The sequence below is a fragment of the Bradyrhizobium sp. CCGB12 genome (assembly GCF_024199845.1).
Taxonomy (GTDB): domain Bacteria; phylum Pseudomonadota; class Alphaproteobacteria; order Rhizobiales; family Xanthobacteraceae; genus Bradyrhizobium.
In genome coordinates this window covers 4,594,930-4,651,184 of record NZ_JANADO010000001.1, presented here as the reverse complement: position 1 = coordinate 4,651,184, position 56,255 = coordinate 4,594,930, and the positions used below count along the sequence as shown (strand labels likewise).

Genomic DNA, 56,255 nt, shown 5'->3' with positions numbered 1-56,255 from the left:
TCAGGGCGAGCAGGAAGCCGAGCGGCAGGCAGAACGCGGCGGCGTAGAAGGTCGCCTTGCGGGCGTCGTCGGCGCTCGGCGTCGAGGAGATCGCCTGGACGATGAATTGGGTCGAGAAGATCGCGCCCACCGTTCCGAAGGTCCAGGCGAAGATGGTCGCAAAACCGATCTTGCCGTCCCAGGAGAAGTAGTATGCGGGCAGCTTGGCCTGCATCGGCGCAACGCCGCCGGTCAGCGACATCGCGACCGCGAAGATGATGACGATGCCCACGACCTTGATGGCGCTGTGCAGGATCGTCACCCAGGCGACACCCTTCAATCCACCGAACACGTAGTAGAAGGTGCTGACCACGGCGATGATGCACATCGCAACCGGCAGGCTGACATGCAGCGCGGTGGCGATCGCGGCCGCGCCGCTGATGTAATTGCCGACGTTCACCAGCAAGAGCGCATAGATCATGATCACGGAGACCGTGAGCATGGTCGACTTGCCGTATGTCTGCGCGATCGCGGCCGAGATGGTGTATTCGCCGGAATTGTACAGCTTTTTCACCATCAAGAACCCGAACAGCAGGAAGCCGATCGAGGCGCCGAGAACGGCCCATCCGGCCGCCATGCCTGATTGAAACGCCTCCTGCGCGGTGCCGACGGTCGACTTGGCGCCGACGAACTCGGACATCATCAGCACACCGACGACGACGGCCGGCATCGCGCGCGCGCCGGTCATGAACTGCTCGCTCGTCCGGCTGCGCAGCTTGAGCGTAAGCCAGGACGTGAATGCGATGTAGGCGACGATCATCGTGACGATAAGCGTGCTCTCGCCCGTGAGGATGGCTCGCATCGTTGAGGTTTCCTCTGGTGACCCGGACGCGGTGTTGTGAGCCCGCTCTGTCCGGTAAAGCAATGTTCGGAATGCGAACAATTGTTGTTAAATTCCATTAGAGCCCTTAGAACGCTTTCCGTCAAGCGCACGGGCGCGCGGCCGGCGGAACGTGCGCGGTCGGCGGCGTCTGTTCCACTTCGTCGACGGTGGTATCGAGGGAGCGGTGGATTGCGGCGAGCCGGCGTCGTCTTGCTACAGCAATTGCTTCAGCGTCTGTGCATCGGCCGGCGCCGCGCTCTTCTGGTCGTTGTCGAAATAGACATAGACGTCACAGCCCTGCCGCTTCCAGGACTTGATGCGCCGTGCCCATTGCGCGAGCGTGACCTTGCTATAGTGCCCGTGATAATGGCCGCTCGGCCCGTGTCCGCGCACGTAGACGAAATCCGCCGTGCGCTTCCATGGCGCCGGCGCATTGTGATGGTCGGACAGACACAGCGAGATGTTTTCGTCGGCCAGCATGCGCAGGATGCGCGGCTGATACCAGCTCGGATGACGGAATTCGAAGCTGTAACGTCGTTTCCTCGACAACAGTTTGAAGAAGGATGCGAGGCGGTCCGCATTGGCCTCGAATTGCGGCGGCAGCTGGAACAGGATCGGGCCTAGCTTGCCGCCGAGTCGCGAGATGCGATCCTCCAGCAGTTCGAGGCTGTTGACGGAACTGTCCGACAGGCGCTTCCAATGCGTGATGAATTTCGACGCCTTCCAGGCGAAGACGAAACCGCGGCCGGTCTGCTCACGCCATCCCTTCACTGCATCCGGCGTCGGCGTGCGATAGAACACGCCGTTCAGCTCGGTGGTGTCAAACTGTCCGGCGTAGTAGCGCAACTGCTCTTTCAGCGGCAGGCCCTCGGGAAAGAACGGCCCCCGCCAGGAATCGTAGTGCCAGCCGGAGGTGCCGATCAAAATGCGCGCCATGTTTCACGTGCCATCCGTTGCCATTTGCCGGAAGGAACGTCCGTGCGACCGATACGTTGCTCGTGAGCTTGATCAACCCAGGACCGGAACCGATGTACGCGCTGTTCGAAGGCAACAAGCAGATCGGCGATCCCTTTCCCACCGAGAAAGAGGTGTGGGAAGCCGCCTTGATCGAGGGATTGGTGTCCGACGTTCCCGTCGCGGATGAGGGCCGGCTTGTGCCTGCCGGATATCACGTCGAGCGCATCGACGAGGCGTTCGAGCCGCGGCCGGGCTGGAAGCTGCCGCGCGAGATCTCCTGAATAGGCGCGCCTAGTTCGACGCCAGCGCCGTCTTGGCGACCTCGGCCATCCAGCCCGAGGCCACTGGGAGGATCGCATCGTTGAAATCATAGCGCGGGCCGTGCAGCTCCGCGCCGTCGCGCAAGGGCCCGTTGCCGATCCAGACGAAGGCGCCCGGCCGCTGCTGCAGATAGAAAGCAAAATCCTCGCCGGCCATGCTCGGCGCAAGGTCGCGCCGCACCGGAGCCTGCACCTTTTCCGCGGCGATGCGGGCGAGGGCCGCTTCCGCCGGCGTGTTGACCACTACACCCACACCCATGACGATCTCGGGCGTGACCTTGAGGCCAAAGCTCGTCGCAATCCCCGCGCATGTACGCTCGATCCCGTCGAGGATGGTGCCTTTGACCGCGTCGCGATGGTATCGCAGCGTGCCGCGGATCACGACGCGTCCGGCGATCTGGTTCGGCGCGGTGCCGCCTTCGATCGTGCACAGCGACAGCACGGCAGTGTCGAGCGGATCGACACAGCGCGAGGTGATCGATTGCAGTGCCACGATTAAATGGCCGGCCGCCATCACCGGATCGCGCGTCAGATGCGGCATGCCGGCGTGTCCGGCATGACCGTCGATGGTGATGGTGATGCGCCCGCCGGAGGCCATGACGACGCCGTCATGCACCGCGATGGTGCCGGCGGCAAGGCCCGGCCAGTTGTGGAAACCGAACACCCGCTCCATTGGAAAACGATCGAACAGCCCGGCCCCGACCATCGCGCGCGAGCCACCAAAACCTTCCTCGGCCGGCTGGAAGATGAAATCGACCGTGCCGCTCCAATCGGTGTCGGCGGAGAGCAGGGCTGCTGCGCCCAGCAGTGAGGCGGTGTGTCCGTCATGGCCGCAGGCATGCATCACGCCTGGTGTTGTCGAAGCGTAGCGCAGGCCGGTGTCCTCGCTGATCGGCAGCGCATCCATGTCGGCGCGCAGGCCGACCCGGCTCCGCGCATGCCCGCGCGTCAATGTTGCGACGATGCCGTGCCCGCCGAAATCCGCCACGAAGGGAATGCCGAGCTCGGTGAGCCTGTCCTGCACGAAGGCCGCGGTGGCTTTTTCCTGGAGCGACAATTCAGGATGCGCGTGCAGGTGCTGGCGCCACGCGGTCAGTTTCTGGTGCAGCTCGGGGGTCAAGATGGGCGTCTTTCACAAGTGTCGACTGGCCTACAATAGACAAATCTCGTGCCATTGCATCCAGTCACCGGCGAATGCCTCGCGTGCAGCTCCGTCGTCATGGCCGGGCTTGACCCGGCCATCCACGCCTTGCTTGCCGCACGGAGAACGTGGATGCCCGGGACGAGCCCGGGGCATGACGGAGCCCTACGGTGCCAGCTTCGCCAGCCCCTTCCAGTCAAAACCGATGCCGTGGCCGGGCCTATCAGGCGCGCGCGCCATGCCGTCCTTCAGCACCAGCGGATGCTCGATATATTTGTCCAGCCCGAAACCGTGCGCCTCGAGATAGGAGCGGTTCGGGCAGGCCGCGAGCAGGTGCACGGTGATGTCGTGCGCGCCGTGGCTGGTGACGGGCAGGTTGAAGGCCTCCGCCAGCCGCGCGATCTTCATGAAGGCAGTGACGCCGCCGCAATTGGTGACGTCAGGCTCGGGATAGGATACCGCGCCACTGGCGATGTAGTTCTTGAATTCCCACAGCGAGCGCAGATTCTCGCCCGCCGCGATCGGCACGCCGCCGGCCTGCATGATGCGCGCGTGGCCGGCGACGTCGTCGGGGATAACGGGCTCCTCCAGCCAGGTAAGGTCATAAGGGACGAAGGCGCGGGCGGCGCGGATAGCTTCTTCCACCGTCCATTTCATGTTGGCGTCCGCCATCAGCGGAAAGCCGTCGCCGAGATGCTGTCGCATCGCCGCAACTCGCGCGACATCCGATTTGAGATCGGGCCGGCCGACCTTCATCTTGATGGCGCGAAACCCTTTTGCGAGATTGCCATCGGTCTGCTTGAGCAGCGCCTCGACCGAGAGATCGAGGTCGATGCCGCCGGCATAGCAGGGCACGTGTGCATCGAAGCCGCCGAGCAATTGATACAGCGGCAATTTCGCGCGTCGCGCCTTCAGATCCCACAGCGCGATGTCGAGCGCGGACAGCGCCAGCACCGCCGGCCCGCCGCGGCCGCCATAATGCAGGCCCCACCAGACATGATGCCAGATCGCCTCGGTGTCGTCGGCCTCGCGTCCCTCGACCAACGGCGGAATCTCGCGCTTGAGGATATCGGCGACGGCGCCGCCATTGCGGCCCACGGTGTAGGTGTAGCCAACACCCTCGGCGCCATCGGCATCGCGGACGCGGCAGGTGATCAGCTCGAACGCCGCGATCTCGCCATGGGTCGAGTCCGAGAGCAGGACGGGGAGGGGGATCCGGTAGAGGGCGGATTCGATATTCGCGATGCGCGGCATGTGGCCTCCCTATTTTTCATTTTGGTTCGTGTTCGTAGGGTGGGTTAGCCCGCGGCTGCGCGAAAGTGCAGTCCGCTGGCGTAACCCACCATGCTTCCGCGTTTGCCGAACGAAGTTGGTGGGTTACGCCGCGCGAACTGCGCTTTGCACAGTCGCGGGGCTAACCCACCCTACGAGAGCAACATGCTCACCGCATCATCGCGAGCTGCACGGCCAGCGCGCAGGCGCGATCGTATTCGTCGAGATTGATCCATTCGTCGATCGTGTGCGCCTCGTTCTGCCCTGCGCCGAAGGTCACGGTCGGAATGCCGTGGCGAACCATCCAGTTGGCGTCCAGCCCGCCATTGGCGGCGCGCACGTTCGGAGTTCCGCCGACCGCGGACACTGCCTCGATCGCGCGTTTGACGACGGGCAGGCTCTCCTTCATGCGGAACGGATAATAATCGGTCTCCGCCTTGAACTTGACCTTGCCGGACTTGCCTTGCGTGTTGGTGACCTTCTTGGCCGCCTTCTCGAACGCGGCCTTGTAGGCCTTGGTGATCTCCTTGAAGAATTTTCCGTCATGGCTGCGGCTTTCGCCGCGCACATGGACGTAATCGGTGACGACATTGGTGGCATCGCCCGCGGGGCGGCCCTCGCCGCCAGTGACGGGGCCGACATTGCTGGTGCCTTGCTTCTTGCCCTTCACCACCTTGCCGAACCAGCCGCCGGCCTTCACTTCGGCCAGCGCGAGCGCCATGATCATGGTCGAGGAGATGCCGCGTTCCGGCGCGACGCCGGCATGCGAGGCGCGGCCCATGATCTCGACGGTCCAGCGATCGGCGCCGACGGCGCCGACGATGACGTTGGAGGCCGAGCCGCCGTCATAGTTGAACGCCATCACCGGCGCGCCGAGATCGTCGAGCTTGACGTGGCGCGCGCCATAGAGCCCGCTCTCCTCGCGCACGCAGAACAGAAGCGTGATCGGCGGATGGTCGAGCTTCTGCTTGGCAAGCTCCGCGGCCAGCGTCACCAGCACGCCGCAGCCGCAGCGATTGTCGCCGCCGAGCGCGGTCTTGGCCTCGTTGACGATCTTGCGGCCCGACTTCTTCGGCTTGGCGCCGGCGCAGAGCGGCACGGTGTCCATGTGGGTCATGAACATGATGCGCGGCTGGTTGTGCAACGCGCCGCGGCCGGGCAGGTCGACGATGAGGTTGCCGGTCTCGGTCGGCACCGGAATGCGGCTGTTGGCGTCATCGAGGCGGATCGCCTTCGCCGGCACGCCGCTCTCCTTTAGAGCAGCGGTGAGCTCACGCCCGATTGCCGCCTCCTGTCCGGTCACGCCCTCGACGGCGAGGAAGCGCATGAGGCGGTCGGTGGCGGCTTTGGTGTCGACGGGCATGAGTGATTCCTTTGGCGAGCGGGGCGCGTCATCCTAGGGGCTTGGCGAGGTGTAAGCCAAGAAGATCAGCACGCCGACTGCCAGCATGGCAGCCATGAACAGCAGCACCGCCGGCAATCCCGCGAGCGCCGCCACCGCGCCGGTGACCGACTGCATCAAGGCCGCGCCGAGGAAGAAGGCGAGGTTGACCGCCGCAAGCGCCTTGCCCGCAGTCTGGGCATCGACCAGCTGCCGCGACATGCCGAACAGCAGCGGCTGCGCAGAGGTCGCAAGGCCAATGAGCACGAACAGCACGAGGTCGTATTGCGGCGGCATCACGGGCAGGCCAAACAGCACGGAGACTGCATAGTGCGGCGCGCCGAGCGCCATCAGCGCCACCAACAGCGCCCCGGCCATATGCGTGCCCGCCACCAGCGCACGGCGGCGGCCGATCTTGCGGTCTATCATGCCGATGCACAGCGGACCGGCGATCATCGCCAGCGTGAATGCACCGAGCTGGTTGCCGGCCTCGACCCGCGACAATCCCTTGATCTCCATCAGCCAAGGTCCGCCCCACAGGCCGCGCAGCACCAGCGAGGTCGCCAGCGACACCAGCGCGAGCGCGATCAGGCCGCGCAACGGCCGCGACAGGCCGAGCCGGAGCACCTCGATCATCTGCGACAGCGGCGACGACTCGTCCTTGTGCTCGGCCGCCTGGTGCGGCACCAGCGCGAACACGGCGAGCGCCACCGCGACGCCTGCGAGCGCCGAGATGAAGAATCCGGCGCGCCAACCCCAGGCGTCGACCACGAAGGCGAGCGGGCTCGACGACAGCAGCATGCCGATATTGCCGATCGAGAGGATCGCGCCCGACCACAGGCCGAACCGCGCGGCCGACAATTGCTTGGCGGCAAGCGTCATCGGGCACATCAGCATGCCCGAGGTGGCGACGCCGAGCAGCACCTGTCCGACCGCAAAGCTGGCAGGGCCGGTCGCAAATCCCGACGCGATGGCGCCGATCACGGTGCCCCCGAGCAGGCTGAGCGAAACGGGGCGCACGCCGAAGCGATCCATCGCCGCGCCGACCGGGATCTGCGCGGCGGCAAAGGCGAAGGGATAGACGGAGGTGAGGCTGGCGAGGGCCTGCGGCTCCATGTGGAAATCCGCCGCCATGAGATCGAGGCTGACCGCGGGAATGGTGCGCAGCAAGGTCGAGAGCATGTGCCCGCAGGCCAGCGCAAGCAGCGCAAGGATCAGCGCGCGGGTGGCATCTCCCGCTTCTTCCGTGGCAACCGCACTCATCAGCGTCCCGTCCCGGCAAGGATTTTGGCCGGGTTACACGATTGGGAGAGGGGTGCCAATGGCGGGAGAGGCCCTGCGCGCGCAGGGCCGACCAGACGGGATGTCAGGGGTCCGCACGCGGTGGCATCAGGCCCCGAGCGAGGTAATAGAGGCTGAGAGCGCCGGGAACAATCAGCATTCCCCACGACAGCGCCCACCAGATGCCGCCTTCGCCGATCAGCGCGGCCAGCAGGCCGAGCAAGGTCACAAGCGCCAGCAGCGCCGGGATCGCCCACAGCGTCGGGCCGGGCGTCATCGAGCGAGCTCCGCCGTCGCCGTCCTCATCCCGGCACCGATGCGCCGCTTGGCGAGCCAGAGATAAAGACCGCTGATCAGGATGATGATGGTGACGATATCGAGCACCGCCCAGATGATCTTCAGCGGCAGGCCGCCGTAATCGCCGAAATGCAGCGGCTGCGAGACGAACAGCGCCGTTGCGTACCAGGGCATGTCGCGCACGGCGACGACCTCGCCGCTCGCCGCGTCGATGATGGCGGGCTTGAGAATGCGGCTCGTCAGCGGCGTATCTCCAGTCAGGAACGCTGCGTAATGGTTGGGCGTGGAAAACGGGCTTCCTGGAAAGGCGAGGGTCGTCACCGTCATATCGGGCACGGCCGCGCGAATCCTGGCTAGCACCAGGTCGACCGGCGCCTTGCGATCGCTCGGCGGCCGTCCCTGGCTTTGCGCCGCCATCTCCATCAACTGGTTCGACTGCCACATCAGCTCGATCGGCGCGGCCAAGGTGTTGATCACGCCGGTCAGCGAGACGATGCCGAACCAGACGAGGGTGATGATGCCGAGCAGATTGTGCAGGTCCAGCCAACGGAGGCGGTTGCCGTGTTGCCGGCGCACCTCGCCGAATCCGCGGCGCCGCGCGAACGGGCCGTAGAGCACCATGCCGGAGACGATTGATGCGACCAGCAACAGCCCCATCCCGCCGAGGAACAGCATGCCCTTGATGCCGGCGAACAAATCGGCATGAAGCCGCAGCATGACGTAGATGAAGCCCTCGTTGGGCTGGTCGATCGTCAACGCCTTGCCGGTCCGGATGTCGAACACCTTGTAGAAGAAAGTATCGGGCGCAGCCGTCACGCTGGCGGCGGTCGGTATCTTCACGATCGGTTTCTCGCGATCGTAGAACAGGTACGGCACGATCTCGCCCGGGCGCTCGGCGAGCGCCTGGGCGATCATCGTGTCGACGGACGCGCGGACGTCGGGATCTGCGACCCTATCGAGCGTGGGATTAGGTCCCAGCTCCTCATGGAAAATGAGGGGCAGGCCGGTGAGACACAGCAGCAGCGCAAAGATCGTGCAGATCAGGCTGCTCCATTTGTGAACCCACGACCACCGTCGCAGCCGTCTCGCTCTCATGATGAGGACAACATCATGCGATCACCATCGATAGCGCAGGCCGGCGAGCGCGAGGCGGCCGTTTCCAAACTGGCAATAGAAGTTCGAGCTGCAGCTCGTGTAGTAGCTCTTGTCGAACAGGTTGGTGACGTTCAGCGTCAGTTCCGCGCCCTTCCAGGCCCGCACGAGATTGACGAGCTCGTACCGGACCGCGGCGTCGAACACGACATATCCCGGCGAAACCAGGCTGTTGATGTCGTCTCCATAGGAGGGACCGACCGAGCGGACACCGCCGCCGATCGTCAAACCTGCGAGGCCGCCGGTCAGGAAGCTGTAATTGGCCCAGAGCGATTCGAAATGCGTCGGCACCGCCTGCGGGCGTTTGCCGATCGCGGTGAGGTCGGTCGAGCGAGTCACCTTGGTGTCGAGGAAGGTCGAGGCCGCGATGATCTCGATGTTTTCGGTCAATTTTCCGCGCGCTTCCAGCTCGATGCCGCGCGAGCGGATCTCGCCCTGCTGCACGCTGAAGCCCGGCACTGCCGACGGCGTCAGCGTATTCTGCTGGCGCAGGTCGAACACGGCCGCCGTGAGCAGCATGTCGACAAAGGCAGGCTTGTATTTCAGACCGCCTTCGTACTGCTCGCCGGTCGTGGGCACGAAGGGCTGGCCATTGCTGCCGACGCCAATGGTCGGCTCGAACGACGTCGAATAGCTGACATAGGGCGCGAGGCCGTTGTCGAAGAGATAAAGGAGACCGGCGCGATAGGTCTGCTTGTCGCTCTCCTGCGACGTCTTGGTCAGCGAGATGCGGTTGTCGTTGTTCTGCTCGGTCCAGTCGTGCCTTGTGCCCAGCGTCAGGCGGAAGCCGCCGAATTTCATCTGGTCCTGGACGTAGATTCCGGTTTGCGACAGCGACTGGTCGTTGTTGATGAACGGGAACAGCGTTCCGACCGGCTGATAGTAGACGGGATTCACGACGTCGAGCGAGGTCGCACCGCCGAATTGATAGAGCCACGAGCTGTGCGCGTTCTGCTGGTCCCAGCCGGCGAGCACGGTGTGCTCGACGGCGGAGGTCCTGAAGTCGAAGCGCAGGCGGTTGTCGGCGGCGATGCCGTCGGCGCTCTCGATCGACCGGATCGCCGCGCGGGGGATCGTGCCGGCCGCGGTCAGCGGGCCGGCCATTTGCAGCGACTGGAAGTCGGTGTCGACCTTCGAATAGCGCAGCGCCGAATGGAAGCTGACGACGTCGTTCAGCCGGCGGTCGAACACGTATCCGACGCCCGATTGCTCGCGGTCGAAACGATCGAAGCCGGGATCGCCGATGTTCAGATTGCGATTGAGATACGGCCGATACGCTGCCGGAGCCAGCGATTGCGGATAGAGCGAGTTGAAATAGCCGCCCTTCGGGTCGCGCTGGTAGAAGCCCGACACCGTGAGCTGCGTGTCGGCATCCGGCCGCCAGGTGATCGCCGGCGCCACACCGAAGCGCTGCTCGTCCACACCGTCGTAGCGCGTGCCGGACATCCGGCCGATCGCGCTGATACTGTAGAGCCATTGATGCGCGGCGTCCAATGCGCCCTGGCTGGTGATGCCACCCTGGACGCGGCCGTAGCTGCCGCCCTCGATGCGCGCCTCGTTGTAGGGAATATCGCTCGGCTGGCGGCTGACCAGGTTGACGAGACCGCCGGGGTTGATCTGTCCGTACAGGACGGCCGAAGGACCCTTGATGACCTCGATGCGGTCGAGAAGGAATGCGTCGATCGAGGTCACCGCAAAAGCCTGGCCGCGCGGCAGCTTCAACCCGTCGAGGAAGCTGACGAAATTGGTCGAGGTGCCGAAGCCGCCGATGCCACGCAGGAACACGCTGTCATAGCGGGTCGTTGCGTCGCGTTCGGAGAGGACACCTGCGGTGTATTGCAGGGCATTGCCGACGGTCTGCGGGTTCTGCACGTCGATCTGCCTGCGCGTCACCGTGCTGACCGATTGCGGCGTCTCCAGCACGGGCGTGGATGTCTTCGTCGCCGTCGACTGGTTGGTCGCGACCATCTGATCGCGGGTGTCTTGCCGGACCGCCGGCGATGACGCTGCGCCGGGCCTGGCCTGCGCCGGTGCGTTGGAATTCGTGCGCGCCCGGGCACTGCGCCGCGTCGCGCTCTGCTGACGCTGCGACGTCACATTGGTTGCCGCGCGCCGGCCTTGCGGCGCGTCCACGGTCACCGGAGGCAGCGTCGAGTTCTGCGCCAACGCCGGCGCGTCCACCGCAAGAAAGGCAGCCGATCCAAGCAAAAACGCCGCACCTCGCAGAACTCGCTGCGATCCCCCGATCATTTCCATTTCAAAACCCCACCCAAAGCTGATGAACGGGGTTAAAACAAAACGGGACGGAACTGTCCAGTTATGCGGTTGGCATTTTCGAGTATTTAGAACTATTAAAAGTCGAGCAGGGCGATTCCGGGATCGCGCAGGGGAAGGCATGAAGCAGGCAGTCAAGACCGGCAAGCGCGCGAAGAGGCGCATCGGGGAAAGCCGTGGCGGGCGGCCGACCAAGGCGGAGGCGCAGGCGATCGAAGACCGGATTCTTGCGGTTGCCGCGGAGTTGTTCGCGCGCGACGGCTACGCCGCGACCTCCATGGAGCGAGTCGTCTCGGAATGCGGTGCCGGCAAGGACACCATCTACCGGCGCTATCCGTCGAAACGCGCGATCTTCGGTGCTGTCCTCGAGCGAAGCCGCCGGCGGATCATGATGCGTCTTGCCGATCTCCAGGTCAGGCAGTCGAGCCAGCACAGCCTCGCGCAGCTCAAGGAGCTCGCGAGCCTTCTGCTCGACATCAACCTCGATCCGGAGCTGGTGGCCTTCAAGAGGATCGCCGCGAGCGAGAGCCTGTTTGCCCCCGGAAGCGACGCCGAACCAGAGCCGGACGCGATCATGTCGCTGCTGCGGACGTCCGTCACGAAAGCCCAGGCCGACCGGCATATCGTTGCGGGTGACGTCAATTTCCTGACCGACTTTCTCATCAACAGCATCATCGTCGGTCCGACCACGCTCGCAATGTTCGGATACAAGCCGCTCGCCTCGCCCAAGGAGCGCAAGCTGTACTTCGAGAAGGCCTGGAAGCTGTTTCTCGGCGGGGCTTCTGCCGGGCGAGGATAGATGCGCATGCCGTCTTCCGCTTCGACGGACGCTGCCTAGTTCCTGCACTCCAAATTGTGCGGGCACAAGTTCGATTGCTCGAGCTTGGAAAAGTCCTCGGTCGCAACGAAGACGAGAAGCCCGAGCAGGACCATCGCTGCGATGTTGGAGCGCATGCTGGCGCCGTGCTCTGCGGCGCGGCGATGTTGCTCGAACTTCGTGAGGTCGAGCAGGCGAAGGATGTTGTCGGACCGCACATCGTCGATCGGACCGCTGCCGTCTCCTGATCGCGTTCGGAACGGTATGACATTTCCCCGACGGCTCGGCTGTTCTGCCTTCATCTTGCGCCTCGTTCCCATCAAGCAGCGCTCGCTGAATTTCAATGATAGAGCCTGACGTAGGACGAGCGCTCCTTAAATTCCCCGATCGCTGGTGCAATTCAGCGTGATGCTACGGGCAATCTCTCGCGCCTGTATACATATCGTTTCTGTCTGTTTCTGCTTTTCCTTCGTTGGATTTTTTCGCCTCGGGTAACTGCGTCGTCGCGACGGGCGAACATGACGGTTTGTACAGAATGTCGCACGCAATCGTTATTTTGACGTCGGGATTTTGTTCGCAATACTTTCAGTTCAAAGCAGCAGGTTCACCTGCAAGCAGTCGGTTCACGCGAAGGCAGGTACGAAGAGTTAGATGGCGATCAATCTGACACGGCGACCGAAGCTCAGTGCAGCACTGTTCGGAATCCTTGCACTGGCCGCGGTGGCCTACGGCTTGTGGTATGAGCTTCTCGGGAGCGTCAAGCCCGTCGAAGCGGCCGCCCAAGGCACGTCAAACCAGGCAGCGGCGAAGATCCCGGTGACCTCGTTCGAGGTGAAGAAGACCGACTTTCCCGTGCACATCTACGGTCTCGGTGTCGTCTCACCGTTCAGGACGGTGACGGTCAAGAGCCGTGTCGACGGTCAGATCACGAAGGTGTTCTTCAAGCAGGGTCAGATGGTGAAGGAGGGCGATCCGCTTCTTCAGATCGATCAACGTCCCTTTACCGCGGCCCTGGAGCAGGCGGTGGCGAAGAAGGCCCAGGACGAGGCCAATCTGAAGAACGACCAGTTGAACCTGGAGCGCTTCCAGAAGCTCGCGAAACAACAATTCGAGACGCAGCAAAATCTCGACGCCCAGCAGGCACTGGTCGATCAGATGACCGCGCAGATAAAGGGCGATCAGGCCGCCATCGACAATGCGCAGACCAATCTCGGCTATACCTCGATCAAGGCGCCGATCAGCGGGCGAACCGGTTTCCGCCTGGTAGACCCCGGCAACATCGTGCATGCCGCCGATACGACGGGGATCGTCACCATCGCCCAGCTGCAGCCGATTGCCGTGCAGTTCACGGAGCCCGAAGAGCAATTGCAGGCGATCGACAAGGCCTATGATTCCGGCGAGGTGCCAGTGGAAGCGTTGACCTCGGACGGAACCAGGACGCTGTCGCAAGGCAAGCTCGTGATCATCGACAATTCCGTGAACCAGGCCACCGGAACCATCAGTCTGAAGGCGCGCTTCGACAACAAGGACAACGCGCTGTGGCCGGGTCTTTCAGTCACCACGCGGATGCTGATTGACACGCGCAAGGACGTTATCGTCGTGCCGCAGGATGGCGTGCAGCACGGGCCGTCGGGATTGTTCGCTTATGTGATCGGCGACAATGGCAAGGTCAGCGCGAGGCCGATCAAGGTCAGCCAGAGCGGCGATGCGAATGCCGTGGTCTCCGAAGGCCTGAACGTCGGGGACAGGATCGTGGTCGCCGGGCAGTCGCGCTTGTTCGACGGTGCGCTGGTCGACGAGAAGCCGCTGGTCGCTAGCGCCGCGCCGACGACGGATGCGAGCGCCTCCGTCGCGCAGACCAAGAGCGGCAGCAAGACCGGATCGGCTGACTGACATGGCTGGCGGCATCTCGGCTCCCTTCATTCGCCTCCCCATCGCGACATCGCTGTTGATGGTCGGCATCGTCTTTGTCGGGATCATCGCCTATCCGCAATTGCCGGTGGCGCCGCTGCCGGAAGTGGACTTCCCCACCATCCAGGTCTCCGCCAATCTTCCCGGGGCTGATCCTGAGACGATGGCGTCCTCGGTGGCGCAGCCGCTCGAATCGCAATTTGCGCTCATTCCCGGCGTCTCGGAGATGACGTCGCAGAGCCAGACCAGCTCCACCCAGATCGTTCTGCAGTTCGATCTGTCGCGCAACATCGACGGTGCCGGATCCGACGTGCTCGCCGCCATCAATGCGGCGAGCGGGCAATTGCCCAAGAACATGCCGACCCCGCCGACCTACAGAAAGGTCAATCCGGCGGACTCGCCCATTCTCACGCTCGGCGCCACGTCGACGACGCTGCCGATGACGCAGGTGTCCGACGAGACCTACACCAAGCTCGCGCAGGCGATCAGCCATATCAGCGGCGTCGGCCAGGTCAGCGTCGGCGGACAGCAGGCGCCGTCGATCCGTGTCCAGATCGACCCCGCCAAGCTGGTCGCCAAGGGCCTGTCGCTGGAGGACGTGCGCGCCCCGCTCTCGGTGATATCAGTCAACAATCCCAAGGGAACGCTCAACGGGGATACCCGCACCTATACGGTCTATGCCAACGACCAGTTCACCAAGGCGGAGGCGTGGAACGATATCGTCATCGCCTATCGAAATGGCAGTCCCGTCCGTGTCGGCGACATCGGTCATGCCGTGAGCGCACCGCTGGACAACACCCAGTACGGCTGGGTTGACGGCAAGCCCGGCGTCTTCCTGGTCATCTTCAAGCAGCCCGGCGCCAATGTCATCGACACCGTCGACAACGTCATGAAGCAGCTGCCGCACCTGCAGGCGGGCATCTCGCCCGCCATCAAGGTCTCGGTGCTGTCGGACCGAACGCAGACGATCCGCGCGGCCGTGAAGGACGTGCAGTTCACGCTGCTGCTGACGATCGGCCTCGTCGTGATGGTGATCTTCGTCTTCCTGCGCAGCGTCTGGGCCACCATCATTCCGTCGATCACCGTGCCGCTCGCGCTGCTGGGCGCCTGCGCGCTGATGTGGATGGCCGGCTATAGCCTCGACAATCTGTCGCTGATGGCCCTCACCATCGCGGTCGGCTTCGTGGTCGACGACGCCATCGTGATGCTGGAGAACATCACCCGCTACATCGAGGAAGGCGAGAGCCCGATGGCCGCCGCGATCAAGGGCGCCGGCGAGATCGGGTTTACGATCATCTCGATCTCAGTCTCGCTGATCGCGGTCCTGATTCCGTTGCTGCTGATGAGCGGCATCATCGGCCGCCTGTTCCGCGAATTTTCGGTGACGCTGGCGATGACGATCGCCGTGTCGGCCCTGGTGTCGCTGACGTTGACGCCGATGATGGCCTCGCGCTTCCTGAAATCGCACGACGAGGAGCATCACGGCAGGCTCTACATGCTCAGCGAGCGGATGTTCCAAGGGCTCGTGAACGGCTATGAGCGCGGCCTCGATCTCGTGCTGCGCTTCCGCTTCGCCACCTTGATGGTATTCTTTGCGACCATCGCGTTGACGGTCTACCTCTTCGTGATCATCCCAAAAGGGTTCTTTCCGCAGCAGGATACCGGGTTGATCACTGGCATCGTCGAGACGTCGCAGGATGTGTCTATCGCCGACATGGCGAAGCACATGCAGGAGATCGGCACGATCGTGCTGAAGGATCCCGCGATCGACCACATGGCGATGCGGATGGGCGGAAGCGGCAATACGCTCAACGACGGCACGATGTACATCACGTTGAAGCCGCGCGATGAGCGCACCGCCTCGGCCGATCAGGTCATCCGGCGCCTGCAGGCCCAGACGGCGAAGGTTCAGGGCGCGCGTCTCTACCTCCAGTCGGCGCAGGACGTTCGTGTCGGCGGCCGGGCCTCGCGGACGCAATTCCAGTTCACCCTGCAGTCGACCGACATCGATCAGCTCAACGCATGGGCTCCGCGGCTGCTCGCCAAGATGAAGGAGATGCCCGAGCTGCGCGACGTCGCTTCAGATCAGCAGACGTCGGGCACCACGCTGACGCTGTCGATCGACCGCAATCAGGCGGCCCGTTTCGGGATCACCCCCGACGTCATCGATGCGACGCTGTACGACGCATTCGGGCAGCGGGAAATCGCGACCTATTTCACCCAATTGTCCACCTATTATGTCGTCCTCGAGGTGCTGCCCTCGCTGCAGAAGAATCCGTCCACGCTGGAGCAGATCTACCTGCGTTCGCCGACGACGGGGGGCGAAGTGCCGCTGTCGGCGTTCACCAAGTGGACAACGGTTCCAGTGCGTCCACTGGCCATCAACCATCAGGGCCAGTTTCCGGCGGTGACGATCTCCTTCAACCTCGCTCCCAACATCGCGCTCGGGCAGGCGACGCAGGCGATCGATGCAGTAGAACGGCAGATGAACGTGCCGGCCGCCATCACTTCCACGTTCGCGGGCACGGCGAAGGCATTCCAGGAGTCGCTCTCCTCGGTGCCCTTGTTGATCGTGGCGGCGCTGATCGTGGTCTATCTCATTCTCGGCGTGCTCTATGAAAGCTACATTCACCCTCTGACGATTCTGTCGACCCTGCCGTCGGCCGGCGTCGGCGCCCTGGCGACGCTCCTCATCTTCCATTTCGACTTCAGCCTGATCGCGCTGATCGGCCTCGTCCTGCTGATCGGCATCGTCAAGAAGAACGGCATCATGCTGGTCGACTTCGCGATCGTGGCGGAGCGGGATCAGGGCCTGTCGCCGGTTGAGGCCATTCGCCGGGCATGCCTGCTGCGCTTCCGTCCGATTCTGATGACCACGATGGCGGCCGTGCTGGGCGGCGTGCCGCTGATGCTGGGCCACGGGACCGGCTCGGAGCTCCGCCAACCGCTCGGCTACGCCATGGTCGGCGGTCTCCTGGTCAGCCAGGTCCTGACGCTCTTCACCACACCGGTGGTCTATCTTTATCTCGACCGTGTCTCGCAATGGCTCAATCCCAAGCCACATGCGGAAGGCGATCGTCAGGACGAGGATGTTGTCGATAGCGACGACTTGGACATCGTCGACAGGATTCCCCGGAAGACATCCAAGGTTCTCGCAGCCCAGTAGCTGTTCAAGATCGGCCCGGAACTGGTGGCGTGCGCGGCGCCCTCAGGCCTCGAACGAGGCAATAGAAACTGCATACGCAAGGCGCGGCCAGCTTCGTCCACGACAGCGCCCATCAGACACCGCCTTTGCCGATCGGCGTTGCCAGCAGGCCGAACAGTGTCACAAGCGCCAGTGGCGCCGGGATAATCCAGAGCGTCCCAGTCGCACCAATGACCCGCCTTCAGTGATGATCGATTTCCCCCTGCTGAGGCAACCGAAGTCGGATCGAGAGTCACTACGTCGAGGACACAACATTAGAACTGTTCTTATTTTTCTGGCGCAGCAGGGACAGCTTGTCGCAGCTGTCGTGCCAAAAATATCACAGGGCGTGGTCAGCGGCGCCTTCTTAAATCTATTCTAGATGCCACGGCAGTGCGCCCCTTCGGTCACTCGGATATGGCAGCAAAGGTCATATTTCTGGGTGTATCAAAATGCGTTTATTTAAGACAATGGCATCTCGCGCCGTTTTGGTAGGCGCTACGAGTTCGGTCATCCTTCTCTCCGAAATTCCGAGCGAGGCATTCGCGCAACAACAGGCGCTGCCTCCCGTAACCGTTGAAGCGCCGAAGCCGTCTGCTCGTCCCGTGCAGCCGGCTCGTCGGGCCGCACGCACCGCGGGGCCAACACGCCGAACCGCGGCCCCAAGGCAAGTTGCAACTCCGGAAGCGGCAGAGCGTAGTGGTGTCGGCATCGAACGTGCCAACGGCCCGGTCAACGGGATCGTCGCGCGGCAGAGTGCGACCGGAACCAAGACCGACACGGCGATTCTCGATACGCCGCAATCCATCGCAGTCGTGCCCCGACAGCAGATTGAGCTACAGGGCGCACAGACGATCGCCGAGGCCATTCGCTATACATCGGGCACGCAAGGTCAGTTATACGGCGCAGCATCGGTGTTCGACACCGAGGTCAGGGTTCGCGGCTTCATCGCACCGCGTTATCTTGATGGCCTGCGCTTGCCTTACGACACGACGATCCAGTTCGCTCAACCGCGGACGGAGCCCTATGGGCTTGAACGGATCGAAATCCTCAAGGGACCTGCGTCGGGAATCTACGGCCAGGCGTCCCCTGGCGGCATTCTCAATATGGTAAGCAAGCGTCCGACCACCGAACAGCGCGGAGAGGTCGAGGTCCAGACAGGCAGCTTCGACCGCATTCAGGGCGCCTTCGATGTCTCCGGCCCGATCGACCAGAATCGCGAGTTTCTCTATCGCATCGTCGGCCTTGCGCGCGATAGCGACACGTTTGTCGACAGGAACAAGGAGCAGCGCTACTTTATCGCGCCGAGCTTCACTTGGCAGCCCACCACAGACACCAGCCTGACGGTATTGGCCAGCGCTCAACGCGACCGCCTCGATGGTCAGGTCCACCAATATCTGCCGGCCTACGGCACGCTCTTCCCGAACCCGAACGGTCGCATTCCGGTCGGCACCTACACCGGCGAGCCGTCGTTCGACCGGATCGGATACGACCAGGCCATGATCGGCTACGAATTCAGGCATCGCTTCAACGATGTCGTCGAGTTCCGCCAGAACCTCCGCGTTGCGTCGGTCGACATCGACATGTATTCGATGCGCAATGCCGGGACGCTGTGCCCGATCGCGGGCGGCAATGTCGCCTGCTATCTCCCGGGTGTCGTGCCTCCGGTTGATCCTGCGCAGCGCATAACCCTGCGCGATGCAAATTTCGTTGGTGGCAGCACGAAGAACTTCGCCATCGACAACCAGCTGCAGGCAGATTTCAACACTGGCTGGGTGCACCACACGGTATTGGCCGGGCTCGACTACCAGAAGACCACGGTCGATACGGACTACCGCGGGACTTTCCCTGGCTTCCCGATCGATGTCTACAATCCGGTCTACGGCGCGACGCCGCTGCCGACAAAAGCCACGCTGATACCGTTCATCAATACGTCGACGGACAAGGATCAGTTGGGCGTCTACCTTCAGGACCAGATCAAGCTGGATCGCTGGAATCTCGTCCTGACCGGGCGTCATGATCAAGCGTCCGCCGAGACAGCTAACAGGCTGGCAAACGTGATCGTCCCCCAGGACGATTCCGCGTTCACCGGCAGGGTTGGCCTAAACTACGTGTTCGACTTCGGACTGGCACCCTACATCAGCTATTCAACGTCGTTCGAGCCGGTCGCAGGACTATCGCTGACGTCGGCCACGGGGCAACCGTTCAAGCCTACGACGGGAGAGGGAGTCGAGGCAGGCATCAAATACGCCCCGCCCGGCATGCGGATGCTGTTCACCGCTGCGGTGTTCGACATGACGCAGAAGAACGTCGTGGTGAACACGCCGACGTTTGTCCCCTTCCAGGTCGGTGCAATCCGGGTGAAGGGGGTGGAGACCGACTTCCGCGCGAGCATCACGGATAATTTCGACATCATCGCCGGCGGCTCACATATCATCCCGGTTGTCGAGGAGCACATCAATCCTGCCATCGTTGGCAAGGATGTCGCGAGCGTGAACCGCGACAGCGCATTCCTCTGGGGCTTCTACAAGTTTACGGGAGGACCGGTCGCAGGCCTCGGTCTCGGCGGCGGCGTTCGCTACACCGGCGGTTTATGGGGCGATGACGCCAACCTGATCCGGGTCCCTGGCTATACCCTGTTCGATGCCGTGCTCACTTACGACTTCAGCTATTTGAATCGTGATTGGCGCGGTCTCAACCTGCGCATCAACGCAATGAACATCGGCAACACCTATCACGTGACGAACTGCTTCACCGGCCTTGCCTTCTGTGCGCTGGGCCAGCCCCGCACCATCCTGGCGACGCTGAGCTATCGCTGGGGAGAAGCGCCAAAGCCGCCAGTGCTCGTGACGAAGTAGCGGGCTCAGGCGCCGAGGTGCCCAATGGGTGAATGGCCCCCGGCGCCGTGTTGGGACGGAGGAAGAGTCCATTGACGGCAGCAACACGATCTCTTCGGCGATGGGGCATCGTCCACAAATGGACGAGTCTCATCTGCACCGTATTCATGCTGCTCCTGTGCATCACGGGCCTGCCGTTGATCTTCCATGAGGAGATCGACGATGTCCTGCACAGCAGCGTGAAGGCCGCGGAGGTGCCGCCGGGCACGCCGCCGGCCGATCTCGACCGTCTGCTTGCCAATGCGCTAGCAAATGCCGCCGGCAGGGTCCCGCATTTCCTGATCTGGGATCGCGACGATCCCAATGCCATGTTCGTCAGCGTCGGTCCCACGATCACGTCAGATCCGTCGAAGAACACCTTGATCCGGATGGATCTGCACACCGGGGCGTTCCTCGATGCACCCGATGTCACGGCACGCTTCACCTATATCATGCTGAAGCTGCACACGGACATGTTCGCTGGGCTTCCGGGCAAGCTCTTTCTCGGTCTAATGGGCATCCTGTTCTGCACTGCGGTCATCTCCGGGATCGTGGTCTATGCCCCTTCGATGCGAAAGCTAAATTTTGGCACCTACCGTGCACGGCGAACCCGCGTCGTGCGTTGGCTCGACATCCACAATCTCGCCGGCATCCTGCTGGTGGCCTGGACGCTGGTCGTCGGTTTCACCGGGGTCATCAATACCTGGGCCGATCTCGTGCTGAAGATGTGGCAATTCGGACAGCTCGCCGAGATGACGTCCCAGTACCGCGACCGGCCGATCCCTGAAAAGTTGACCTCCCTTGATGCGGCCGTGGATGTCGCCGCGAAAGCCGTCCCTGGCATGACGGTGAGCTTCGTCGCATTCCCCGGCACGGTCTTCAGCAGCAAGAGCCACTACGCAGTTTTCCTGCGCGGTGAAACGCCCTTGACTTCGCGCCTGCTCAAGCCTGCCCTGATCGACGCCGAAACTGGCAAGCTGACGGACACCCGCGACATGCCCTGGTATGTCTCTACGCTCTTCATTTCGCAGCCGTTGCATTTCGGCGACTATGGCGGCATGCCGCTCAAGGTCATCTGGGCCGTTCTTGACGTGCTCACCATCGTCATTCTCTGGACGGGCCTCTATCTCTGGCTCCGCCGACGCAAATCCGGTGTGTCCGTGGAACGGAGCATCGCAAACGCCTCGGCCGTCGAGAACGCCGCATTGAAGCCGTCATGAACTCCCCCAAGGCCGCACGCCGCAACCTGGTGCAGATTTTTTGTGTACCGCTCCTGGTCGCGGTCCTCAGCGTCGTGGGGCTCGTCTCCGCGCTTGTTGGCGACGGTTGGTGGGATACGATGTCGTGGACGGCACTGGGCATTCCGGTCCTGCTCTATTCTGTCTTCATCTGGCGACGAAGGCCGAGCTGATGGTCGGCGATATTGCGTGGATTTCATTGCTGGTTGCGCCCCGCAATCTGCAAAGGCCGGGCGGCCGCGCCCCAGCGAATGACCCCCACTGATCGATATCACTGTCCGGCAGCTGGAGCGGTGGCGATAGACGCGCATGGTCCGACGAGCAACTCCCCAGCCTCGCTCAGCAAGCACCGGCCGGAGGACCTCGTGTCCCTTTCAATCGCTTGGCACCGCGCGCAGCCGATGCAACCGATGCAATTCCTTTGCTGCGTCCTTCATCAGGCCATCAGCCGCCTTTCGTTCCTGGCCGACGATGACGCCCGATGCGAAAGCCTGGGCGCGGCGGTGCGCAAGCGGTGCCGTCAGCGCGGCCTCCGTTGCCAGCTCGCGGTGCGCCATGAAGTCGTTGAGCGATCCCAGCGCGGATTGAATCTGCTTGAGCCGGTCGGACAGAGCTGCAAGCTCCTTCCGGTCGCGATCGTCGTAGAGGCTTTCGAAGAAATCGACGGCATAGCGAATCTTCTTGATCTTGATCCGCAGCTTGTGGCGCTGCATCGGCTCGAGATCGGTCAGGCGCTTGCCCTGCTTGCGCGCCTTCCTGGTGCGCCGGTCGAGCAACTCGGCGGCATAGGCGGCGATCGAGCGGTCGTCATCGGCGTGAGGCCGTGCGGCTTCGATCCATTCGATCAAATCGATCAGCAGGCGGCGGTAACGCGGCGACATGACCGCGTCGCGCGCATGCCTGAACGCGGTCGTCCGTTGCCCGGAGAACCTCTTGCGCATCGCGCGGGCGCCGCGTCGCGGCACGTCCTGCGCGGTGATCGGCTGGATGCTCTCCGTCAGAAACACGTCGATTTCACGCGCCGGCGCTAGTTCGCCCGTGAGCCATTTCAGCTCGGCCTTGATCCGCGCCGTGCTCGCCCGTGGCAGGATATCGGCGAACAGCGAGATGGCCGCACGCAGGCGCCGCAGGCCGACGCGCATCTGATGAACCCCCTCGGCGTCCATGTCGCGCACCGGATCGGCATTCGCGGTGATTTGACGCAGCGTCGAATGCGCGATCGTGGCGAACGCCTCGCGCGGCGAGAGTTCCGGCTTCAATGCGATCAGCTCGGCGCGTTGCGCGCCGCCGCCGCCTCCCGCGACGAGCTGGTAGCCTCGCTCGGCCTTCGAGCGCAGATCGAGCTCGGCCCCCGTTCTGCGTTCGAGTTCGCGGGCGAGGTGAAACAGGTCCGCGACATGTCCGGATTTCAACTCCAGCTCCAGCTCGGCAACTGGGCGTGACCGCCGCCCGGCGCTGATGCGGCCGCGGTCGACTGCGAGTTCGATCTGGCTCTTCCGGACGCGTCGCGCCTGCGCCATGCGGTGGATGTCGGTCTGGAACACCGGCTTCAGCTTGCGGGGGAGCTTTCCGGTCGCAAGGCTCCGGAGCGGCGTGTGTCTCGTCTTGTTCAGGTCAGGTTTGGTGCCGGAAACCTCGTGCTCCCATTCGCCGCGGGTCACGCCGCCCGTGCCGCCCGCTTTCACGGTCTGCACGTAACGATCCTCGATCTTGCGGATGCGCAGCGTCAGGCCGTGGCGCCTGAGCTTGTGATTGCCTGTGTCGAAGTAGGTCGACACGAGCGTCTGTTCGGACTGGTCGTAACGCCGTCCGCTTGCGCCATTTCGCAGGACTGAGGATAGTTTTCGCGGCGCAACCCGGAATTTCAGTTCCGTTTCCGAGTTCATGGCTGAATCTCACCGTTGCCGAAATTCAAGTGGCGCTCGCGCGGGAAGTTCCGCTGCTGCGCGCATTTCAATTCAACCGGCCACTGCGAAGCGCAAGGTCGTAGATATTTCACGGAACAGGTGCGTGCATGGTCGATTGAGAAGCAACGTCTTGAACCTGAGGAGGCTCCGTTGAGCCGAACGAATGCAATTGCGATCCCTGTTATCGTCCTTGTCCTCGTCAGCGGTGCTGCCGCGCTCTACCGTTTGGATACCGGCGAGGGAAGCCGCAGCAGCCGGGCGGATTCAGCGAGGACGGCATTGGATTGACCTGGCATGCCAATCTTGTCGACAGCGGCGGGACCCGACTGGCAACGTGCAGCCAGCGTATAGAGGCAGGTGAAAGACGATATCGAGCGGTTATTTGAGTTGGTTCAAGAACCATTGTTTCCGGAGGACAGGCCATGACAAAACCCGCGATTCATCCAGACGACTTTCCGGTCGAAACCAGCAAGACGACCGTCAAGACCAACAAGGGCAAGCCGCTTGCAGACGCTGAAAGCGAGCCTGTGGCGGAAGAGATTGCCGAGCGTCTCAACGAGCACGCCTACCGCGAGGAGCACGAGAGATGGTCGCCGTAACGCTCGGGTCGACGCGGCATCTCAGTCCTCCTTCAGCGGGTCGCCCGGCCGGCCATGCGCCGCCAGCCGGGCCGATACGCCACGCAAGGGATCAACGTCCTTCGTGCAGGACCCTGTGACCATTGCGCCGTCATGACCCGGAGGTTTTGACGACGAGCCTTATGTCGCCTCAATGACCTTGAGGTCGAGCGGCTTCGTGACGAGCTTGCACTCGAGCACCCGCTCGCCGGCTGTAGCTCTCTGTACCCCAAGGCGCGAAGCCGGGACGCAAATATGAGTTCCCATGCGATGGGGAAAGTTCAGGTGTCAGTGCCGGTATAATAGTGTCGAGCGAGTTGCGCGCTGGACTCTCATGACCAAGCAAACCCGTTTTCTGGCCATTGTCATTGATGCGGTCGGCGCTATCGTGCGCGAGCGGCGAAGCCGCGGTAGCTATCAATTGATTGCAAAGGGAGACTCGCATGAAGTTCATCGTCAGCTGGTCTGTACCTCAAGGCACTTTCAATGCAGCAGTCGCGCGTTTCCTGGAAACTGGTGGAGCACCGCCCGAGGGTGTCAAAATGTTGGGGCGTTGGCATGGGATGGACGGTACGGGATTTGCGATCTCGGAATCGAACGATCCAAAGGCGATGTATCGTTGGGTCGCTCAATGGGCTGACTTGCTCCCATTGACGGTCACTCCCTGCCTGGAGGACGCAGACGCCGGCGAGGTCATGGCGTCGCTACCCAGGCGTTGACCTTCGATCCAAAATCAATTCCGCCGCGGCCAGGAGCGTGGCCGCGGTGGTATCTGCGGAACATCAGGACAAGTCCCGCAGCATTTTGCGGGCCTCATCCAAGAGGTCCCGAACTTGCTTTCGCTCAGAGGCCGCATCCCCAGTGAACAGTCCGTGTTTCCTGGCATTCCGATTTCCTCTCGGCGCGCCCGATCTCCTCGCGCCGCCGTGCATGCGACAGCGGGCTTTGCCGTGCACCGCCGGCGCGCGGCAGACAGCGCCGCTTCGCGTCCTGGCGCCGCAGCGCGGGCTCGTCGACATCGCATCCGTGTTGCGGACGTGATCGCCCCTCATGGGAAGGCGCCTTGGCTGGCTTCGGCCTGTTTGTACTCTCCGGACTCGCGCGTCGAGAGCGGTCCTGCATCTGTCGCCGCGCCCGCCTCCGCCACGATCACGCTCGCATGCTGGGTGACGTTGCCCACGATCGCGCTGCCGCCGTCCTGCACCGACACGTTCTGCACCGTGATCGCGCGCTCGCCATTGTTGCGGTGGCGGCTGAGGGCCTCGGTCTGGGCCGCGAAGGTGCGGGCGAGGCGAGTCAATGCGCGGGTGATGCCTTCCTGTTGCTGAAGATTCTCGGTGAGGCTGAGGCGAAAGGCGGAGCGCATCGCGGCGACGTGGACGGACACCATCTGTGCCGCCAGCATGGCTTCTATAGAATCCCGGGGCGCGATACTCTTCATCATCGAGATCATGAAGGCGAGATTGGCCTCATCAGGCTTTTGGTTGATCACGCTGGCCTTCATCAATTGCTTGAGGATGCCATGCAGCGCGTCGCGATCGGCGGCGCCGAGCGCCTCGGCCAGCAGCCGTTCGCCGGCTTGCACGTCGGGATGCTGGATCAGCATGCGCCGTCGGGTGAGCTTGATTCGCGGCGTGGATCTGCTGCGATCGTATGCCGCGATCGGGGCCGTGCTGGTGCGATGGGGAGATGCCGTCATGTCCTGGGGTCCTCTAGCGTAACAGGCGCGAGCGGTTGCCCGCGCGAATCCGGTCGCGCGTGCTGCGCGGCGGTTGCGATTTCTGGATGTCGATGAAGGGCTTACGCGCAACCAGGCCGAGGCTTCCAAGGCTGGAATGGCCTGGACACTCACGGTGATCGCAATGATGCCATTATGCAGGTGTGTTGCCCGACGTGTCAAATAGGATTCGTTCTATCCGAAAACCGCGCGTCCCGCACAAGTCCTTGTTCCTACGGCGGCCGGCTACTGTGCATGGGGTTGTTTTCGCCTTTTTTGTTGCGAAGCAGCTCTCTCGTGCCGCGCGGCGGAATGCCGGCGCGTAAACGCGATTGCGAATTTGGGCGCGACCGCTATTCATGATCGAGGACGCGTCGCATCAACAAGCATGCACAAGCGGCGCGATGAAAGGAGGGAACGAATGCAACGAACGCTTCGCCTGCTGGCGATTGTCGCCGGATTGTGCGTGACGACGCAGGCCCTCGCGCAGAAATATCCGGCGCGGCCGGTCAAGATCATGGTCGGCTTCAGCGCGGGCGGCCCGGTCGACGTCGTCGCGCGCATCATCGGCGATCGGCTCAGCAACAAGCTCGGCCAGCCCTTCGTGGTCGAGAACCGCGCCGGCGCCAACGGCATGATCGTCGCCGAGGGCGTCGCCCGTGCGGATGCGGACGGCTACACCATACTCGCCTGCAACTCGTCCACGATCACGCTGAACAAGACGCTGTTCAAGGATATCCGCTACGATCCGGAAAAAGACTTTGCGCCGCTCACCACCGTCGTGTCGGCGCCGCTCGTCCTCGTGGTCAATCCCGAGAATCCCAGGACGGCGAACATCAAATCGGTGGCCGATCTCGTGGCTGTGGCGAAGGCCGCGCCCGGCGCGCTCGCTTACGGCTCGGGCGGCAATGGCAACCTCGCCCATCTCGCCATGGAGCTGCTCAGCCAGAAGGCCGGCATCAAGATGATCCACGTGCCCTATCGCGGCGGTTCGGCGGCTGAAGTCGGCATCCTCGCCCAGGAGGTGCTGGCGGTGTTCGATCCGCTCTCGGCCGTGCCGCTGGTGAAGGCCGGCAAGCTGCGCGCGCTCGCGGTGTCGTCGGCCGAGCGGTTGCCGATGCTGCCTGACGTGCCCACCGTCGCGGAAGCCGGCTATCCCGGCTTCGACATCTCGTTCTGGGTCGGCTTCTTCATGCCGAAGGCGACGCCGGCGCCGATCCTGGAGACGCTGCACCGGGAGATCGTCGCCGCCGCCAAGGATCCGGCAATTGAGGAGAAGCTCGGCTCGCAGGGCGTGGTCAGCGTGCTCAGGCCGGCCGACTACGCCGCGAAGATCGCCAAGGAGACCAGGGAGCTTGCCGAGGTCGTGGCCGCCGCGAACATCAAGGCGGAATAAGGCGGCGCTTGTTTTTGCGCACGATCGTGCCGCGGGCTCTCTAACCTCTCCCGCTTGCGGGAGAGGTCGCGCCAAAGGCGCGGGTGAGGGCTCTGTCCGCTAGGTGATTGTCCCATTGTGGAGACACCCTCTCGCCAACCCTCTCCCGCAAGCGGGAGAGGGAGCTCACTTCCGCTGCGGCGGCCCTCTGAATCCATCAAGCCATCACAGCCACAGGATCTGCTTGCGATAGCCGAGATCGTCGAGCAGCGGCGCCGCCGGTCCCTGGTGGAACACGGCGCCGCGCTCGAGCGCGAAGACGCGGTCGGCCAGCGCCAGCACGAGGTCGAGATTGTGCTCGACGATCACGATCGACATTTTTTCGCGGAGCTGGTCGAACACCCCAAACAGCTCCAGCGTCACCGCCGGTGCGAGGCCTTCGAACGGCTCGTCGAGCAGCAAGAGGCGGACATTGCCCGACATCGCGCGGGCAACCGCGACCATCTGCTGCTCGCCGCCGGAGAGATAGTCGGCGGCGATGTTCATGCGCTCCTTCAGGCGTGGAAAATAGTGCAGGATCTGCTCCTCGTCCCAGACCACGCCGTCGCTGCCGTCGGTCTTGCGCGCGAGGCGCCCGAGCGCGAGGTTCTCGCGCACGGTCATGCCGGCGAACAGGCCGCGCCCCTGCGGCACATAGCCGACGCCGCGGCGGGCGATGTCGGGCGCGGGGAGGCGTGCCAGATCGGTGCCGAGATATTCGATGGTTCCTGACGCCGCCGGCACCAGGCCGGCGATGGATTTGAGTAGCGTCGACTTGCCGGCGCCGTTGCGGCCCAGCAGCGCAACGATCTCACCCTCGCGCACGTCGAGCGCGGCGTCATTGAGGATATGGCTCTTGCCGTAGAACGTATTGACGCCGTCGAGACGCAGCACTGTCCTGGTCTCGCCTGAAACCTCGATGCTGCGTCGGTGCTCGACGGCGGGAATGCCCTTGCCGGTGTAGATCTCCTGCACGCGCAGGTCGGCCCGCACCGCCCTGGGGCAGTCGGACATCAGGACCTCGCCCTGGTTCATGACGGTCACGACCTGGGAGAAGCCGAGTACGCGGTCGATGTCGTGCTCGACGATCAGCACGGGAATGTTCGCCGCGATGTTCTTGACGAGGTTGGAGACTCGTTCGCGCTCAGTCGCGGCGAGCCCTGCGAGCGGCTCGTCGAGCAGCAGCACCTGCGGCTTACTGCCGAGTGCGATGCCGAGATCGACCAGCCGCTGCCCGCCATAGGAGAGCTCGCCGCCTTCGATCTCCTCGATGCCTTCGAGGCCGAGAAATTTCGTCAATGCGGCAGTCTCGGCGTGAATCTGCGGGTAAGCGTCGATGTCGTTCCAGATGTTGAAGCGCATCGGCCGCCGCGCCTGCAGCGAGAGGCGGAGGTTCTCGTAGATCGTCAGCCCGCGAAACAGATTGGTGATCTGGAACGAGCGCGCCAGCCCCTGGTGGCAGATCGCGTTCGCCGGCACGCCGGCGATGTCGCGGCCCTGGAGACGGATCGTGCCCTGGTCGGGCGCGTAAAGGCCGGAGACGAGGTTGAACAGCGTGGTCTTGCCGGCGCCGTTCGGTCCGATCAGCGCGTGGATGTCGCCGGCGGCGACGGTGATGCTGGCATTCTCGACCGCGCGGATGCCGCCGAACTTCCGGGAGACGCCATTGACCTCCAATACCGTGCCCGTCAGCGCTTCGGGCCGGAGGAAATCGGGCAGCGGCAGGCCCTCATAGATCTTGCGCCGGCTCATCGCGGCCGACTCTTCCGCGGGCGGCCGCAAGCGCCGCATGATCAGCGCGCCGATGCCGACGAGGCCGCCGGGGGAATACATCACGAAGGCCACGAAGGTGAGGCCGAACCAGAACAGCCAGTCCGATGTCCAGATCGAGAACAGCTCGCGGAACAGGATGAAGAACAGCGCGCCGAGCGCGGGGCCGAGCAGGCTGTGCATGCCGCCGATGACGACCATCGCCAGGAGCTCTCCGGCGAACGGCACCGAGACGGCCTCGGCGGAGACGAGATAGTTCAGGAAGCCGATCAGCGCACCGGCAAGGCCGGTGACGACGGCGGAGATCACGAACACCGCGAGCTTGTAGCGCTCGACCGGATAGCCCTGAAAGCTGGCGCGCAGCTGGTTCTCGCGGATCGCGACCAGCACATGCCCGAACGGCGAGCGTACCAGGCGCATCAGCACATAGAGTGTGGCGAGCCCGATCATCGCGACCACCACATAATAATTGAGCGCGTTGTCGAGATCGACTGGTCCGATAGCGCCGCGCTTCAGTCCGCCGAGCCCGTCCTCGCCGCCGGTGAGGCTCGTCCAGCGGAAGGCGGTGGTGTAGGTGAGGGCGGCGAGCGCCAGTGTCAGCAGCGAGAAGTACACGCCGCGCCGGCGCAGGATCAGCATGCCGATGCCAGTGGAGGCAATCGCGACGACCCCCATCGATCCGAGCAGCGGCAGCCAAATCTCGCTGGAGGCGAGGCGGAGCTGGATCAGCCCGGCGGCATAGGCGCCGATGCCGAACCAGGCGCTGTGGCCGAACGAGACGAGGCCGGTATAGCCGATGCAGAGGTTGAGCCCCATGGTCGCGATCGCGAGGGCGACGATCCAGGTGCCGGTGTTCAGCGACAGGCCGAAGGCCCTGAGCAGGAAAGGCAGCGCGACGACCGCAACAGTCGCGATCAGCAGCGGCCTCAGCCTGTCGATGGCAGACATGCGGCTCATTCGAACTTCTCGATGCGTTCGCCGAGCAGGCCGCGCGGCCGCACCAGCAGCACCAGGAACATCAGGATGTAGATCGAGGCCTCACCTGCGGCAGGCGCAAAGTGAATGGCGATGCCGCGCACCACGCCGACGAGCAGGGCGGCGATGACGACGCCCCAGAAACTGCCGAGGCCGCCGATCACGACCACGACGAAGGCGACCGTCATGATCTCGGCGCCCATTGCGGGATGCACGGTCGTGATCGGCGCGAAGAAGGCGCCGCCGAGTGCGGCCATGCCGACGCCGAGCATCACGATCGCGGTCATGTAGGGCTGCAGGCGGATGCCGAGCGCCGCGACCATGTCCGGGCGCTGGATGCCGGCGCGCACCACGCGACCGAACGAGGTCTTTTGCAGCAGCATCCAGATGCCGAGCAGGATCGCCGCCACGACGGCGAGGATGAGCAGACGATAGCGCGAGAACAGGAAGTCGCCGACGATCACCGAGCCACGGAAGCTTTGCGGGATCTCGGTCGAGACAGGCGCTGCACCCCAGATCATGCGGATCGCTTGTTCCGCGACCATCGCAAGCCCGAAGGTCACGAGCAGGCTCAGGATCGGATCGGCGGTGTAGAAGCGCCGCAGGATGAAGCGTTCGAAGAGGATTCCGAGCAGGGCGACCGCAAACGGCGAGACGACTACGGAAGCGCCGAAGCCGAGGCGTTTCGTCAGCTCGACGCAGACATAGGCGCCGAGCGCGTAGAAGGCGCCGTGCGCGAGATTGACGATGCCGCCGACGGAGAAGATCAGCGACAGGCCGAGCGCGATGAGAAGGTAATAGCCTCCGAGCACGAGGCCATTCACCACCTGTTCCAGCAAGAACTCGAACTGCATGTTGCGTCCTTGCAGCGCGTGGGACGCTTCAAGCCTTCATCTCGCAGGGATTCTGTTCCCTGGTCGGATAGATCGTCTCCAGCTGATCGTTCGCCGCCGGCACCGCATCGCCCAGCACCAGCATGTCCCATTGATCCTTCATTTGGTCCTTGGGCTTGACGGTGAACGGATAGGCCTCCTGCACCAGCTGGTGATCCCAGCTGCGGAAATAGGCCTTGCGCGCTTTCATGATGTCAAACTGGGTCTGCTTCTCGAAATAGGCGATCAGCTCGCCGCTGTCGGTCGACTTCGTGGTGTTGACCGCCTCCGCCAGCAGCTTGAGCGTCACATATTCGATCCAGGCGTGGTTTTCCGGCGGCTTGCCGTATTTCTTGGTGAATGCCGCGACGAAGGCCTGCGAGGCCGGGTTGTTCAGCGTGTGATACCAGACCGTCGGCCAGGTGCCGCTGAGATTGCCGGCGCCGGCGGCCCAGGCATCGCCGGTGTTGAGATTGAACCCGACCAGCGGATAGGGCAGGCCGAACTCGGCATATTGCTTGACGAGGTTGGTCACCTGGTTGCCGGCGAGGTTGCAGCAGACGACGTCGGGTTTTGCCTGCCGCACCTTGAGCAGGTACGGGCTGAAGTCGGTGACATCGGTTGCGATCAACTCGTCGCCGATCAGATTGGCCTCATGCGTGCCGAAGAAGCCCTTGGCCGCCTTCAGGAGGTCATGACCAAAAATGTAGTCGGCCGTCAGCGTGAAGAACTTCTTGCCCTTCACCATGCCCTTCTGCGACAGCGCGGTGCCGACCGCGTTCACCATCACGGTGTTGGGGATGTCGCAATGGAAGGAGTATTTGTTGCAGTTCTTGCCGCGCAGCGCGTCCGAGCGCGCGCCGGTCGAGAAGAACACCTTCTTGTTGCGCTCGGCAACCTGCATGATGGTGAGCGAGGAGGCCGAGGAGATTTCGCCGAGCAGCACCACGGCACCATCCTGCTCCAGCATGCGCTGCGCCTTGGTCGATGCGGTTGCCGGGTTGATCGAGTCCTCCGAGATGAGGTCGATCTGCTTGCCCACGATGCCGCCGGATGCGTTGATCTCCTCCGCCGCGAGCTTCACGCCCAACTGCGCGTAGCCGCCGATCACGCCGAGAAAGCCGGTCAGCGGCGTTAGATGGCCGATCCGGATCTTCTCGGCCTGCGCTCTCACAATTGCGGGAAATCCCAATGCGGACGCGCCGACCAAGGCTGCGCCCGCCCGTAACACCGTCCGTCGCGGGTAGCGGATCATGTCTGTCTCCTCCCGGTGCATCGTGTCCCTCTTCCAAATCGGACATCCGATATTGTGAGAGATGTTTTTTTAATGCGGGAGGATAATCCCGAACGCCATTGCCGGTGTCAACCGGCAAATTCGACGCTCATGCGCGTCCCTAGACTTTCTGCTGGAACGCCTTGTGCGCCCGGTCCTTGGCGCCGAATTCGGCCGAGAGGCCGTCGGCGGCGGCCTGCACGATTTGCGCGCCGGCATGCAGCGCCTGGTTGGACAGCCGCCAGATCGGCCCGGAAATGCCGAGCGCGCCGATCACCTGTCCGGTGAAATCGGTCACGGGGACGGCGACGCAGCGCACTTCCGGATTGAACTCGCCGTCGTCGAAGGCGACGCCGGTGCGCTGCACCTCGGCAATCTCGCGCATCAGCACGCCGGCATCGGTGATGGATTTCGGCGTCGACGGTTTCAGCTCCGCGCGATCGAGGAACCGCTTGAGCTGATCGGGCCGCAGCGACGCCAGAATGATCTTGCCGAGCGCAGTGCAATGGGCCGGACGCACCACGCCGACGCGGTCGGTCAGCTGGAACGCGCCGGGTCCGCTGGTGCGGGCGATGACGATCACGGCATCGCCCATCCGCACGGCAAAATGGCTGCTTTCGCTGGTCTGGCGCGACAGCTCTTCCAGCACAGGGGTAGCGACATTGACCATCTCGATCTCGTCGAGCGCGCTCGCTGCAAGGGCGAACAGGGGACGGCCGATGCGGTAGCGCTTGTTGTCTTTCTCCTGGCGGAGGTAGCCGAGCGAGACCAGCGTCTTGGCCAGATGAAAGGTGGTCGAGTTGTGCAGGCCGACCAGCTTGCTCAGTTCCGCAAGCCCAATGCCCTCGCGATGGCGCGCGACTTGTTCGAGGATCGAGAAGGCGCGCCCCAGCGACTGGACGCCGCCGCCGCGCTGCTTGTCGTCGGATTCATCGTTGCCATCGGCTTTGGGGACAGGGACTAGCTTGGCAATTGCGGCCTTGCGCGGGCTCGCGGGCTTTTCGCTTGTGCTGGGCTTGGTGCGCGATCTCAAGGACAAGGCCCCCTCTGGCAGATCCGTCATGACTCGATGCCGCGACAGTAGCACGCAACGTTGCGGCCGTCGGAGTCGAGCCCGCATTTTCGCTGCAAACAGCCTATCACAATATAAATTGACGTACAGCATTATGAGAAATAGGGTGCCTGCGGCCTAACGACGACCGTGCCGTGTTCTCCGCGCCGGTCCACAAGAAGTCGCGGGCTGAGGGAGACGGTCGATGTCGAAGAACATGCTCAATGGCGCCCAGGTCATCGTCGATTACCTGATCCAGGAGAAGGTGCCGCAGGTGTTCGGCCTGTGCGGCCACGGCAACATCCAGTTCATCGACGCGTTGTATGAGCGCTCATCCGAGATCAAGACGATCTCCGTGCATCACGAGAGCGTCGCCGGCTTCATGGCCGACGTCTATTACCGCGTCTCGGGCAGGCCGACGGCGACCTTCACCTCGTGCGGGCCGGGCTCGGCCAATCTGCCGATCTCGCTCGCCAATGCCTTTCTCGATTCCGTGCCGTTCATGGCGATCACCGGCAACGTACCGACCAGCCAGTTCAACCGCGGTGCGTTCCAGGAAATGTACCGACACCATCAGGCCGACTTTCCGTCCACGGTGCGCACGATCTGCAAGAAGGTGTTCCAGCCCACGCGTGGCGAGATGGTGCCGCTCGCGGTGCGGCAAGCCTGGAAAACCATGATCACGGGACGGACGGGGCCCGTGGTGGTCGACGTGCCCTTCGACGTCTTCATGGAATCGGCGGCTGAAGAGGCGCCGAAGGCGATCGAGTGGAATGCGAATATCTCCAGCCGCTGCGGCGCCGATCCCGATGGAGTTGAGAAGGCGGTCGACATGCTGCTGTCGGCCGAGCGGCCGGTGATGCTGGTCGGGCAGGGCGTGCGTTATGGCGGGGCCGCCGATGAGTTGCGCAAGCTTGCCGAACGGCTTCAGATTCCCGTGGCGGCGTCCGCGAGCGGCCTCGGTGCGCTCGACGTCAATCATCCGCTGGCTCTCGGCCTCGTCGCGCGCGCCGGGCACTACCAGGCCAATCACGCCGCGCGTCAGGCCGACGTGCTGCTCGCGCTCGGCGTCCGCTTCGACGATCGCACCTCGAGCTCGTGGATCCCCGGCTACTCCTTCACGATCCCACCGACGAAGCTGATCCACGTCGACATCGACCCCGAGGAGATCGGCCGCAACTATCCCGTCGCGCTCGGATTGATGGCCGACGTCCGCACCTTCCTGCGCCAGGTCCATGCCGAGCTCGATCGCCGCGACAATTTGTTCAAGAAGTCCGATGCGCGCAAGAAATGGCTGGCGCAGATCGACGGCTATCGCAAAGAATGGGACAAGTTCGTCGCGCCCGGCTTTTCCGACGATTCGACGCCGATCAATCCGCAGCGCGCGGCCGCCGAGATCGACAAGGCACTGCCCGAGGATGCGATCCTCGTCTCGGACATCGGCGTGCATCACAACTGGCTTCTCGGATTCTGTAAGCCGAAGCGGCCGGACTCGCTGATCGGTTCGATGGGCTTCGGCCCGATGGGCTTTGGCGTCGCCGGCGTGATGGGTGCGAAGTTCGCCGCGCCCGATCGTCCGTGCGTGTCGGTGTGCGGCGACGGCGCGTTCTTCATGCACGCCAACGTGTTGGGCACGGCGGTCGAATACAATCTGCCGGTGGTCTGGGTGGTCTGGAACAATTACGCCTATGCCTCGATCCGCGGGCTGCAGCGCGGCTATCTCGGCGGCCGCGAGCTTGCCACCGACTTCAAGCACCCCGAGACGGGAGAACGCTACAATCCGGATTTCGCGGCGATGGCGCGCGCCTGTGGGGTCGAGGGCGTGCGGGTCGATCGCGCCGCGGACCTCGGCGAGGCAATCCGCAAGGGGATTGCCGCCAACCGGCCCTATCTGATCGACGTCGACATCGCCGCCGACGTCAATCCGGCCGGCGCCGGCGTCTGGGAATTGCCGGGCCTCGGCCAGAGCAAGGCGGGCATCGGCACGCGCTTCCAGCCGGGCTGATCGTGCGGCCTCACCAATCAACGAGACTATCGGGAGATCGGGAATGACGCTCGCAGGCAAGAAGGTCGTTGTGGTCGGGGGCTCCTCAGGCATTGGTCTCGCCACGGCGGAGCTCGCCAAGAGCCAGGGCGCGGAGGTCGTCATCGCCTCGCGTAGCGCGGCGAAGCTCGATCCCGTCGCCGAACGGCTCAAGGTGACGGCGATTTCCGCCGACGTCACCAGCGACCAGAGCGTCGCTGAACTATTTCGACGCACAGGTCCCGTCGATCATGTCGTGCTCACCGCGGCGCAGCTTCGCACCGGGCCGTTCAAGACGGTTGCGATGGAGGACGTCCGCGCCACCATGGAAGGCAAATTCTGGGGCGCCTGGCGCGTCGCGCGCGCGGCCGAGATCCGGCCCGGCGGTTCGCTGACGCTGGTCACGGGTTTCCTCAGCGTCCGGCCGCGGCCGAATTCGGCGATCATCAGCGCGGCGAACGGTGCGCTGGAATCGCTCGCCCGCGCGCTCGCACTGGAGCTTGCGCCTGTGCGTGTCAACGCGGTCTCGCCCGGCGTGATCGATACGCCGATCAGGGCTGCGATGCCGGAAGCGGCGCGAAGGGAGATGCTGACCAAGACCGCCGCGACGCTGCCGGTCGGCCGCGTCGGCATGGCCGAGGACATCGCGCAGCAGATATCGAGCTTGATGGCCAACGGCTTTGCCACGGGCTCGATCGTCTATCTCGATGGCGGCGCGCTGGTGAACTGAGACGAGGGAGCACGATCATGGCCGATGACAGCAACGGCGCCTTCATCCGCAACATTGCCGAGGTGCCCTGGCGCGAATTTCCCAATCATTTCGGCGGCGCGCTGTCGAAGCCGCTGGTGATGCCGGAGACCGCGGGCTCGCGCCGCATCGACTACCGCATCTCGATGTACCAGCCGATGGCCTATGTCGCGCGGCATCATCACAAGGTGCAGGAGCAGGTCTATCACGTGCTCGACGGCGAGGGACTGATGGAGATATCAGGCAAGAACCATGTCGTGCGCAAGCACGACGTGATCTTCCTGCCGCCCGGCGTCGAGCACGCGATCTCGAATTCGGGCCTCACCGATCTCGTGTTCCTCGTGGTGACGTCGCCGGTGACGGACGACGAGCAGCCGGTGTGAGCGGCGCGTCGCGACGCGCCTATTCGCCGCCGGCCAATTGCTCCAGCCGATCAAGCAATGGGCGTTGTCCTGCGTTGATCCTCTCCTGCGCCTCTTCGAGCGTGAACCATTCGGCGCGGTCGACCTCCGGGAAGGTCTGCCGTTTGCCGCTGCGTGGCGGCCATTCGATCTCGAAATTGTTGCTGCGAATGTCGCGCACGTCGAGATCGAGCTCGGCTGCGAACGCAGTGACGAGCTTGCCCCCGCGCTGCTTGACCTGACCAAGCGCGATCAGCGGCACGGACAGCTCGAGCCCAAGCTCTTCGGCAAACTCCCGCCGTGCGGCGATTTCCGCATCTTCCTCGTCCGCATACTCGCCCTTCGGGATCGACCATGCGCCGAGATCCTTGTTGCGCCAGAACGGGCCTCCGGGATGAACGAGGAGAACCTCGAGCCTCCGGCGCTTCCGATAGGCAATGATCCCGGCGCTCTTCGATGGCATTGCAGGTTCCGTGCAGGCGCGGCGGAGGTTCGTTCGGGAAAAAACTGGAACTCGGCGTCTTAGCTCAGGTTGGTAACCAACGCCAAACAGCACGAAAGGGAGTGAGCGGCCGGCACGTCTAGCAAGTTTTCGGATCGCGACCGCGAGGCGATCCGCAAGCATGCGAAAACCCGCACCGAAGCGCGGAGCGAGAAGCGGACCACCGGGAGCACCGCACGCACGGACATCCGCGTCGGTGACCGGCTCCCCGACAGCGTCGAGGTGGAGGAATTCCCGACCACGGTCTATCGGGACGCGCCGGATTCTGCGGGAATATCGCTATATCCACCGCGACACCAGGACCTATGTCATCGAACCGGGCGAACGTCGCGTGATCGAGGAGATCGACTGGCACGATGGATGTCGGAGCCGCTCGGGCGGGCGGCTCCGAACGAACTAACCGGACGGTCGTTCGCGTGAAGCCAGGCGAACGGCGCGGGCCTTCGCACTCTTTCCGGCCGCGCGTGCTGCAATCATGCTGCGTGCCTTGCCGTGAGCCGAAGCGTTCTTCTGGGGCAAGCTTGCAAACCGCTTGCGGGCGCGATTCGTCAGCCGCGCGGCAAGCTGTTCGGCCTTGCGAATGATGGTCGTGACCGATGGCGTCAGGTTCACCGGAACCCAGGCGACGTCCTTCGCCTTCGACAGGCTGCCGATGCCTTCGCAGGGCGCTTCGCGCGGCAGGTCGATCCGGATCGCGAGGGCCTCCGCGCGTTCGGTCCAGTCCTCGGCCCTGGTGCCGGTGATGATGCGGACATAGTCGCGCGTCTCGCGCGGCAGCTCGCTCTCCTTGGCAAGCCACTTCTGGATCCGGCCGGGCCCTGCGTTGTAGGCGGCCGCGGCGAGGCCGAGATTGCCGAAATCGTCGCGCAGCTTGCGCAGGAATTTGGCCGATGCCGGCAGCGCCTTCATCGGATTGAAGGGATCATCGAGCCCGACCTCGGCGGCCGTCCCCGGCATGAATTGCGCCACGCCCTGTGCGCCGGCCTGGCTGACCTCGTTGGACTTGAAGCGGCTCTCCTGCCAAATCAGGCGGGCGAAGAAGGGCACCGGGATGCCGCTGGCCTCGGCCGCCTCCCGAAGCGCGTGACAGAATCGCTCAGTCGGCGAAGGCGGCGCCGGCACGACAGGTTCGATCGCTCGCGACGGATCCGGCATCTCCTCATACGCCGCGCGTGCGTTGGCGAGCTCGATGGCCTGCACGCTGGTCAGGAAGAGCTCAACCACTGGAACAAGTGGGGAGGCTTGATTGTTCTGAGGAACGGTGTGGTCGACAAGGGATGTTTGCCGAGACGCCGACGGATCGAGGTCGCACATCAGAATCAGAAACGCGGCGCAAGCCGCGACGACAAATCGCATTTGCGTGGACAACCTTCGAACTGTGGGATGAACGGCCAGCGATGCACCGGCGATAGGAAGTTCTTAACCTTCCGATTGCGGCAAAGCTGCGATCTCGTCGGTTCCTCCGGTGTTACTACGGTGTTCCCGAACAGAACTCCCCGCGGTTCTGCGGGATCATGATTTGCGAATTGGAACGAGCGATGATGATGCGATGGATGCTTGGCGCGGTGATGTCGCTGTGGTTCATCTGCCCGGCGCTCGCGGGCAATCTCGATGCATCCGCTGTGAATGATGCGGCGCGTCCCGCAAAGTCCCCACCCTCCGACAAGCTCAACGCCTCGGTCGTGAAGCTTCAGGTCCTGCTCGATCGCGCGCAGTTCTCGCCCGGCGAAATCGACGGCAAGCTCGGCGAGAACGCGCAGAAGGCGGTCAAGGCGTTCGCCGAGCAGAACGGAATTGTCTCAGACAAGACCATTACGCCGGAGCTCTGGGACAAGCTGAACGCAGCGAGCGAGGGGCCTGTCGTCGTCGATTACAGAATCACCGACGCTGACGTGAAGGGGCCGTTCCTCAAGGAATTGCCGGCGAAGCTGGAAGACATGAAATCGTTGAAGGCGCTGAGCTACACCAGCCCGCTCGAAGAGCTCGCCGAGAAATTCCACATGAGCGCGGATCTGCTACGCACGCTCAATCCGGCAAAGTCCTTCGACAAGGCGGAGGAGACGATCGTCGTTGCAAACGTTGCTGCACGGCGAGAGCTGCCGCGCATTGCGCGGCTCGAGGTCGACAAGAAGAATGAAACGCTGCGGGCCTTCGACGCGACCGATCGTCTGGTCGCGTTCTATCCCGCATCCATCGGCAGCCCGGACCGTCCAACGCCGCAAGGAACGCTCAAGGTCACCTCGACCAACGACAAGCCGACCTATCACTACAATCCCGAGTACAGGTTCGACAGTGTCAAATCGCGGCAGCCGTTCGAGGTCAAGCCGGGTCCGAACAATCCGGTGGGGTCATACTGGATCGGCCTGTCGGCGCAGGGCTACGGCATTCATGGAACGGCCGAGCCCGACAGGGTCAGCAAGTCCGCCTCTCACGGCTGCGTCAGGCTCACCAACTGGGACGTTCGTGCGATCGGCGAGAACGTCAAGCGCGGTACACCCGTGGTCTTCCTCGATGCGCCGACGGAATCCTCCTCGAAGCAACAGGGCAAGACGCCCGGCAGGCGAGCCTTGAAATAGTTCTTGAATTCGGCCTTGTATCAGTCCTGGGGGAAATCCTTGCGCATCGCGATCTCGGCGGCATCGCCGGGCGATAGCACGGTCTGATCGAAGGCGGCCTGCGGCCTCGTCATGATGTCGTAGAGCGAGATGCCCTTGATCGGCTTGCCCATGAGCTCGCGCACGCAGTCGGCGAGCGTGCCGTTGTAGACGAGATAGGGCGGACCTCGGTCCTTCTGCCTCTCGCCCTTCAGCGACGGCCATTTCTTCAGCTCGGCCGGCGCGTCATAGGCGATCGGCGATCCCTCTTTGAACATGCGCTTGACCCCGGGCAGCGTGAAATGCCTGGGAATCCTAGGCCTGCCGGGTAAACGCTTGTTAAAGAATTAGTTAAAATCAGCCGGCAACGAAGGCGAGCAGGGTGCCGTTGGCCTTGGCCGGCGGCACGCAGATCGCAGCTCCGCTGCGCACTGCGACCGATCCCAGCGCTTTCTCGGTGGCCGCGAGATCGCCGCTCACGAGCACCAGCGCCGCGCCGCCACGTTCGGAGAGGCCTGCGAGTGGCACGCCGGGGAAGCGTTCGCGGAGCTGGTCCAGCGTCAGATAGACGAAGTCGGCGCGATCGCCGCCGGAGGGCACGGTGACCGCGCCGTCCGCCTCTGCCTTCGGCTCGCGGTCGATCAGCCGGCCGAGATGCGCGGCTTCCTTCGCGGGCTCAGGCGTTGCGATCAGCGTCTGCTTGATCCGCCTGGCCGCATTGGCATGCTTCATCAAGTCAGGGATCCACACGGTCTCGCGAGTCTTGTGCTGGCAGGCGAAGATGCGCACGCCGCCCGGCGCTTCCGCGGTCGGCCACATGAAGGTGCGAAACCTTGCCGCCGAGACCGTGCCGTCAGGCAGAGTCACCGGCCGCTCGAAATCGGTCGGGCCGATCGGTGTCAGGCCCCGCGCGCGGATCTCCTCCGCGCCGGCCGCGGAATCGACTGCGGTGAAGGCAATGCGCTCAATGCCCTCGCCCTGCTTGTCGAGGAAGGTGCGCGCCGGCGCATTCTGCTCGGTCGCCACGAGCACGCCGAGCAGCTCCATATAGTCGGGGTCGAACATGATGGTGTAGTTGCCGGTGCCCATATGCGCGCTGTGGGTGCCGCGCGGGGAAACGGTGAACCCGAGCTGCCGGTAGTTCTCCGCGGCCTTGTCGAGGTCCTTCACCATGACCACGGCGTGGTCGATACCGATGATGTTCTTGAGGGCCACTGTTCTTTCCCCGATTGCAAACTGACTTTGGGACCGCGCCGGCGGCCGCCGGTCATGTCTACGCCGGATAGGCGGCCAAGTCATTTTCAATTCAGGGCAAGATGCGGAATTTCATTCCGCGCAACGCGCCTTCGTGCGACGCGCGTCAGCGCACCCGCTCGAGATAGGCTGCAAGGATGGCGCGCTCCTCGCTGGTCATCTCGGTGATGTTGCCCGGCGGCATCGCATTCGACCAGGCTGCGACGCGACCGATCAGGCGGATATTGCGATGGATGTGTTCGGGGGCATCGAGCAGGATGCCTTTCGGCGCGGTGACGATGCCGGCCCAGACCGGCTCGGCCGCGTGGCACATGCTACAGCGGGACATCACGATCTCCTCGACATTGGCGAGCGTCGGCTGCGCCGCGAGCGTGCCCGTCTTGACGGCGCGCGGCCCGGCTGCGGAGAGGAAGAGGATCGCGATCACGCCGATCGCTGCCACGCCCCACACCCACCACGGCGATTTGCGCCCCGCGTGTCGCTCGTTGAAGAAGTGGCGGATCACGGGGCCGAGCGCCAGGATGATGGCGACGATGATCCAATTGAAGCGCGTGGCATAGAGCAGGGGATAGTGATTGCTGATCATCAGCACGACCACGGGAAGCGTCAGGTAGTTGTTGTGGACCGAGCGCTCCTTGCTGGCCTTGCCGAGTTTTGGATCGGGCGCCTGTCCCGCAATTAGCGCCGCCACGATCTTCTTCTGGTTCGGGATGATCAGGGCGAAGACGTTGGCGACCATGATGGTGCCGATGATCGCGCCGATCTGGTTGAAGGCGCCACGGCCGCTCAGCACATGGGTGAAGGCGTAGGTCAGTGCGACCAGGAACAGATAGCCGCCGATGGCAAAGGGCAGCTCGCGCTGCGCAAGCCCGGTGCGGCAGGCGGTTTCATAAAGCAGCCACGCCAGAGCGAGGCTGAAGAAGCTGAACAACCCGGCCTGGAATGGCGTGAGGTCGAGGATGGACTTGTCGACCAGGAACAGATCGGCCTCGAGATAATACACCACCACCATCAACGCGAAGCCGGACAGCCAGGTGGTGTAGGCCTCCCATTTGAACCAGGTCAGCTCGTCCGGCATCTGGTGCGGGGCCACCAGATATTTCATGATCCGGTAGAAGCCGCCGCCGTGGACCTGCCAGGCTTCGCCCTGCACGCCATCAGGCAGGTCGCGCCTCGACCTGAGGCCGAGATCGAGGGCGATGAAATAGAAGGAACTGCCGATCCACGCGATGGCAGCAACCACGTGCAGCCAGCGGAGCAGCAGGCTCGCCCATTCCGATACGACGGATCCCCACATGATCACCCCATCAATTGCGACGGCGATGCCGCAGCTTTGATGCCTGCAACCCCCGCTCTTACAATGTGTCGCACCTATCCGCGGCGTTTTCCAGTACGATGGGTTGCACCTGATGCACATCGTGCAGGCATGAGCGGACGTTGGATGCGGCAGGTGTTTGACCTGCCGCAGAACGTTTGCGGATGTTCGGCGTTGACGCCGGACACAGGTGGGGAGGAAGCAGACGTGAAGAACAGGATTTCGTCCGCGGCGATATCCGCGGGGCTGCTGGTCGCTGTTGCAGCTGGCGTGCAGGCTGAGCCGGTGCTGCAGGGCAAGGACGCCTATGGCGATTGGCAGGCCGACAAGCCCGGCACAATCAGGCTGATCCGGCCGCAGGATCTCGTCAGGCCCGGCGCCTCGCGGTCGGTTGCAAGCTTCTCGCGCGTGGTGCCGCGACCGTCAGAGGCGGCCCTCCAGGTGCCCTCGGGTTTCAAGATCGAGCTGTTCGCCGAAGGCTTGCGCGCGCCGCGTATCGTGCGGGTTGCGCCGAACGGTGATGTCTTCGTCGCGGAGACGCGGGCCGGCAACATCCGCGTGCTTCGCGCGGGAGAGGGCGGCAAGGTCGCGACCAACGAGGTGTTCGCCGGCGGACTGAGGCAACCCTTCGGCATCGCGTTCTTCCCGAACGGCGACAATCCGCAATGGGTCTATGTCGCCAATACCGACAGCGTCGTTCGCTTTCCCTACCAGGCCGGCGATCTCAAGGCGCGCGGCAAGGCGGAGACGATCGTGGCAAGCCTGCCGCATGACGGTGGCCATTCCACCCGCGACATCGTCTTCACGCCTGACAACAAGCGCATGCTGGTGTCGGTCGGCTCGCTCAGCAACGTCGCCGAGGGGATGGGCACGCCGCCGGGCGGATTGGAGGCCTGGTCAAAAGCGCAACCGCTTGGTGCTGCCTGGGCGAGCGAGACGGAGCGCGCGACCGTGCTGGCCTTCAATCCCGATGGCAAGGAGCGAAAGATCTACGCCACCGGCATCCGCAATTGCGTCGGCCTCGCGGTCCAGCCGCAGACCGGCATGCCCTGGTGCTCCACCAACGAACGCGACGGCCTCGGTGACGACCTCGTGCCCGACTACGTGACCAGCGTGAAGGAGGGCGGCTTCTATGGCTGGCCCTGGTTCTATATCGGCAACAACGAAGACCCGCGACACACCGGCGCGCGTCCGGACCTCAAAGACAAGGTGACGGTGCCGGACGTGCTGGTCCAGCCGCATTCGGCCTCGCTCGGCATGACCTTCTACCAGGGCACGCAGTTTCCATCCGAGTATCAGGGAGACGCCTTCGCCGCCGAACACGGCTCCTGGAACCGGTCGAAGCGCACTGGCTACAAGGTGATCCGCATCAAGATGAAGGACGGCAAGGCGACCGGCGAATATGAGGATTTCGTCACCGGGTTCGTCGTGAGCGACACCGAGGTGTGGGGCAGGCCGGTGGGAGTGGCCGTGGCAAGGGACGGATCGTTGCTGGTGTCGGAAGATGGCAACGGCACGATCTGGCGAGTGACAAGCGCGCCGCGGTGAGCGAGCTCTCTTCGCCTCTCCCCGCGTGCGGGGAGAGGCCGGAATTTGCGAGAGCAAATTCCGGGTGAGGGGGACTCTCCACGAGTCCAACTCTCAGCGTTTTCGTGGAAGCAGCCCCTCACCCCGACCCTCTCCCCGTAAGAACGGGGAGAGGGAGAAGAATCAGCCCCGCCTCACGCTCGCCCCGCCATCCACCGGCAGCGTCACGCCGGTGATGAAGTTCGCCTCGTCCGAGGCCAGAAACAGCGCGGCGTTGGCGACGTCCCATCCGGTGCCCATCTTCCTGCGCAGTGGCACCTTGCTGTCGCGCTCGGCTTCGACCTCGGCGCGGGTCTTGTGCCATTCGCGGGCGCGGGTGTCGACTGCCATCGGCGTGTTCATCAGGCCGGGCAGGATGACGTTGGCGCGGATGCCGTATTCGGCGTTCTGGTAGGCGAGCTGTTCGGTGAAGGCGATCATCGCCGACTTCGTCGCCTTGTAGGCGACGTAAGGATAGGTCGTGATCGCGGCCATCGAGGAGATGTTGATGATGGCGCCGCTTCGTTGCGCGCGCATGATCGGGATCACCTCTTTCGCGGCGAGGATGCAGCTCTTGAGATTGATGGCGACGACGCGGTCGAATGCCTCTTCGGTCAGTTGCAGCAATTCGGCATCGCCGCCCGACAGGCTGACGCCGACATTGTTGTGCAGCACGTCGATCCGGCCCCAGCGTGACTGCGCGTCCGCCACCATCGCCTTGATGTCGGCGGATTTCGTGACATCGGCCTTGAAGGCTGCGGCGCTGCCCTGCTTCGCGGCGGTGATCATCGCAACCGTTTCCTGAGCCGATTCCAGATGATGATCGACACACAGAACCTTTGCACCCTCGCGCGCGAAGGTGAGCGCAGTGGCGCGGCCGTTGCCCATGCCTTCGCCGGGACTTTGCCCGGCCCCGACCACGATCGCAACCTTGTCCTTCAAGCGCATGTCAATTCACTCCCGGGATCGGGTACTGCTGGAGTACCTCTTTGTAATAGGGCTCGTTATCGATCTTCATCGTCGCGAGCACGCGCACCACGCCGCAATAGAAGGCGATGGTGAGCACGAGATCGACCATGTGCTCGTCGGAGAGATGCTGCTTGATCTCGGCGAAGGTGGCATCCGACATCGCGAGCTCGCGCACCATCTCGCGGGTGCCCTTCAGGATCGCTCTTGCGAGCGGTTCGAGCGTGGACGACTTGCCCTCGGTTTCCGCCATCAGGCCGGCGATGTCCGCGTCGATGACGCCGAACTCCTTGCCGATCTTCACATGATGGGTGAACTCGTATTCCGACTTCTCCATCCAGCCGACCTGGAGGATCGCAAGCTCGCGCAGGCGCGGGTCGAGCTTGCTCTTGAAGCGGATATAGCCGCCGATGCCGTTGAAGGCGCGCGCCATCTCTGGCGAGTTGACCAGGAGCTTGTGCAGGTTGGTGTTGCGCTTGAGCATGTCGCGATATTCGGGCGCGACCTGGTCGGCCTCGAGATAGGGCAGGCGTGCCATCGCTGTGTTCCCCTTGTCAGTGGTCTTGTGACTCGCGTTCGGGTGCTTGCAGCGTCACGCCGCCGTCGACCACCAGCACCTGGCCGGTGATGTAGCGTGCAAAATTGCTGAGCAGGAATTTGACGGCATGGCCGACGTCCCAGCCAGTGCCTTCGGTCTTCAGCACCGAGGCCTTGGCCCGCTGTGCGCGGGCCTGTTCGCTCATGCCGCGGGCATAGACCATCGGCGTGTACATCGGACCCGGGCAGATGCAGTTGACGCGGATGTTGTCGCGGCCGTGATCGACCGCCATCGCGCGCGTGAGGCCAATGATCGCGGCCTTCGAGGTCGTGTAGGTCGTGAGCCCGCGCGGTCTGAGCGCCGAGATCGATGAGATGTTGACGATCGCACCGCCCTTGGCGGTCTTGATCATGGCCGGGATCGCGTGCTTCGAGAGCAGGAACATGGTCTCGACATTGACCTGCATGACGCGGCGATATTGTTCAGGCGCCTCGTCGACCACATTGCCGCGGCTGCCGATGCCGACATTGTTGTCGAGGAAATCAAGCCGGCCCCAGAGGTCGAGCGCGGCTTCGACGAGCGCCTTGCAATCGGCTTCGCTGGTGACGTCGCCGCCATGGGCCGCAGCGGTGCCGCCCTCGGCGGTGATCATCTCCACGGTGCGCTCGGCGAGCTCAAGGTCGCGATCGGCCACCAGCACTTTCACGCCGGCGCGGGCGAGCAGGATTGCTGCAGCGCGGCCGTTGCCGATGCCGTCCCCCGCAGCGCCACCGCCGCTGATAAGCGCCACCTTGCCGGCGAGGCCAGCATCATCCTCGGGGCCCTGCATCTCGTTCCATCCCGCTGCTTTTGCCGACGATAGCAACGGGGCACGGCAGTGAGAAGGCCGGCCGCCCCGCGCTCATGTCATTGACATCGCATGGAATTGCATGCCGTCACGCGAGATCGGGCGGTTCTGAAAGACGGCTTTCGGAACCGCCGTCATACAACTGCATTTGGTGCGGGGGCGTGTTTCGCGCTACGCTTCCGCTCGGGGCTTTCCAACCGCCAGTGGCTTGCCGATGAATCTGCTCGATCCGCAAGGACCTGTGGCTGCGGCCAACAGCACCATCCTGGTCGATTCCGTCTTCATCATGCTCGTGATCGTGGTGCCGACCATCATCGCGATCCTGGGCTTCGCGTTCTGGTTTCGCGCGTCGAATCCGAAGGCGCGCTTCCAGCCCGACTTCGTCTATTCCGGGCGCGTCGAGATGGTGGTGTGGGCGATCCCGGCGCTTACCGTCATCCTGCTCGGCGGCGTCGCCTGGATCGGCTCGCACCAGCTCGATCCCGCGGCGCCCGTGCCGGGCACCGGCAGCCCGGTGCGCATCCAGGCCGTCTCGCTCGACTGGAAATGGCTGTTCATCTATCCGGACCAGGGCATCGCCACCGTCAACACGTTGACGGTACCGGCCGGGGCCGAGCTGAATTTCCAGCTGACATCGTCGAGCGTGATGAACACGTTCTTCATCCCCCAGCTCGGCAGCATGATCTACACCATGAACGGCATGGTGACGAAGCTGAACCTGCGCGCCGACAATGAAGGCAAGCTCCAGGGCCTGTCCGCGCATTTCTCCGGCGACGGATTCCCCGACATGATGTTCGACGTCAACGTGGTCTCGCCGCTCGCCTTTCCGGACTGGGTGGCGACCACCGCAAAGACCGATGCCGTGCTGAATGCGGACAGCTACAAGAAGCTGATGCAGCAGGGCATCGAGAAGGGCCGGCCGGTCTACCGCCTCGAAGACCCGCGCTTGTTCGACCTGATCGCGACCCAGCACATTCCGCCGGGGCCCGGGCCGGAGCTGCTCTCCGATGCCGGCCGTCCGCACAGTGGAGGCCACGATGCTCGGTAAGCTCGATTGGTCGGCCATTCCATTCGATCAGCCGATTCCGCTTGCCGCGGGCGCGGTGGTGCTGGTCGCGATCCTTGCCGTGCTGGCCTGGGTCGTGGTGAAGGGACATCTGCCCTATCTCTGGAGCGAATGGATCACCAGCGTCGATCACAAGCGCATCGGCGTCATGTACGTGCTGCTGGCCTCGGTGATGCTGCTGCGCGGCGGCAGCGATGCCATCATGATGCGGATCCAGCAGGCGGTTGCCTACCAGTCGCAGGGTTATCTGCCGCCCGAGCACTACAACCAGATATTTTCGGCGCACGGCACCATCATGATCTTCTTCGTGGCGATGCCGTTCGTGATCGGGCTGATGAACCTGATCGTGCCGCTCCAACTCGGCGTGCGCGATGTCGCTTTCCCGACGCTGAATTCGGTCGGCTTCTGGCTGACCGCGACCGGCGCGCTGCTGGTCAATATTTCGCTCGTGGTCGGCGAATTCGCCCGCACCGGCTGGCTCGCCTTTCCACCGCTGTCGGAATTGTCCTACTCGCCAGGCGTCGGCGTCGATTACTATGCCTGGTCACTCCAGATCTCGGGCGTCGGGACGCTGGTGGCCGGCATCAATCTCGTCACCACGGTGCTGAAGCTGCGCACCCGGGGCATGAACTATCTGCGCATGCCGATGTTCTGCTGGACCACGCTGGCCTCAAATCTCCTCATCGTCGCAGCCTTTCCGATCCTCACCGCCACGCTCGCGATGCTCTTGCTCGACCGCTACCTCGGCTTCCACTTCTTCACCAACGAGGCCGGCGGCAACGTCATGATGTTCATGAATTTGATCTGGGCCTGGGGCCATCCGGAGGTTTACATCCTGGTGCTGCCGGCCTTCGGCATCTTCTCCGAGGTGGTCTCGACCTTTTCCGGCAAGGCGCTGTTCGGCTACCGCTCGATGGTGCTCGCCACCATGGCGATCTGCGTCATCTCCTTCATGGTCTGGCTGCATCATTTCTTCACGATGGGAGCAGGGCCCGACGTCAACGCCATCTTCGGCATCGCCAGCATGATCATCGCGGTGCCGACGGGGGTGAAGATCTACAACTGGCTGTTCACGATGTATGGCGGCCGCATCCGCTTCGCGACGCCGATGCTGTGGGCGGTCGGCTTCATGGTGACCTTCATCGTCGGCGGATTGACGGGCGTCCTGCTCGCGGTGCCGCCGGCCGACTTCATGCTCCACAACAGCATGTTCCTGGTGGCGCACTTCCACAACGTCATCATCGGCGGCGTGCTGTTCGGCGCCTTCGCCGGCTTCGAATACTGGTTTCCGAAGGCGTTCGGTTTCCGCCTCGACGAACGCTGGGGCAAGGCCGGGTTCTGGTTCACCTTCCTCGGCTTCTTCATCACCTTCGTCCCGCTCTATATCGCTGGCATGCTCGGCATGACGCGGCGCATGCAACATTATGACGTCGCGGCGTGGCGGCCCTGGATGATCGTTGCAGCGATCGGCATGGCGGTGCTGACGATCGGTGTGATCTGCCAGATCGTGCAACTCGTCGTCAGCATCCGCAACCGCGAGGCCTTGCGCGACCGCACCGGCGATCCCTGGGACGGGCGCTCGCTGGAATGGGCGACCTCGTCGCCGCCGCCGGCGTTCAATTTCGCGTTCAATCCTGACGTGCGCGGCGAGGATGCCTATTGGGACATGAAGGCCCGTGCCCAGCAGCAATCGCTGGAGCGTGAGGAGCCCGAATATCATGATATCGAGATGCCCCGGAACTCGCCGACCGGCTTTGTCTGCGCGTTCTTCGCCACCGTCATGGGCTTTGCGCTGATCTGGCACATCTGGTGGATGGTGATCCTGGGCGGCCTCGGCGCCTTCGCGACCTTCGTCGTGTTCGCCTGGCGCGACCATGATGAGTACGTCATTCCGGCCGACGAGGTCGCAGCGATAGACCGCATCAATCTCGAGGAACGGCGCAAGCTCGTCAGCATGGCGGGAGCAGCCTGATGGCGATGACCGCAACCGCCGGCCACGCGCACGCCGATCCCCATCACATCGGCGTCATCATCGAGCATCCCGGACCCGCGTCGAAGCGGATCGTGACCGCCTACGGCTTCTGGGTCTTCCTGCTCTCGGACATCGTGATGTTCTCCTGCTTCTTTGCAGCCTATGCGGTGCTGGTCGGCCAGACCGCCGGCGGCCCGAAGGGCGCGGAGATCTTCGAGCAGAAGAACGTCGCGATCGAGACAGTCTGCCTGTTGCTGTCGAGCTTCACCTGCGGCATGGCCAGCATCGCGGCCGATGTGCGCAACCGGTTCTGGTTCTATCTCGGCATGACCGTGACCTGCGTGCTCGGGCTCATATTCCTCGTCATCGAGTTCCGCGAATTCGCCGATCTCGTCGCGCGCGGCTACGGCCCGTCGCGCAGCGCGTTCCTGACCGCGTTCTTCTCGCTGGTCGGCTGCCACGGTCTGCACGTCTCGGCCGGCGTGCTATGGCTCCTCACCATGATGGCCCAGGTGTTCGCAAAGGGCTTTCGCGCCGACGTCTTGCGCCGGATGATGTGCTTTGCGCTGTTCTGGCATGCGCTCGACATCATCTGGGTCGGGGTCTTCTCCGTCGTCTACCTGCTTGGGAGTGCGGTATGAGCGATCAGACGCATGCGCGGACCGACCATGACCTCGCGCCCGGCGAGGAAGAGCAACACAGTCTCGGCACCCGCATCCTCGGTTACGTCGTCGGCCTTGTCCTGGCGCTGCTGCTCACGGCGACGTCGTTCTTCATCGCTGGAACCGATCTGGTCTGGCAACCTTCCATTCCCGTCGCGCTGATCGTGCTCGCGATCGCGCAGATGGGCGTGCATTTGGTGTTCTTCCTGCACATCACCACCGGCCCCGACAACACCAACAACGTGCTGGCGCTCGCCTTCGGGCTTCTCGTCGTCTTCCTGGTGGTCGGAGGAACCGTCTGGATCATGGCGCATCTCAACGCCAACATGCCGCCGATGGACCGCATCATGATGCGGCAGTAGGTCATTGATGGCGATAGAACAAAACGTTTTGATGTGCTGACGTTTCCACGTCGTCATGGCCGGGCTTGACCCGGCCATCCACGTCTTGCTCTTCGGCGCGAAGAACTTGGATGCCCGGGACAAGTCCGGGCATGACGGTCTCGATTAGTATTGATGCACAAAAAAGAAGAGCCGCTTGTGATGACAAGCGGCCCAAGTCTAGGGAGGAAACGCCCGAGCAAGGCAATCGGGCCGAAGCCGGATTGCTGCCAAGGAACACGCTCGCGCAAGGCGCTTGCGTATGTTCATTAGGTGCAGCAACTCTCGATTCGGTTCAATTCCGGATCAATACGGTCTCGGAATACTACTCACAGCTGTGTGATCGAACTTTTCACTTTGGCCGGCGGCAATTATAGGCCTTGCGGAAGCCGGCCGCCTGGGCGTCGTCCTCCGAGCAGAACCAGCGGTCCGGCTTGGTGGTCGCCGGATAGCTCGGGCACCCCCGCAGATGATAGATGCCGATATTGCCAGTGACGCGCGCGCGCACCGCGAGCTTGCCCTTGATGCTGCAACTCGGCGGCATCGTCAGCTCCTCCGGGAACAGCACGGCACGGATTTCCTTGTCGCGGTCCGGGCGGCAGGCGTTGCCGAGGAGCGCGCCGTCCTTCTTGCCGGTGCGAAAATCTTGCGGTGCAACAAAGCAACCTTTCCAGATCCCAGCCGCCGCCGTCTTGGCTTCAGTCGCGGCCGGCTTGACGTTGGCCTTGATCGGCTCGCGCGCGATGGCGAAGCCGAGCTTGATCAGCTGCTCGTTCAAGCTGGTCTTGTCGCCGTCGGCCGTGCAGATGGCGCGGTGGCGCTTGCCAAAGCTCTTTTCCGGCCCGACATCGTCGCAGCGCACCGTTCGTTTGCCGATCAGCTTCGCCAGCTGGTCGCGGGCCTCGATGCCACAGGTCCAGGAATCGGCGTGATCGTCGATGCAGACTTGGTCCAGTTCGGGCGCGTCGACGCCGTCGAGCCGATAGGTGACGTCGCCAACCTGGATGGAGTTGCCGTCACGGACCGTCGCGGCGCCAGTCAGCGCTGAGACTGGCCCGGAACAGGCCAGAAATCCGGACACGGCGAAAAGCGAAACGAGCGCAAAAGCGCGGGCGGTGGCAAAGAATTTCTGGAAGGACATACGGTCTCGCTATCGATGGCGCGTGCGCCCTGTTCCTAGCATCCGGATGGGGGCGATACCAATGGTCTGCGCTCTGCGAAGTGTGACATTCCGGCCTCGCGGCTTTACTCGGCCGTTGCTCTGATCCTATCGTTCGCGAGCCTCGCGGAGAGCGAAAGGTCGAATCGCCCGGAAAGCGGCGAGGGGGAGGAAAAGGTTGCGATGAAAGACCCCGTGGACGTCCTGATCATCGGTGCCGGCGCTTCGGGCGCGGCGGTGGCGTGGTCGCTGGCCGAGACCAAGATGCATATTCTCTGCCTGGAGCAGGGCGGCTGGATGAACCCGGCGGAATATCCCAGCACGGGGCGTGACTGGGAGGCCAAGTTCTACGGCGAATGGTCGTCGAGCCCCAACGTTCGCGGCCGTCCCGAGGACTACCCGATCAACGATGACAATTCACCGATCAAGGTGGTCAACTACAACGCCGTCGGCGGCTCGACGGTGATGTACACCGCGCACTGGCCGCGGCTGCATCCCTCCGATTTCAAGGTGAAGACGCTCGACGGCGTCGCCGACGACTGGCCGATCGACTACGACGCGCTGACCCCGTTCTTCGAAGAGAACGACCGGATCATGGGGACGTCGGGGCTGTCAGGCGATCCGCTCTCGCCGCTGACGCATCCGCCGATGCCGCAACAGCCGCTCGGACTGTCCGGCGCCATCATCGGCAAGGCCATGAACAAGCTGGGCTGGCACTGGTGGCCGTCGGACACCACGGTCGCAACGATGGACTATGAGGGCCGGGCGCGCTGCATCAATCTCGGCCATTGCACGCCGGCCTGCGCGCAAGGCGCAAAGTCCTCTACCGACATCACCTATTGGCCGCATGCGGTGCGCGCCGGTGTCGAGCTGCGCACCCACTGCCGGGTGCGCGAGATCACCACCGACGAGAACGGCATGGCCTCGGGCGTGGTCTATTACGACAAGGACGGTGTCGAACAGTTTCAGCCCGCGCATGTCGTCATCATCGCCTGCAACGGCGTCGGCACGCCGCGGCTGCTGCTGAATTCGGCCTCCTCGCGCTTTCCGAAGGGCCTTGCCAATTCGTCGGGCCTCGTCGGCAAGAACCTGATGTTCCACCCCTATGCGCAGATCTACGGCTATGTGAAGGAGCCGACCGACTCCAATCGCGCGCCGCCGACCTGCCTGTGGAGCAAGGAGTGGTATGACACGGACCTGTCGCGCGGCTTCGTGCGCGGCTATGGCGTGCAGTTCGTGCGCGGGGCAGGGCCGGTGTTCGAGGCCGTCGTCAGCGAGCAGAAGGGCATCCTGCCCTGGGGCGCGGATCATCACGGCGTGTTCCGCAAGCTCAACGGCCATCGGCTGGGATTCTCCGCCATTTGCGAGGACCTCCCCGAAGAGCACAACCAGGTCACGCTCGATCCTGTGCTGAAGGACGGCCACGGTATTCCGGCGCCGAAGATCGACTACACGATCTCCGAGAACAGCCGGAAGATGATGGAGCATGCGCTGGCCCGCGGCCGCGAGATCCTCGAGACGGCAGGAGCCACCGACATCTGCATCAACTCGCCGATTCCCTGGGGAGGCTGGCACCTGCTCGGCACGGCGCGGATGGGCACCGACCCCGAACGCTCCGTGGTCAACGAATGGGGGCGGACGCACGACGTGAAGAATCTCTTCATCGTCGACGGAAGCATCTTCGTCACCTCGGGCGGGGTGAACCCGACCTCCACCATCCAGGCCCTCGCGCTCTACATCGCCGACCAGATGAAGCAGCGCCTCGCCAATCTGTTCGACTGAGAATGATTTCATTCAAACGCAGCTGCGTGCTCGGTGCACCTCTCCCGCGTGCGGGAGAGGTCGGCGCAACGCGCCGGGTGAGGGCTGTCTCCCCACAGGGGGGCCCTCTGTGGAGATACCCTCTCCCCAACCCTCCCCCGCAAGCGGGGGAGGGAGCAGACCATCATCGCTGCGCCAGAAGAGGACGCCATGACTGATTACGTTTCCCTCACGCCGCGGCAGCGCCAGGACTTGCGCACTGTTTCGGCCATGATCATCCCGGCAAGCGAGGAATACCGTGTGCCCGGCGCCGACGATCCCGCGATCCAGGCCGATATGCTGGCAACGCTCGGCCGCGATACGAAGCAGGTCATGGCCGCGCTGGATCATCTGGCGCGGCTGGCAGGCCTGCCGCTCGCCGAACTCGATGCTGCCAGGCGCGATGCGGTGGCGCAGGAGTTTCGCAAGAACGGCGGCGCGGCCGCCGCAACGCTCGTCCGTGTCGTGCTGCAATGCTACTACCGCGACGACCGTGTGCTGCGTTCGCTCGGGATCGAGCTGCGCGCCCCATTCCCCAAGGGCCACGTGCTTCCGGACGGCGATTGGTCGTTGCTCGATCCGGTCAAGGCCAGGTCTGGCACGTTGCGACGGGCGCCCTAGCCACCCGGGCAGTCCAGTCTTGCGCCCCAGGCGGGCACCTTGCGCCAGGGGGAACAGGCCACCATCTGTGTGAGCCTCAAGGACTCTTGCCATGTTGGACTTCACCTCAGAGATCGCCGATGACGCACCGTCATCGCGAACGACGGCGGCTACCCCGGTCGATGACCGGGCCCTGCTGGACGCCTATTCCAATGCCGTTATCGACGTAACCGACCGGGTCGGCCCTGCGGTCGTGCGCGTCGAGACCGGGCCAAAGGTGCCGAACGGCCGCGAGCGAGGCGGGCTCGGCTCCGGCATCGTGATCTCGCCTGACGGACTCGTGCTCACCAACAGCCATGTGGTCGGCTCCTCCAGGGAGATCCGGCTGCGCGACGTCGAGGGCCATGTCGGCGACGCCCGGGTGCTTGGTGTCGATCCCGACACCGACCTTGCGCTGCTGCGTGCCAATGGCGTGCGCGACTTGCCCTATGCCGCGCTCGGCAACTCCAAGACGTTGCGGCGCGGCCAGCTCGTGATCGCGATCGGCAATCCGCTCGGTTTCGAGTCGACCGTGACCGCCGGCGTGGTCTCGGCGCTGGGGCGCTCGATCCGCTCGGTGAGCGGGCGCACCATCGAGGACGTGATCCAGACCGATGCCGCGCTCAACCCCGGCAATTCCGGCGGCCCGCTGGTGTCGTCGAATGCCGAGGTGATCGGCATCAACACCGCCATCATCAACGGTGCCCAAGGCATCTGCTTCGCCGTTGCCAGCAACACCGCGCAATTCGTGCTGTCGGAGATCATCCGCCACGGCTATGTCCGCCGCGCCTATATCGGCGTCGCCGGGCAGACCGCGCCGGTCCCGCGGCGGCACGCGGTGCTGGCCGGCGTAGAGAACAAGATGGGCGCGCTCTTGATGCAGATCGAGCCTGATGGACCTGCGGCGAAGGCGGGCCTGTTGTCCGGCGACGTCGTCATCAAGCTTGATGGCGTCGAGATCAACGGCGTCGACGATCTGATCCGGGTGCTCGACCGCGACCGGATCGGCCGGCGGCTCGCCATGGACGTGCTCCGGCTCGGTCGCCTGCGGGCTTTCGACATCGACCCGGTCGAGCGTAAGCCGGCGCGCTAGCTGCGGGCCAGCGGGCGGGGTATGACGGTGTCATGCCTCGCCTTCGGAAGCCTGCCGCATGATGCCGGCGCATGAGACCTACGACGTCATCGTCATCGGCGCCGGTGCCGGTGGCATGACGGCGGCGGCAGTGGCCGCGGCCGAAGGCCTGCGCGTGCTGGTGATCGAGAAGACCGCCTTCGTCGGCGGCACCACCGCATGGTCCGGCGGCATGGTCTGGATTCCCGCCAATGCCAGGATGAAAGAGGCGGGACTGTCCGACAGCATCACGGATGCCGTGCAGTATCTGTCGAGCACGGTGCCCGAGCCTGCCAATGCCAGCCTGCGCGCCGCCTTCCTCGCGCGCGGACCGGAGGCGATCGCCTATCTCGAAGCCAACACCGAGGTGCGGCTCCAGCCGGTGAAAGCCTATCCGGATTATTATCCGGAGCGGCTGGGTGCGACGGCGGGCGGCCGCGTGCTGGAGCCGGTCGCTTTCAACGGCACGCGGCTGGGCAAGGCTTTCGCGCGTTTGCGGGCACCGCTGCCGGAGTTCACGCTGTTCGGCGGGATGATGGTCAACCGCCTCGACATCCCGCATTTGCGCCGGGCCGGAAAATCGCTGCGCTCGACACTGCGCACCGCACGTCTCGTCTCCGCGTATGCGTGGCAGCGCTTGCGCGCGCCGCGCGGCACGACGCTGCATCTCGGCAATGCGCTCGCTGCGCGGCTCTATGCCTCGCTATTGGCGCGCCAGGTCGAGATCCTCTTCAGCGCCGATGTCGAGGACTTGTCGATGCAAGGCGATCGCGTCGCCGGTGTGGTGATCCGCCACGGTTCCCGCGATCGCCTGATCGCGTCGCGGCGCGGCGTGGTGCTCGCCACCGGCGGCTTCTCGCACGATGCGAGCCTGCGCAAACGCTTCTTCCCGGCCGGCGCCGGGTTGATCTCGGCGACCAACACATCAGGGGCAGGCGACGGGCTTCGGCTTGCGATGACGGCTGGGGCAGCGCTCAATACGGACGCGACGAGCCCGGCCTATTGGGTGCCGGCGTCGCTGTTCCGCCGGGCCGACGGCACCCGTGGCGTGTTTCCGCACACGGTGACCGATCGCGCCAAGCCCGGCGTGATCGCCGTCAATGAAGCAGGCAGGCGCTTCGTCAACGAAGCGCTGTCCTACCACGAGTTCGTGCTCGCGATGCTGCGCGACGGCAATGACGAGCGGGACCGGCCGTTCTACCTGATCTGCGACCGCCCGTTTCTCTGGAGCTATGGCCTTGGCCGCATCAAGCCCTTCACGCGTAGCTATCGGCGCTATGTGACAAGCGGTGAGCTGGTCGAGGCGCCAGACATTGCGCAGCTTGCGGCGAGGATCGGCATCAAGCCGCCGACGCTCGCGGCGACGGTCGCGCGCTACAATGCGGATGCGAAGGAGGGCCGCGATGGCGAATTCGGTCGCGGCAGCACCATCTACCAGCGCCACCTCGGCGATGCCGGACACAAGCCAAATCCATGCGTTGCGCCGATCACTCGCGCGCCGTTTTTCGCGATGCGCATCCATCCGGCCGATCTCGGCACGGCGATCGGCATGAAGGTCGATGCACAGGCGCGCGTGCTGCGCGAGGACGGCACGCCGATCACGGGCCTCTATGCCTGCGGCAACGACATGGCCTCGATCATGAATGGGAACTATCCGGGGCCGGGCATCACGCTCGGGCCGGCGCTGACGTTCGGCTATATCGCGGGGCGTCATTTGGCGGAGGGGGCGGCAATGGCGCCAACCGCCGCGAAGACGGCTGTCTGATTGTAGCCCCCGCTCTATCCCCGTCATTGCGAGCGTAGCGAAGCAATCCAGAAATCCCTCCGCGGAGGCAGTCTGGATTGCTTCGTCGCATCAGCGCAAAATTGCTTCGCAATTTTGTCGCGAGCTCCTCGCAATGACGTGGATAGAGCGCGGTCTCTAACTGCTACTCCGCCGCCGCGGCGAAGCGGCTGTTCTCCAGCTCCGCTTCGAGCCGCGCGCTCTCCGCCGCCGCCAGCTTGATGTTGGCTTCCTTGACGTGACCGAAGCCGCGGATGGTCTCGGGCACGCGCGCGACGCGCGCCAGCAATGGAATCTGCTCCGCCTTCAGCCTGACCATCCGCTGGTCGATCATGCCGAGATAATCCGCGACCAGCTTCCGCTCGGTCCG

The 56,255-nt window shown here is 63.9% G+C and carries 51 protein-coding genes and 2 pseudogenes (2 of these 53 only partly in view); 25 read left to right on the top strand and 28 right to left on the bottom strand.

Features of this window, described 5'->3' with window-relative positions; genetic code table 11:
• On the bottom strand, window positions 1–841 hold the 5' portion of the coding sequence (locus NLM27_RS21700) for a sodium:solute symporter family protein (RefSeq protein WP_254145253.1). 596 nt of this gene lie to the left of the window's left edge; 841 of the gene's 1,437 nt are visible here — the first part of the coding sequence; it begins with the start codon at window positions 839–841; its stop codon lies off the left edge, out of view.
• A 234-nt stretch (window positions 842–1,075) separates the two neighbouring features.
• A complete protein-coding gene (locus NLM27_RS21695) occupies window positions 1,076–1,798 on the bottom strand; it encodes a DUF72 domain-containing protein (RefSeq protein ID WP_254145252.1) in 723 nt (240 codons plus the stop codon).
• Between the two features lie 92 nt (window positions 1,799–1,890).
• Here NLM27_RS21695 and NLM27_RS21690 point away from each other — a divergent pair, with 92 nt between their 5' ends.
• Window positions 1,891–2,100 carry a hypothetical protein gene (locus tag NLM27_RS21690; protein ID WP_254145251.1) on the top strand — a complete coding sequence of 70 codons (210 nt, stop codon included), beginning with the start codon at window positions 1,891–1,893 and terminating at the stop codon, window positions 2,098–2,100.
• A 10-nt stretch (window positions 2,101–2,110) separates the two neighbouring features.
• Here NLM27_RS21690 and NLM27_RS21685 read toward each other — a convergent pair whose 3' ends face one another.
• The 7 genes from NLM27_RS21685 to NLM27_RS21655 all read right to left on the bottom strand — a co-directional run bounded on the left by NLM27_RS21685 (window position 2,111) and on the right by NLM27_RS21655 (window position 10,871).
• Window positions 2,111–3,259 carry an amidohydrolase gene (locus tag NLM27_RS21685; RefSeq protein ID WP_254145250.1) on the bottom strand — a complete coding sequence of 383 codons (1,149 nt, stop codon included), beginning with the start codon at window positions 3,257–3,259 and terminating at the stop codon, window positions 2,111–2,113.
• Between the two features lie 186 nt (window positions 3,260–3,445).
• Window positions 3,446–4,534, bottom strand: coding sequence for a mandelate racemase/muconate lactonizing enzyme family protein (locus NLM27_RS21680; RefSeq protein ID WP_254145249.1), 1,089 nt, complete (start codon window positions 4,532–4,534; stop codon window positions 3,446–3,448).
• 187 nt (window positions 4,535–4,721) lie between these two features.
• Window positions 4,722–5,915 (bottom strand): M20/M25/M40 family metallo-hydrolase, encoded by a 1,194-nt coding sequence (locus tag NLM27_RS21675; RefSeq protein ID WP_254145248.1) that lies wholly within the window; start codon window positions 5,913–5,915, stop codon window positions 4,722–4,724.
• Between the two features lie 33 nt (window positions 5,916–5,948).
• Complete coding sequence (locus tag NLM27_RS21670; RefSeq protein WP_254145247.1) at window positions 5,949–7,196, bottom strand: MFS transporter; 1,248 nt, start codon at window positions 7,194–7,196, stop codon at window positions 5,949–5,951.
• A 103-nt stretch (window positions 7,197–7,299) separates the two neighbouring features.
• Window positions 7,300–7,491, bottom strand: a complete 192-nt coding sequence (locus tag NLM27_RS21665) for a hypothetical protein (protein WP_254145246.1) — start codon at window positions 7,489–7,491, stop codon at window positions 7,300–7,302.
• Window positions 7,488–8,606, bottom strand: coding sequence for a PepSY domain-containing protein (locus NLM27_RS21660; protein WP_254145245.1), 1,119 nt, complete (start codon window positions 8,604–8,606; stop codon window positions 7,488–7,490). The genes NLM27_RS21665 and NLM27_RS21660 overlap by 4 nt, the downstream gene beginning before the upstream one ends.
• Before the next feature lie 21 nt (window positions 8,607–8,627).
• The gene (locus NLM27_RS21655; protein WP_254145244.1) at window positions 8,628–10,871 is read right to left on the bottom strand and encodes a TonB-dependent siderophore receptor; all 2,244 of its coding nucleotides are present in this window, start codon (window positions 10,869–10,871) and stop codon (window positions 8,628–8,630) included.
• 187 nt (window positions 10,872–11,058) lie between these two features.
• On the opposite strand from NLM27_RS21655, the gene NLM27_RS21650 reads away from it, so the two are divergent.
• Window positions 11,059–11,736, top strand: coding sequence for a TetR/AcrR family transcriptional regulator (locus tag NLM27_RS21650; RefSeq protein ID WP_254145243.1), 678 nt, complete (start codon window positions 11,059–11,061; stop codon window positions 11,734–11,736).
• Between the two features lie 35 nt (window positions 11,737–11,771).
• On the opposite strand, the gene NLM27_RS21645 is transcribed toward NLM27_RS21650, so the two are convergent.
• On the bottom strand, window positions 11,772–12,056 hold the full coding sequence (locus tag NLM27_RS21645; protein ID WP_254145242.1) for a hypothetical protein: 285 nt from the start codon (window positions 12,054–12,056) through the stop codon (window positions 11,772–11,774).
• Between the two features lie 349 nt (window positions 12,057–12,405).
• Here NLM27_RS21645 and NLM27_RS21640 point away from each other — a divergent pair, with 349 nt between their 5' ends.
• The 5 genes from NLM27_RS21640 (at window position 12,406) to NLM27_RS21620 (ending at window position 21,136) form a co-directional block, all read left to right on the top strand.
• Window positions 12,406–13,647, top strand: a complete 1,242-nt coding sequence (locus NLM27_RS21640; RefSeq protein ID WP_254145241.1) for an efflux RND transporter periplasmic adaptor subunit — start codon at window positions 12,406–12,408, stop codon at window positions 13,645–13,647.
• 1 nt (window position 13,648) lies between these two features.
• Entirely contained in the window at window positions 13,649–16,831 is a 3,183-nt protein-coding gene (locus NLM27_RS21635) for an efflux RND transporter permease subunit (protein ID WP_254145240.1), read from the top strand.
• Between the two features lie 623 nt (window positions 16,832–17,454).
• Window positions 17,455–19,707, top strand: a complete 2,253-nt coding sequence (locus NLM27_RS21630; RefSeq protein ID WP_254145239.1) for a TonB-dependent siderophore receptor — start codon at window positions 17,455–17,457, stop codon at window positions 19,705–19,707.
• A gap of 71 nt (window positions 19,708–19,778) precedes the next feature.
• Window positions 19,779–20,945 carry a PepSY domain-containing protein gene (locus tag NLM27_RS21625; RefSeq protein WP_256569999.1) on the top strand — a complete coding sequence of 389 codons (1,167 nt, stop codon included), beginning with the start codon at window positions 19,779–19,781 and terminating at the stop codon, window positions 20,943–20,945.
• Window positions 20,942–21,136 (top strand): hypothetical protein, encoded by a 195-nt coding sequence (locus tag NLM27_RS21620; protein ID WP_254145238.1) that lies wholly within the window; start codon window positions 20,942–20,944, stop codon window positions 21,134–21,136. Before NLM27_RS21625 ends, NLM27_RS21620 begins: the two co-directional genes overlap by 4 nt.
• Window positions 21,137–21,337: 201 nt before the next feature.
• Here the strand turns inward: NLM27_RS21620 and NLM27_RS21615 are convergent, their stop codons facing one another.
• Window positions 21,338–22,849: a CYTH and CHAD domain-containing protein gene (locus NLM27_RS21615; RefSeq protein WP_254145237.1), complete on the bottom strand. Its 1,512-nt coding sequence runs from the start codon at window positions 22,847–22,849 to the stop codon at window positions 21,338–21,340.
• Between the two features lie 15 nt (window positions 22,850–22,864).
• Here NLM27_RS21615 and NLM27_RS21610 point away from each other — a divergent pair, with 15 nt between their 5' ends.
• From NLM27_RS21610 to NLM27_RS21600, 3 genes are all read left to right on the top strand, one after another.
• Window positions 22,865–23,158: a hypothetical protein gene (locus NLM27_RS21610; RefSeq protein WP_254145236.1), complete on the top strand. Its 294-nt coding sequence runs from the start codon at window positions 22,865–22,867 to the stop codon at window positions 23,156–23,158.
• 134 nt (window positions 23,159–23,292) lie between these two features.
• The gene (locus tag NLM27_RS21605; RefSeq protein ID WP_254145235.1) at window positions 23,293–23,469 is read left to right on the top strand and encodes a hypothetical protein; all 177 of its coding nucleotides are present in this window, start codon (window positions 23,293–23,295) and stop codon (window positions 23,467–23,469) included.
• 461 nt (window positions 23,470–23,930) lie between these two features.
• Complete coding sequence (locus NLM27_RS21600) at window positions 23,931–24,206, top strand: DUF3303 domain-containing protein (protein ID WP_254145234.1); 276 nt, start codon at window positions 23,931–23,933, stop codon at window positions 24,204–24,206.
• 63 nt (window positions 24,207–24,269) lie between these two features.
• On the opposite strand, the gene NLM27_RS43745 is transcribed toward NLM27_RS21600, so the two are convergent.
• Both NLM27_RS43745 and NLM27_RS21595 read right to left on the bottom strand, forming a co-directional pair.
• Complete coding sequence (locus NLM27_RS43745; protein ID WP_305887598.1) at window positions 24,270–24,506, bottom strand: HGGxSTG domain-containing protein; 237 nt, start codon at window positions 24,504–24,506, stop codon at window positions 24,270–24,272.
• Between the two features lie 29 nt (window positions 24,507–24,535).
• Window positions 24,536–25,186: a hypothetical protein gene (locus tag NLM27_RS21595; protein WP_254145232.1), complete on the bottom strand. Its 651-nt coding sequence runs from the start codon at window positions 25,184–25,186 to the stop codon at window positions 24,536–24,538.
• Window positions 25,187–25,625: 439 nt separating this feature from the next.
• Between NLM27_RS21595 and NLM27_RS21590 the strand changes: the two genes are divergently transcribed.
• A complete protein-coding gene (locus NLM27_RS21590) occupies window positions 25,626–26,600 on the top strand; it encodes a tripartite tricarboxylate transporter substrate binding protein (RefSeq protein WP_254145231.1) in 975 nt (324 codons plus the stop codon).
• Window positions 26,601–26,804: 204 nt separating this feature from the next.
• Here the strand turns inward: NLM27_RS21590 and NLM27_RS21585 are convergent, their stop codons facing one another.
• From NLM27_RS21585 to NLM27_RS21570, 4 genes are all read right to left on the bottom strand, one after another.
• Window positions 26,805–29,345, bottom strand: a complete 2,541-nt coding sequence (locus tag NLM27_RS21585) for a branched-chain amino acid ABC transporter ATP-binding protein/permease (protein WP_254145230.1) — start codon at window positions 29,343–29,345, stop codon at window positions 26,805–26,807.
• Window positions 29,342–30,217, bottom strand: coding sequence for a branched-chain amino acid ABC transporter permease (locus NLM27_RS21580; RefSeq protein ID WP_254145229.1), 876 nt, complete (start codon window positions 30,215–30,217; stop codon window positions 29,342–29,344). The genes NLM27_RS21585 and NLM27_RS21580 overlap by 4 nt, the downstream gene beginning before the upstream one ends.
• A 28-nt stretch (window positions 30,218–30,245) precedes the next feature.
• Complete coding sequence (locus NLM27_RS21575) at window positions 30,246–31,490, bottom strand: ABC transporter substrate-binding protein (RefSeq protein WP_254145228.1); 1,245 nt, start codon at window positions 31,488–31,490, stop codon at window positions 30,246–30,248.
• A gap of 139 nt (window positions 31,491–31,629) precedes the next feature.
• The gene (locus NLM27_RS21570) at window positions 31,630–32,571 is read right to left on the bottom strand and encodes an IclR family transcriptional regulator (protein WP_254145227.1); all 942 of its coding nucleotides are present in this window, start codon (window positions 32,569–32,571) and stop codon (window positions 31,630–31,632) included.
• Between the two features lie 193 nt (window positions 32,572–32,764).
• Here NLM27_RS21570 and NLM27_RS21565 point away from each other — a divergent pair, with 193 nt between their 5' ends.
• Genes NLM27_RS21565 through NLM27_RS21555 form a run of 3 tightly spaced genes read left to right on the top strand, consistent with a single transcriptional unit; the run spans window position 32,765 to window position 35,713 of the window.
• Window positions 32,765–34,564 (top strand): thiamine pyrophosphate-binding protein, encoded by a 1,800-nt coding sequence (locus NLM27_RS21565; protein WP_254145226.1) that lies wholly within the window; start codon window positions 32,765–32,767, stop codon window positions 34,562–34,564.
• A gap of 43 nt (window positions 34,565–34,607) precedes the next feature.
• A complete protein-coding gene (locus tag NLM27_RS21560; RefSeq protein ID WP_254145225.1) occupies window positions 34,608–35,312 on the top strand; it encodes an SDR family oxidoreductase in 705 nt (234 codons plus the stop codon).
• A gap of 17 nt (window positions 35,313–35,329) precedes the next feature.
• Window positions 35,330–35,713 (top strand): cupin domain-containing protein, encoded by a 384-nt coding sequence (locus NLM27_RS21555; RefSeq protein WP_254145224.1) that lies wholly within the window; start codon window positions 35,330–35,332, stop codon window positions 35,711–35,713.
• A 19-nt stretch (window positions 35,714–35,732) separates the two neighbouring features.
• Here the strand turns inward: NLM27_RS21555 and NLM27_RS21550 are convergent, their stop codons facing one another.
• On the bottom strand, window positions 35,733–36,194 hold the full coding sequence (locus NLM27_RS21550) for an NUDIX domain-containing protein (protein ID WP_254148894.1): 462 nt from the start codon (window positions 36,192–36,194) through the stop codon (window positions 35,733–35,735).
• Window positions 36,195–36,308: 114 nt separating this feature from the next.
• Between NLM27_RS21550 and NLM27_RS21545 the strand changes: the two are divergent.
• Window positions 36,309–36,633, top strand: a pseudogene (locus NLM27_RS21545) (DUF1236 domain-containing protein); the annotation flags it as partial.
• On the opposite strand, the gene NLM27_RS21540 reads toward NLM27_RS21545, so the two are convergent.
• Window positions 36,630–37,589: a lytic transglycosylase domain-containing protein gene (locus tag NLM27_RS21540; protein WP_254145223.1), complete on the bottom strand. Its 960-nt coding sequence runs from the start codon at window positions 37,587–37,589 to the stop codon at window positions 36,630–36,632. The pseudogene NLM27_RS21545 and the gene NLM27_RS21540 sit on opposite strands and share 4 nt — an antisense overlap.
• Window positions 37,590–37,774: 185 nt before the next feature.
• Here NLM27_RS21540 and NLM27_RS21535 point away from each other — a divergent pair, with 185 nt between their 5' ends.
• Window positions 37,775–38,809 (top strand): L,D-transpeptidase, encoded by a 1,035-nt coding sequence (locus NLM27_RS21535; protein WP_254148893.1) that lies wholly within the window; start codon window positions 37,775–37,777, stop codon window positions 38,807–38,809.
• Window positions 38,810–38,829: 20 nt separating this feature from the next.
• Here NLM27_RS21535 and NLM27_RS21530 read toward each other — a convergent pair whose 3' ends face one another.
• The 3 genes from NLM27_RS21530 to NLM27_RS21520 form a co-directional block, all read right to left on the bottom strand.
• Window positions 38,830–39,105: a hypothetical protein gene (locus NLM27_RS21530; protein ID WP_254145222.1), complete on the bottom strand. Its 276-nt coding sequence runs from the start codon at window positions 39,103–39,105 to the stop codon at window positions 38,830–38,832.
• A 79-nt stretch (window positions 39,106–39,184) separates the two neighbouring features.
• Window positions 39,185–40,042: a VOC family protein gene (locus tag NLM27_RS21525; RefSeq protein ID WP_254145221.1), complete on the bottom strand. Its 858-nt coding sequence runs from the start codon at window positions 40,040–40,042 to the stop codon at window positions 39,185–39,187.
• A gap of 145 nt (window positions 40,043–40,187) precedes the next feature.
• A complete protein-coding gene (locus NLM27_RS21520; protein WP_254145220.1) occupies window positions 40,188–41,378 on the bottom strand; it encodes a urate hydroxylase PuuD in 1,191 nt (396 codons plus the stop codon).
• A 225-nt stretch (window positions 41,379–41,603) separates the two neighbouring features.
• On the opposite strand from NLM27_RS21520, the gene NLM27_RS21515 reads away from it, so the two are divergent.
• On the top strand, window positions 41,604–42,944 hold the full coding sequence (locus NLM27_RS21515; RefSeq protein WP_254145219.1) for a PQQ-dependent sugar dehydrogenase: 1,341 nt from the start codon (window positions 41,604–41,606) through the stop codon (window positions 42,942–42,944).
• Between the two features lie 162 nt (window positions 42,945–43,106).
• Here NLM27_RS21515 and NLM27_RS21510 read toward each other — a convergent pair whose 3' ends face one another.
• From NLM27_RS21510 to NLM27_RS21500, 3 genes are read right to left on the bottom strand one after another with little or no spacing between them, the layout of a single operon-like run.
• Window positions 43,107–43,910 carry an SDR family NAD(P)-dependent oxidoreductase gene (locus tag NLM27_RS21510; RefSeq protein WP_254145218.1) on the bottom strand — a complete coding sequence of 268 codons (804 nt, stop codon included), beginning with the start codon at window positions 43,908–43,910 and terminating at the stop codon, window positions 43,107–43,109.
• A gap of 1 nt (window position 43,911) precedes the next feature.
• The gene (locus tag NLM27_RS21505; RefSeq protein WP_254145217.1) at window positions 43,912–44,466 is read right to left on the bottom strand and encodes a carboxymuconolactone decarboxylase family protein; all 555 of its coding nucleotides are present in this window, start codon (window positions 44,464–44,466) and stop codon (window positions 43,912–43,914) included.
• 16 nt (window positions 44,467–44,482) lie between these two features.
• On the bottom strand, window positions 44,483–45,295 hold the full coding sequence (locus NLM27_RS21500) for an SDR family NAD(P)-dependent oxidoreductase (RefSeq protein WP_254145216.1): 813 nt from the start codon (window positions 45,293–45,295) through the stop codon (window positions 44,483–44,485).
• Between the two features lie 232 nt (window positions 45,296–45,527).
• Between NLM27_RS21500 and NLM27_RS21495 the strand changes: the two genes are divergently transcribed.
• From NLM27_RS21495 to cyoD, 4 genes are read left to right on the top strand one after another with little or no spacing between them, the layout of a single operon-like run.
• On the top strand, window positions 45,528–46,361 hold the full coding sequence (locus tag NLM27_RS21495; RefSeq protein WP_254145215.1) for a cytochrome ubiquinol oxidase subunit II: 834 nt from the start codon (window positions 45,528–45,530) through the stop codon (window positions 46,359–46,361).
• Window positions 46,351–48,351, top strand: coding sequence for a cytochrome o ubiquinol oxidase subunit I (gene cyoB / locus NLM27_RS21490; RefSeq protein WP_254145214.1), 2,001 nt, complete (start codon window positions 46,351–46,353; stop codon window positions 48,349–48,351). The genes NLM27_RS21495 and cyoB overlap by 11 nt, the downstream gene beginning before the upstream one ends.
• Entirely contained in the window at window positions 48,351–48,992 is a 642-nt protein-coding gene (locus NLM27_RS21485) for a cytochrome (ubi)quinol oxidase subunit III (protein WP_254145213.1), read from the top strand. Before cyoB ends, NLM27_RS21485 begins: the two co-directional genes overlap by 1 nt.
• A complete protein-coding gene (gene cyoD, locus NLM27_RS21480; protein ID WP_254145212.1) occupies window positions 48,989–49,375 on the top strand; it encodes a cytochrome o ubiquinol oxidase subunit IV in 387 nt (128 codons plus the stop codon). Before NLM27_RS21485 ends, cyoD begins: the two co-directional genes overlap by 4 nt.
• 1 nt (window position 49,376) lies before the next feature.
• Here the strand turns inward: cyoD and NLM27_RS43600 are convergent, their stop codons facing one another.
• Together NLM27_RS43600 and NLM27_RS21475 are read right to left on the bottom strand one after the other, a co-directional pair.
• Complete coding sequence (locus NLM27_RS43600; protein WP_256569998.1) at window positions 49,377–49,508, bottom strand: hypothetical protein; 132 nt, start codon at window positions 49,506–49,508, stop codon at window positions 49,377–49,379.
• Between the two features lie 237 nt (window positions 49,509–49,745).
• Window positions 49,746–50,534 carry a thermonuclease family protein gene (locus tag NLM27_RS21475; protein ID WP_254145211.1) on the bottom strand — a complete coding sequence of 263 codons (789 nt, stop codon included), beginning with the start codon at window positions 50,532–50,534 and terminating at the stop codon, window positions 49,746–49,748.
• Window positions 50,535–50,735: 201 nt separating this feature from the next.
• On the opposite strand from NLM27_RS21475, the gene NLM27_RS21470 reads away from it, so the two are divergent.
• The 4 genes from NLM27_RS21470 to NLM27_RS21455 all read left to right on the top strand — a co-directional run bounded on the left by NLM27_RS21470 (window position 50,736) and on the right by NLM27_RS21455 (window position 55,867).
• Entirely contained in the window at window positions 50,736–52,334 is a 1,599-nt protein-coding gene (locus NLM27_RS21470) for a GMC family oxidoreductase (RefSeq protein ID WP_254145210.1), read from the top strand.
• Window positions 52,335–52,523: 189 nt separating this feature from the next.
• A complete protein-coding gene (locus tag NLM27_RS21465; RefSeq protein WP_254145209.1) occupies window positions 52,524–52,973 on the top strand; it encodes a gluconate 2-dehydrogenase subunit 3 family protein in 450 nt (149 codons plus the stop codon).
• A 91-nt stretch (window positions 52,974–53,064) separates the two neighbouring features.
• Window positions 53,065–54,084 (top strand): S1C family serine protease, encoded by a 1,020-nt coding sequence (locus tag NLM27_RS21460; RefSeq protein ID WP_254145208.1) that lies wholly within the window; start codon window positions 53,065–53,067, stop codon window positions 54,082–54,084.
• A gap of 58 nt (window positions 54,085–54,142) precedes the next feature.
• A complete protein-coding gene (locus NLM27_RS21455; RefSeq protein ID WP_254145207.1) occupies window positions 54,143–55,867 on the top strand; it encodes an FAD-dependent oxidoreductase in 1,725 nt (574 codons plus the stop codon).
• Window positions 55,868–56,030: 163 nt separating this feature from the next.
• Here the strand turns inward: NLM27_RS21455 and NLM27_RS21450 are convergent.
• Window positions 56,031–56,255: pseudogene (locus tag NLM27_RS21450) on the bottom strand (indolepyruvate ferredoxin oxidoreductase family protein) (its annotated part continues 3,267 nt past the right edge of the window); the annotation flags it as partial.

Excerpts from the sequence above, each read along its gene's own strand:
- NLM27_RS21650 (WP_254145243.1), top strand. The coding sequence starts at position 11,059 with ATGAAGCAGGCAGTCAAGACCGGCAAGCGCGCGAAGAGGCGCATCGGG.
- NLM27_RS21590 (WP_254145231.1), top strand. The coding sequence starts at position 25,626 with ATGCAACGAACGCTTCGCCTGCTGGCGATTGTCGCCGGATTGTGCGTG.
- NLM27_RS21540 (WP_254145223.1), bottom strand. The coding sequence starts at position 37,589 with ATGCGATTTGTCGTCGCGGCTTGCGCCGCGTTTCTGATTCTGATGTGC.
- NLM27_RS21605 (WP_254145235.1), top strand. The coding sequence starts at position 23,293 with ATGACAAAACCCGCGATTCATCCAGACGACTTTCCGGTCGAAACCAGC.
- NLM27_RS21665 (WP_254145246.1), bottom strand. The coding sequence starts at position 7,491 with ATGACGCCCGGCCCGACGCTGTGGGCGATCCCGGCGCTGCTGGCGCTT.
- NLM27_RS21455 (WP_254145207.1), top strand. The coding sequence starts at position 54,143 with ATGATGCCGGCGCATGAGACCTACGACGTCATCGTCATCGGCGCCGGT.
- NLM27_RS21535 (WP_254148893.1), top strand. The coding sequence starts at position 37,775 with ATGATGCGATGGATGCTTGGCGCGGTGATGTCGCTGTGGTTCATCTGC.
- NLM27_RS21495 (WP_254145215.1), top strand. The coding sequence starts at position 45,528 with ATGAATCTGCTCGATCCGCAAGGACCTGTGGCTGCGGCCAACAGCACC.
- NLM27_RS21690 (WP_254145251.1), top strand. The coding sequence starts at position 1,891 with ATGTACGCGCTGTTCGAAGGCAACAAGCAGATCGGCGATCCCTTTCCC.
- NLM27_RS21660 (WP_254145245.1), bottom strand. The coding sequence starts at position 8,606 with ATGAGAGCGAGACGGCTGCGACGGTGGTCGTGGGTTCACAAATGGAGC.
- NLM27_RS21640 (WP_254145241.1), top strand. The coding sequence starts at position 12,406 with ATGGCGATCAATCTGACACGGCGACCGAAGCTCAGTGCAGCACTGTTC.
- NLM27_RS21680 (WP_254145249.1), bottom strand. The coding sequence starts at position 4,534 with ATGCCGCGCATCGCGAATATCGAATCCGCCCTCTACCGGATCCCCCTC.
- NLM27_RS21585 (WP_254145230.1), bottom strand. The coding sequence starts at position 29,345 with ATGAGCCGCATGTCTGCCATCGACAGGCTGAGGCCGCTGCTGATCGCG.
- NLM27_RS21565 (WP_254145226.1), top strand. The coding sequence starts at position 32,765 with ATGTCGAAGAACATGCTCAATGGCGCCCAGGTCATCGTCGATTACCTG.
- NLM27_RS21620 (WP_254145238.1), top strand. The coding sequence starts at position 20,942 with ATGAACTCCCCCAAGGCCGCACGCCGCAACCTGGTGCAGATTTTTTGT.
- NLM27_RS21465 (WP_254145209.1), top strand. The coding sequence starts at position 52,524 with ATGACTGATTACGTTTCCCTCACGCCGCGGCAGCGCCAGGACTTGCGC.
- NLM27_RS21575 (WP_254145228.1), bottom strand. The coding sequence starts at position 31,490 with ATGATCCGCTACCCGCGACGGACGGTGTTACGGGCGGGCGCAGCCTTG.
- NLM27_RS21695 (WP_254145252.1), bottom strand. The coding sequence starts at position 1,798 with ATGGCGCGCATTTTGATCGGCACCTCCGGCTGGCACTACGATTCCTGG.
- cyoD (WP_254145212.1), top strand. The coding sequence starts at position 48,989 with ATGAGCGATCAGACGCATGCGCGGACCGACCATGACCTCGCGCCCGGC.
- NLM27_RS21510 (WP_254145218.1), bottom strand. The coding sequence starts at position 43,910 with ATGCGCTTGAAGGACAAGGTTGCGATCGTGGTCGGGGCCGGGCAAAGT.
- NLM27_RS21675 (WP_254145248.1), bottom strand. The coding sequence starts at position 5,915 with ATGCCCGTCGACACCAAAGCCGCCACCGACCGCCTCATGCGCTTCCTC.
- NLM27_RS21475 (WP_254145211.1), bottom strand. The coding sequence starts at position 50,534 with ATGTCCTTCCAGAAATTCTTTGCCACCGCCCGCGCTTTTGCGCTCGTT.
- NLM27_RS21505 (WP_254145217.1), bottom strand. The coding sequence starts at position 44,466 with ATGGCACGCCTGCCCTATCTCGAGGCCGACCAGGTCGCGCCCGAATAT.
- NLM27_RS21600 (WP_254145234.1), top strand. The coding sequence starts at position 23,931 with ATGAAGTTCATCGTCAGCTGGTCTGTACCTCAAGGCACTTTCAATGCA.
- NLM27_RS21555 (WP_254145224.1), top strand. The coding sequence starts at position 35,330 with ATGGCCGATGACAGCAACGGCGCCTTCATCCGCAACATTGCCGAGGTG.
- NLM27_RS21635 (WP_254145240.1), top strand. The coding sequence starts at position 13,649 with ATGGCTGGCGGCATCTCGGCTCCCTTCATTCGCCTCCCCATCGCGACA.
- NLM27_RS43745 (WP_305887598.1), bottom strand. The coding sequence starts at position 24,506 with ATGTCGACGAGCCCGCGCTGCGGCGCCAGGACGCGAAGCGGCGCTGTC.
- NLM27_RS21615 (WP_254145237.1), bottom strand. The coding sequence starts at position 22,849 with ATGAACTCGGAAACGGAACTGAAATTCCGGGTTGCGCCGCGAAAACTA.
- NLM27_RS21645 (WP_254145242.1), bottom strand. The coding sequence starts at position 12,056 with ATGAAGGCAGAACAGCCGAGCCGTCGGGGAAATGTCATACCGTTCCGA.
- NLM27_RS21500 (WP_254145216.1), bottom strand. The coding sequence starts at position 45,295 with ATGCAGGGCCCCGAGGATGATGCTGGCCTCGCCGGCAAGGTGGCGCTT.
- NLM27_RS21570 (WP_254145227.1), bottom strand. The coding sequence starts at position 32,571 with ATGACGGATCTGCCAGAGGGGGCCTTGTCCTTGAGATCGCGCACCAAG.
- NLM27_RS21530 (WP_254145222.1), bottom strand. The coding sequence starts at position 39,105 with ATGTTCAAAGAGGGATCGCCGATCGCCTATGACGCGCCGGCCGAGCTG.
- NLM27_RS21485 (WP_254145213.1), top strand. The coding sequence starts at position 48,351 with ATGGCGATGACCGCAACCGCCGGCCACGCGCACGCCGATCCCCATCAC.
- NLM27_RS21520 (WP_254145220.1), bottom strand. The coding sequence starts at position 41,378 with ATGTGGGGATCCGTCGTATCGGAATGGGCGAGCCTGCTGCTCCGCTGG.
- NLM27_RS21560 (WP_254145225.1), top strand. The coding sequence starts at position 34,608 with ATGACGCTCGCAGGCAAGAAGGTCGTTGTGGTCGGGGGCTCCTCAGGC.
- NLM27_RS21595 (WP_254145232.1), bottom strand. The coding sequence starts at position 25,186 with ATGACGGCATCTCCCCATCGCACCAGCACGGCCCCGATCGCGGCATAC.
- NLM27_RS43600 (WP_256569998.1), bottom strand. The coding sequence starts at position 49,508 with ATGCCCGGACTTGTCCCGGGCATCCAAGTTCTTCGCGCCGAAGAGCAA.
- NLM27_RS21470 (WP_254145210.1), top strand. The coding sequence starts at position 50,736 with ATGAAAGACCCCGTGGACGTCCTGATCATCGGTGCCGGCGCTTCGGGC.
- NLM27_RS21670 (WP_254145247.1), bottom strand. The coding sequence starts at position 7,196 with ATGAGTGCGGTTGCCACGGAAGAAGCGGGAGATGCCACCCGCGCGCTG.
- NLM27_RS21580 (WP_254145229.1), bottom strand. The coding sequence starts at position 30,217 with ATGCAGTTCGAGTTCTTGCTGGAACAGGTGGTGAATGGCCTCGTGCTC.
- cyoB (WP_254145214.1), top strand. The coding sequence starts at position 46,351 with ATGCTCGGTAAGCTCGATTGGTCGGCCATTCCATTCGATCAGCCGATT.
- NLM27_RS21460 (WP_254145208.1), top strand. The coding sequence starts at position 53,065 with ATGTTGGACTTCACCTCAGAGATCGCCGATGACGCACCGTCATCGCGA.
- NLM27_RS21550 (WP_254148894.1), bottom strand. The coding sequence starts at position 36,194 with ATGCCATCGAAGAGCGCCGGGATCATTGCCTATCGGAAGCGCCGGAGG.